At 35.0% G+C, this 57,671-nt stretch carries 61 protein-coding genes and 7 pseudogenes (1 of these 68 running past the window's edge); 7 read left to right on the top strand and 61 right to left on the bottom strand.

Annotated elements, in window-relative coordinates; all coding sequences use genetic code 11:
- The 5 genes from BN986_RS13095 to BN986_RS13075 all read right to left on the bottom strand — a co-directional run.
- On the bottom strand, positions 1–307 hold the 5' portion of the coding sequence (locus BN986_RS13095) for a hypothetical protein (RefSeq protein WP_040980608.1). Its footprint begins 161 nt before the window's first position; 307 of the gene's 468 nt are visible here — the first part of the coding sequence; the start codon lies at positions 305–307; the stop codon falls past the left edge of the window.
- Positions 308–349: 42 nt separating this feature from the next.
- On the bottom strand, positions 350–532 hold the full coding sequence (locus BN986_RS13090) for a hypothetical protein (RefSeq protein ID WP_040980606.1): 183 nt from the start codon (positions 530–532) through the stop codon (positions 350–352).
- Between the two features lie 18 nt (positions 533–550).
- Positions 551–1,450 carry a DUF6744 family protein gene (locus BN986_RS13085; protein WP_040980604.1) on the bottom strand — a complete coding sequence of 300 codons (900 nt, stop codon included), beginning with the start codon at positions 1,448–1,450 and terminating at the stop codon, positions 551–553.
- 105 nt (positions 1,451–1,555) lie between these two features.
- Positions 1,556–1,978 (bottom strand): hypothetical protein, encoded by a 423-nt coding sequence (locus tag BN986_RS13080; RefSeq protein ID WP_040980602.1) that lies wholly within the window; start codon positions 1,976–1,978, stop codon positions 1,556–1,558.
- Positions 1,979–1,998: 20 nt separating this feature from the next.
- On the bottom strand, positions 1,999–2,478 hold the full coding sequence (locus tag BN986_RS13075; RefSeq protein WP_040980600.1) for a DUF4258 domain-containing protein: 480 nt from the start codon (positions 2,476–2,478) through the stop codon (positions 1,999–2,001).
- A gap of 499 nt (positions 2,479–2,977) precedes the next feature.
- Between BN986_RS13075 and BN986_RS28005 the strand changes: the two are divergent.
- Positions 2,978–3,183 (top strand): annotated as a pseudogene (locus tag BN986_RS28005) (ATP-binding protein); the annotation flags it as partial.
- A 468-nt stretch (positions 3,184–3,651) separates the two neighbouring features.
- Here BN986_RS28005 and BN986_RS26215 read toward each other — a convergent pair.
- Positions 3,652–4,182, bottom strand: coding sequence for a helix-turn-helix domain-containing protein (locus BN986_RS26215; RefSeq protein ID WP_074435666.1), 531 nt, complete (start codon positions 4,180–4,182; stop codon positions 3,652–3,654).
- Positions 4,183–4,415: 233 nt separating this feature from the next.
- On the opposite strand from BN986_RS26215, the gene BN986_RS13065 reads away from it, so the two are divergent.
- Complete coding sequence (locus tag BN986_RS13065) at positions 4,416–4,649, top strand: hypothetical protein (protein WP_040980598.1); 234 nt, start codon at positions 4,416–4,418, stop codon at positions 4,647–4,649.
- Between the two features lie 470 nt (positions 4,650–5,119).
- Here BN986_RS13065 and BN986_RS13060 read toward each other — a convergent pair whose 3' ends face one another.
- The 31 genes and pseudogenes from BN986_RS13060 to BN986_RS12915 all read right to left on the bottom strand — a co-directional run bounded on the left by BN986_RS13060 (position 5,120) and on the right by BN986_RS12915 (position 26,319).
- Complete coding sequence (locus BN986_RS13060; protein WP_148417119.1) at positions 5,120–5,338, bottom strand: hypothetical protein; 219 nt, start codon at positions 5,336–5,338, stop codon at positions 5,120–5,122.
- A 597-nt stretch (positions 5,339–5,935) separates the two neighbouring features.
- Complete coding sequence (locus BN986_RS13055; protein WP_040980594.1) at positions 5,936–6,151, bottom strand: hypothetical protein; 216 nt, start codon at positions 6,149–6,151, stop codon at positions 5,936–5,938.
- Between the two features lie 22 nt (positions 6,152–6,173).
- Entirely contained in the window at positions 6,174–7,049 is an 876-nt protein-coding gene (locus BN986_RS13050) for a DNA methyltransferase (RefSeq protein ID WP_040980909.1), read from the bottom strand.
- 426 nt (positions 7,050–7,475) lie between these two features.
- A complete protein-coding gene (locus BN986_RS13045) occupies positions 7,476–7,811 on the bottom strand; it encodes a hypothetical protein (RefSeq protein ID WP_040980593.1) in 336 nt (111 codons plus the stop codon).
- 4 nt (positions 7,812–7,815) lie between these two features.
- On the bottom strand, positions 7,816–8,136 hold the full coding sequence (locus BN986_RS13040) for a hypothetical protein (protein WP_040980591.1): 321 nt from the start codon (positions 8,134–8,136) through the stop codon (positions 7,816–7,818).
- 52 nt (positions 8,137–8,188) lie between these two features.
- The gene (locus tag BN986_RS13035) at positions 8,189–8,542 is read right to left on the bottom strand and encodes a hypothetical protein (RefSeq protein ID WP_040980589.1); all 354 of its coding nucleotides are present in this window, start codon (positions 8,540–8,542) and stop codon (positions 8,189–8,191) included.
- A gap of 105 nt (positions 8,543–8,647) precedes the next feature.
- Positions 8,648–8,944 carry a hypothetical protein gene (locus BN986_RS13030; protein ID WP_040980587.1) on the bottom strand — a complete coding sequence of 99 codons (297 nt, stop codon included), beginning with the start codon at positions 8,942–8,944 and terminating at the stop codon, positions 8,648–8,650.
- 136 nt (positions 8,945–9,080) lie between these two features.
- Entirely contained in the window at positions 9,081–9,728 is a 648-nt protein-coding gene (gene radC, locus BN986_RS13025; protein ID WP_040980585.1) for a RadC family protein, read from the bottom strand.
- 132 nt (positions 9,729–9,860) lie between these two features.
- Entirely contained in the window at positions 9,861–10,202 is a 342-nt protein-coding gene (locus BN986_RS13020) for a hypothetical protein (RefSeq protein WP_040980583.1), read from the bottom strand.
- Positions 10,203–10,330: 128 nt separating this feature from the next.
- On the bottom strand, positions 10,331–10,687 hold the full coding sequence (locus BN986_RS13015) for a hypothetical protein (protein WP_040980581.1): 357 nt from the start codon (positions 10,685–10,687) through the stop codon (positions 10,331–10,333).
- The gene (locus tag BN986_RS13010; protein WP_040980579.1) at positions 10,680–10,955 is read right to left on the bottom strand and encodes a hypothetical protein; all 276 of its coding nucleotides are present in this window, start codon (positions 10,953–10,955) and stop codon (positions 10,680–10,682) included. The genes BN986_RS13015 and BN986_RS13010 overlap by 8 nt, the downstream gene beginning before the upstream one ends.
- A 402-nt stretch (positions 10,956–11,357) precedes the next feature.
- Positions 11,358–11,480, bottom strand: a complete 123-nt coding sequence (locus BN986_RS27900; protein WP_262362467.1) for a hypothetical protein — start codon at positions 11,478–11,480, stop codon at positions 11,358–11,360.
- The gene (locus BN986_RS13000) at positions 11,464–11,898 is read right to left on the bottom strand and encodes an RNA polymerase sigma factor (protein ID WP_040980577.1); all 435 of its coding nucleotides are present in this window, start codon (positions 11,896–11,898) and stop codon (positions 11,464–11,466) included. Before BN986_RS13000 ends, BN986_RS27900 begins: the two co-directional genes overlap by 17 nt.
- A 303-nt stretch (positions 11,899–12,201) precedes the next feature.
- Positions 12,202–13,614 (bottom strand): MFS transporter, encoded by a 1,413-nt coding sequence (locus tag BN986_RS12995; RefSeq protein ID WP_040980575.1) that lies wholly within the window; start codon positions 13,612–13,614, stop codon positions 12,202–12,204.
- Between the two features lie 113 nt (positions 13,615–13,727).
- Positions 13,728–13,997, bottom strand: a complete 270-nt coding sequence (locus tag BN986_RS28000) for a hypothetical protein (RefSeq protein ID WP_316244926.1) — start codon at positions 13,995–13,997, stop codon at positions 13,728–13,730.
- Between the two features lie 445 nt (positions 13,998–14,442).
- Positions 14,443–14,757: a thioredoxin family protein gene (locus tag BN986_RS12985; RefSeq protein ID WP_040980573.1), complete on the bottom strand. Its 315-nt coding sequence runs from the start codon at positions 14,755–14,757 to the stop codon at positions 14,443–14,445.
- Positions 14,758–14,920: 163 nt separating this feature from the next.
- Positions 14,921–15,847: a thioredoxin-disulfide reductase gene (gene trxB, locus BN986_RS12980; protein ID WP_040980571.1), complete on the bottom strand. Its 927-nt coding sequence runs from the start codon at positions 15,845–15,847 to the stop codon at positions 14,921–14,923.
- Positions 15,848–16,180: 333 nt separating this feature from the next.
- A complete protein-coding gene (locus tag BN986_RS12975) occupies positions 16,181–16,459 on the bottom strand; it encodes a glutaredoxin family protein (protein WP_040980568.1) in 279 nt (92 codons plus the stop codon).
- 38 nt (positions 16,460–16,497) lie between these two features.
- Positions 16,498–17,184, bottom strand: coding sequence for a hypothetical protein (locus tag BN986_RS12970; RefSeq protein ID WP_040980566.1), 687 nt, complete (start codon positions 17,182–17,184; stop codon positions 16,498–16,500).
- A 49-nt stretch (positions 17,185–17,233) separates the two neighbouring features.
- Entirely contained in the window at positions 17,234–17,857 is a 624-nt protein-coding gene (locus tag BN986_RS12965) for a YdhK family protein (RefSeq protein WP_074435663.1), read from the bottom strand.
- A 3-nt stretch (positions 17,858–17,860) separates the two neighbouring features.
- The gene (locus BN986_RS12960; RefSeq protein WP_040980565.1) at positions 17,861–20,287 is read right to left on the bottom strand and encodes a heavy metal translocating P-type ATPase; all 2,427 of its coding nucleotides are present in this window, start codon (positions 20,285–20,287) and stop codon (positions 17,861–17,863) included.
- Between the two features lie 85 nt (positions 20,288–20,372).
- Entirely contained in the window at positions 20,373–20,579 is a 207-nt protein-coding gene (gene copZ / locus BN986_RS12955) for a copper chaperone CopZ (protein WP_040980563.1), read from the bottom strand.
- A gap of 81 nt (positions 20,580–20,660) precedes the next feature.
- Positions 20,661–20,867: a copper chaperone CopZ gene (gene copZ, locus BN986_RS12950; protein WP_040980561.1), complete on the bottom strand. Its 207-nt coding sequence runs from the start codon at positions 20,865–20,867 to the stop codon at positions 20,661–20,663.
- An 87-nt stretch (positions 20,868–20,954) separates the two neighbouring features.
- Positions 20,955–21,161, bottom strand: a complete 207-nt coding sequence (gene copZ / locus BN986_RS12945) for a copper chaperone CopZ (RefSeq protein WP_040980559.1) — start codon at positions 21,159–21,161, stop codon at positions 20,955–20,957.
- A 76-nt stretch (positions 21,162–21,237) separates the two neighbouring features.
- Positions 21,238–21,585, bottom strand: coding sequence for a metal-sensing transcriptional repressor (locus BN986_RS12940; protein ID WP_074435662.1), 348 nt, complete (start codon positions 21,583–21,585; stop codon positions 21,238–21,240).
- Between the two features lie 219 nt (positions 21,586–21,804).
- Positions 21,805–21,984 (bottom strand): annotated as a pseudogene (locus BN986_RS12935) (4Fe-4S dicluster domain-containing protein); the annotation flags it as partial.
- 132 nt (positions 21,985–22,116) lie between these two features.
- Complete coding sequence (locus BN986_RS12930) at positions 22,117–23,079, bottom strand: cation diffusion facilitator family transporter (RefSeq protein ID WP_040980557.1); 963 nt, start codon at positions 23,077–23,079, stop codon at positions 22,117–22,119.
- A 120-nt stretch (positions 23,080–23,199) separates the two neighbouring features.
- Entirely contained in the window at positions 23,200–23,934 is a 735-nt protein-coding gene (locus BN986_RS12925; RefSeq protein ID WP_052400770.1) for a dihydrolipoamide acetyltransferase family protein, read from the bottom strand.
- A 99-nt stretch (positions 23,935–24,033) separates the two neighbouring features.
- Positions 24,034–24,357 (bottom strand): ArsR/SmtB family transcription factor, encoded by a 324-nt coding sequence (locus BN986_RS12920; protein WP_040980555.1) that lies wholly within the window; start codon positions 24,355–24,357, stop codon positions 24,034–24,036.
- Between the two features lie 79 nt (positions 24,358–24,436).
- Positions 24,437–24,721 (bottom strand): annotated as a pseudogene (locus BN986_RS26210) (dihydrolipoyl dehydrogenase); the annotation flags it as partial.
- 221 nt (positions 24,722–24,942) lie between these two features.
- A complete protein-coding gene (locus BN986_RS12915) occupies positions 24,943–26,319 on the bottom strand; it encodes an IS4 family transposase (RefSeq protein ID WP_040980553.1) in 1,377 nt (458 codons plus the stop codon).
- 329 nt (positions 26,320–26,648) lie between these two features.
- Between BN986_RS12915 and BN986_RS26205 the strand changes: the two are divergent.
- Positions 26,649–26,937: pseudogene (locus BN986_RS26205) on the top strand (ArsR/SmtB family transcription factor); the annotation flags it as partial.
- On the opposite strand, the pseudogene BN986_RS26725 reads toward BN986_RS26205, so the two are convergent.
- Positions 26,857–27,094, bottom strand: a pseudogene (locus BN986_RS26725) (cation-transporting P-type ATPase); the annotation flags it as partial. The pseudogenes BN986_RS26205 and BN986_RS26725 overlap by 81 nt on opposite strands.
- 315 nt (positions 27,095–27,409) lie before the next feature.
- Complete coding sequence (locus BN986_RS12910) at positions 27,410–28,669, bottom strand: CYP152 family fatty-acid peroxygenase CypC (RefSeq protein WP_040980897.1); 1,260 nt, start codon at positions 28,667–28,669, stop codon at positions 27,410–27,412.
- A 954-nt stretch (positions 28,670–29,623) separates the two neighbouring features.
- Between BN986_RS12910 and BN986_RS26195 the strand changes: the two genes are divergently transcribed.
- Positions 29,624–29,839: a hypothetical protein gene (locus BN986_RS26195; RefSeq protein ID WP_187378551.1), complete on the top strand. Its 216-nt coding sequence runs from the start codon at positions 29,624–29,626 to the stop codon at positions 29,837–29,839.
- Positions 29,840–30,038: 199 nt separating this feature from the next.
- On the opposite strand, the gene BN986_RS12905 is transcribed toward BN986_RS26195, so the two are convergent.
- From BN986_RS12905 to BN986_RS12860, 11 genes and pseudogenes are all read right to left on the bottom strand, one after another.
- Positions 30,039–31,439 carry a Glu/Leu/Phe/Val family dehydrogenase gene (locus BN986_RS12905; RefSeq protein WP_040980552.1) on the bottom strand — a complete coding sequence of 467 codons (1,401 nt, stop codon included), beginning with the start codon at positions 31,437–31,439 and terminating at the stop codon, positions 30,039–30,041.
- A gap of 747 nt (positions 31,440–32,186) precedes the next feature.
- Positions 32,187–32,672 (bottom strand): annotated as a pseudogene (gene aroA / locus BN986_RS12900) (chorismate mutase); the annotation flags it as partial.
- A gap of 288 nt (positions 32,673–32,960) precedes the next feature.
- The gene (locus BN986_RS12895) at positions 32,961–34,901 is read right to left on the bottom strand and encodes a heavy metal translocating P-type ATPase (protein WP_040980550.1); all 1,941 of its coding nucleotides are present in this window, start codon (positions 34,899–34,901) and stop codon (positions 32,961–32,963) included.
- 207 nt (positions 34,902–35,108) lie between these two features.
- Complete coding sequence (locus tag BN986_RS27655; RefSeq protein WP_226894912.1) at positions 35,109–35,198, bottom strand: ArsR family transcriptional regulator; 90 nt, start codon at positions 35,196–35,198, stop codon at positions 35,109–35,111.
- Between the two features lie 221 nt (positions 35,199–35,419).
- Entirely contained in the window at positions 35,420–36,841 is a 1,422-nt protein-coding gene (gene lpdA, locus BN986_RS12890) for a dihydrolipoyl dehydrogenase (protein ID WP_040980548.1), read from the bottom strand.
- Positions 36,842–36,884: 43 nt separating this feature from the next.
- Positions 36,885–37,681 (bottom strand): annotated as a pseudogene (gene zupT / locus BN986_RS12885) (zinc transporter ZupT).
- 225 nt (positions 37,682–37,906) lie between these two features.
- Positions 37,907–39,091 carry a trans-sulfuration enzyme family protein gene (locus BN986_RS12880; RefSeq protein ID WP_040980546.1) on the bottom strand — a complete coding sequence of 395 codons (1,185 nt, stop codon included), beginning with the start codon at positions 39,089–39,091 and terminating at the stop codon, positions 37,907–37,909.
- 148 nt (positions 39,092–39,239) lie between these two features.
- Positions 39,240–39,563: an ArsR/SmtB family transcription factor gene (locus BN986_RS12875; RefSeq protein ID WP_040980544.1), complete on the bottom strand. Its 324-nt coding sequence runs from the start codon at positions 39,561–39,563 to the stop codon at positions 39,240–39,242.
- 294 nt (positions 39,564–39,857) lie between these two features.
- A complete protein-coding gene (locus BN986_RS12870) occupies positions 39,858–40,184 on the bottom strand; it encodes a metal-sensitive transcriptional regulator (protein ID WP_052400769.1) in 327 nt (108 codons plus the stop codon).
- 161 nt (positions 40,185–40,345) lie between these two features.
- Positions 40,346–42,004 carry a CoA-disulfide reductase gene (locus tag BN986_RS12865; protein WP_040980543.1) on the bottom strand — a complete coding sequence of 553 codons (1,659 nt, stop codon included), beginning with the start codon at positions 42,002–42,004 and terminating at the stop codon, positions 40,346–40,348.
- 191 nt (positions 42,005–42,195) lie between these two features.
- The gene (locus BN986_RS12860; RefSeq protein WP_040980540.1) at positions 42,196–43,641 is read right to left on the bottom strand and encodes an MATE family efflux transporter; all 1,446 of its coding nucleotides are present in this window, start codon (positions 43,639–43,641) and stop codon (positions 42,196–42,198) included.
- A 247-nt stretch (positions 43,642–43,888) separates the two neighbouring features.
- On the opposite strand from BN986_RS12860, the gene BN986_RS12855 reads away from it, so the two are divergent.
- Positions 43,889–44,401, top strand: coding sequence for a CueP family metal-binding protein (locus BN986_RS12855; protein WP_040980538.1), 513 nt, complete (start codon positions 43,889–43,891; stop codon positions 44,399–44,401).
- Positions 44,402–44,611: 210 nt separating this feature from the next.
- Entirely contained in the window at positions 44,612–44,746 is a 135-nt protein-coding gene (locus BN986_RS26720) for a four-helix bundle copper-binding protein (protein ID WP_316244925.1), read from the top strand.
- Between the two features lie 109 nt (positions 44,747–44,855).
- Here BN986_RS26720 and BN986_RS12850 read toward each other — a convergent pair whose 3' ends face one another.
- The 9 genes from BN986_RS12850 to BN986_RS12815 form a co-directional block, all read right to left on the bottom strand.
- The gene (locus tag BN986_RS12850; protein WP_040980537.1) at positions 44,856–45,752 is read right to left on the bottom strand and encodes a plastocyanin/azurin family copper-binding protein; all 897 of its coding nucleotides are present in this window, start codon (positions 45,750–45,752) and stop codon (positions 44,856–44,858) included.
- A 373-nt stretch (positions 45,753–46,125) separates the two neighbouring features.
- A complete protein-coding gene (locus BN986_RS12845; protein ID WP_040980535.1) occupies positions 46,126–47,700 on the bottom strand; it encodes a multicopper oxidase family protein in 1,575 nt (524 codons plus the stop codon).
- A 710-nt stretch (positions 47,701–48,410) separates the two neighbouring features.
- The gene (locus tag BN986_RS12840) at positions 48,411–50,579 is read right to left on the bottom strand and encodes a copper-translocating P-type ATPase (RefSeq protein WP_040980533.1); all 2,169 of its coding nucleotides are present in this window, start codon (positions 50,577–50,579) and stop codon (positions 48,411–48,413) included.
- A 99-nt stretch (positions 50,580–50,678) separates the two neighbouring features.
- Positions 50,679–51,353: a response regulator transcription factor gene (locus tag BN986_RS12835; RefSeq protein ID WP_040980531.1), complete on the bottom strand. Its 675-nt coding sequence runs from the start codon at positions 51,351–51,353 to the stop codon at positions 50,679–50,681.
- Entirely contained in the window at positions 51,346–52,734 is a 1,389-nt protein-coding gene (locus tag BN986_RS12830) for an ATP-binding protein (protein WP_040980529.1), read from the bottom strand. Before BN986_RS12830 ends, BN986_RS12835 begins: the two co-directional genes overlap by 8 nt.
- 9 nt (positions 52,735–52,743) lie before the next feature.
- Positions 52,744–53,475: a cytochrome c biogenesis CcdA family protein gene (locus BN986_RS12825; protein ID WP_040980527.1), complete on the bottom strand. Its 732-nt coding sequence runs from the start codon at positions 53,473–53,475 to the stop codon at positions 52,744–52,746.
- A gap of 127 nt (positions 53,476–53,602) precedes the next feature.
- Complete coding sequence (locus BN986_RS12820; protein WP_040980893.1) at positions 53,603–53,812, bottom strand: SHOCT domain-containing protein; 210 nt, start codon at positions 53,810–53,812, stop codon at positions 53,603–53,605.
- Between the two features lie 303 nt (positions 53,813–54,115).
- The gene (locus BN986_RS27895) at positions 54,116–54,247 is read right to left on the bottom strand and encodes a hypothetical protein (RefSeq protein WP_262362466.1); all 132 of its coding nucleotides are present in this window, start codon (positions 54,245–54,247) and stop codon (positions 54,116–54,118) included.
- Positions 54,248–54,364: 117 nt separating this feature from the next.
- Positions 54,365–54,607, bottom strand: a complete 243-nt coding sequence (locus BN986_RS12815) for an SHOCT domain-containing protein (protein WP_040980525.1) — start codon at positions 54,605–54,607, stop codon at positions 54,365–54,367.
- A 362-nt stretch (positions 54,608–54,969) separates the two neighbouring features.
- Between BN986_RS12815 and BN986_RS12810 the strand changes: the two genes are divergently transcribed.
- Complete coding sequence (locus tag BN986_RS12810; RefSeq protein ID WP_040980523.1) at positions 54,970–55,296, top strand: four-helix bundle copper-binding protein; 327 nt, start codon at positions 54,970–54,972, stop codon at positions 55,294–55,296.
- Between the two features lie 87 nt (positions 55,297–55,383).
- Here the strand turns inward: BN986_RS12810 and merA are convergent, their stop codons facing one another.
- Positions 55,384–57,000, bottom strand: coding sequence for a mercury(II) reductase (merA, locus tag BN986_RS12805; protein ID WP_226894926.1), 1,617 nt, complete (start codon positions 56,998–57,000; stop codon positions 55,384–55,386).
- Between the two features lie 68 nt (positions 57,001–57,068).
- A complete protein-coding gene (gene merR, locus BN986_RS12800) occupies positions 57,069–57,467 on the bottom strand; it encodes an Hg(II)-responsive transcriptional regulator (protein ID WP_040980519.1) in 399 nt (132 codons plus the stop codon).
- Positions 57,468–57,671: the final 204 nt, after the last annotated feature.

Raw genomic sequence — 57,671 nt, 5'->3', positions numbered from 1 at the left:
TTTTTAAATCTTTCGGAAAAATACGGGTGGAACCAGGGTAATTATTATGTCTTATTAACCCATCCTCCGGATTAAAAAAAAATTCATAGAGCCCTGTTTCCTTACAAAAATCAACCATACTGGAGTAACCCGCATATCTATAATTACTTTTGCCAGACATATCAGGAAAAGGATCATTATCATCCGCCCACACTGGTGCATGGTCTAAAAAAATTTTTTTTACTTCAATTTCGATATCTCTTTTTAAGGTTTCATCGTCCATTTTTTCTGAAAAAATTGCTTCACCAATTCCAATATCATAACTCATTATATTTTTCCTCCTCTTATTATTTTGTGGCCAAAAAAATTCTTACAACTTTTTTATATGGTGTGTGATACTTTTTTCCAATAGTTCTAGTTCAATTTCTTTTAATTCCAATTCCTTCTCCTTCAAATGATTACTACGCTTAAATTCTTCAGCAATCTTCTCCAAATTCTTTGATATTTGAGGTATATGAACTTCGTAATAAGTTTGCTCCATTCTAGTAATCATAAAATCTTCTCCTTTACGTTAATCATTGATATCCATCAAAATAGCTGATACTTCTTTACGAACATCCATAATAACTCTTTCCAATGCTTCATTTTCATTAGATACGATGGTTTTATAATTACGATAATCTGCTATATATCTATTAGCTTCATTAATTAGAGATTTAATCTCTGCTTTTGAAAGATTAGGCTTATTTTGACAATCATGTAGCAGTGACTGAAAATGCTCATATATCTTTTTAGTGACCATATTTTTGTTATCGTTAGTATTGATAACAGGAACTTTATATGCTTCACTATTCTCCAGGGTATTTATAAAATTAAAGAATTGATTCAACTCCCTATCTTTAGCCGTTGGAACAAACCAAACACCTCCACTTTTACGTAAAGGAGTAGGAGCTAATAAGCCTAAAATTTTACCTACCATGACACGTAGTTGCTGGGCTGAATAATGATTTTTATAGAGTGTAAATTTCGTCTCTGCCTCTCCGCAAATTTCTTTAATTGTATCATTATCTGCGGTAAACGTAATGGAATCATTTCTTTTATCCAAATTGATAACAGCAGACTGTGTAGCATAGGTTAGACTCTTTCCTTGCTGGTCCACAGTTTCAATAACTACATTGCGTTGGATTTCCTTTTGATTTGAGTAAACTTCTCTAACCAATACATTTTCATAAACAGTTGGCTGAGATGTCGGCCGCTTTCGCTCAACTTCTTTTGTTGCCCGCCTGAATGCGTCAGATGACCTAATTTTTTTAGGCATCCATTCTTTTCCGAGTCCCGCGTTGATCAGATAATTTTCCAAATCCTCAACTTTAATAAGATTTTTACCAACGCTGTACCAAATTAAGTGACCAAGAAAGGATTTGTTCTTATTTAGATTATTCATAGCGGCTAAATTATCAATATTTACCATAAAAAACCTCACTCCTTCTTAATATTTTTTCAAATAAAAAACACGTTTTATGCCATCATTGACAATGAAACGTTTTTTAAATTAAGATAACTATTAATAAAAGCGTCATTCTTTACCGGACATGACAATCAATTTTCTTAAATCAAACTCTTTCGGGACCTCACCTTCATATCTCAGTGCTCTAAATACTTCCATATCAATTAATTCACTCAAAAACATGGTTGTTTGATGATCTTTAAATTCTTTATTGCAAGATTTGCAATAGTTTCGAGGATAATTGATTATTCGCACGTCATAATCCTGATTATCAATAGAGATGGAATATACCATTTTCTCTTTTGAGGAAACGACCGTTTTTTCTTTACAATAAGGACAATTCATTGGTTCAATTTCCCTCTCATAAGAATTAATTGCCTGTATAACCAGTTCATCTATCGATAATGAGTAGAGACTGCTTTTTAAATTTGCTTTAAGCTTATCTCTTTCCGTCATTGTTGATACAAGATGTTTTTTTGAATCTCCAATCATTTTAATACTCTCCTTTCATTTCATAGTTCCCCATCTTTTACACAGAAACAGATTCTCTTATCATAATTTTTTGACCATTTCCATGGCTGTGAAATAGGTCTGTATGCAGTTACAGCAACCCATTTTCTTTCACTAACAATGTGATAAACGACATGTAAAGGCTTATAAGGTTTCCCTGTAAAACCAAGCAATACTACCGAAACATTCCCAAGTGTTTCATTACGCTCTATTACCCAGCCAAATTCAAGTATAGACGTAACATCACTGGTGGAAATTGCTCTTTCAACACATCTTTTTTCAAAATGCTGATCCATCTTGATCGCTGCTTTTTTGTCATCATACAATTCCAGAAAATCATCCAACTCATGCTGACCAATAGCAGAATACTTTTCTTGATTTTCTTGCCATATTTCTGCTTTCCTTTTACATTCTTTTACATGCTTACATTCCATAATTGTTGCCATGTATGCACAGAGGTTCCTCCCTCTGTATAATTTCATACAGAGGGCTCCCTCCTTTTTCACTTTATTTTAAAAATAAAAAAAGCAGATTTCTCCCATAGATGGAAAAAATCTGCTTTTGAATAAGCTATATATTAAGGATAATCATTATCCTTTTTTACGGCTGATGCCTGCCTAACAATTCCTATTAAGAAATGGAATACGAAGGCAATAACACTTTATGCCGAATCTCCTTCTAGTAATGAAGGTTTGACGACTTCTGCTCAGAAAGCAACTAATGAATAATACAAATATATCTTTATGGTAACAAAAGGTCTGTAAATGTCAAGTGATTTTCAAATAATTTGTTTTACCAAATTCCCACTAGAAAACTATTAAATTACAGAGTACTGCATATTTAATATAAAATGTTCTATTTATCCATTGTCGGTATAATATACGGTGAATACCCAAGCATAATACCCGATAATTTTGTATATCGAATTTATTCCGCTAGCTCCTCCGCCTCTTTTTGTCTAATTGAAGCCACACCAAAGATAACTTCCTTTATGATAAGGCTTCAATTATATTAACTTCTAATAAAAGACCAAATGAATGGAGAGAATTACTAGGTAATCCAGGGATTACAACTGCCATCCTAGATAGAATTTTACAGCAGCTGATGTTATTCATTTTCATGATGATGATAGTTATCGAATGAATTACCGATCTTCCATTTTCATGGAAGAAAGTATCCAAATTTAATTAGCAAAAAGTGTTCATCTCTACTTGACGCTCACACCAGTATTCAAACAGGCTCTATTGGCTTTGCGATAATACTTATTGTCATTACATTATTCAGCACAATCTATATTAACAGTCGATTAAAATAAGCTCTAGTGAATGATGTATTACTTTTGTAGCTTTATCTTCATACTTAACGGAGACTCCACTTTAAGCAAACAGAATTAACTATCCAAATTGTTTCTCCCTTAATTTGTAATGGATTGTCCTAAATATAATAAGTGTAAATGAATAAATTAAAAATCGCTATTTTCTCTTAACTTTCGACAAAAACATGTCAGAATATGCGCTTTCCCAGGAAATATTTCAAACACCGATACGGTATATTACTATCGGTGTTTGAATAAAATATTAATAAATATTCACTTATATAGTTATCGTCAAAGAGCACTTCTATAGCAATGCTTCTTAGGAAACGTATACTACAGGTTACTTCATGTGTTCTTTCATTTGTTTATCTACAAGCTTTTTCTCTATCTTTTTAGAAGCTGATAGAAAATATTTCTCTAACTTATCTTTATATAAAAAATCAGCAATATCCCAGTAATCTTCGTTTTTCCAAGCAAATACCTGAATAAGATCATCCAGATACATTCTCTCTTTTTCTTTATCTCCTATTTTTCTAGCTACAATTGCATTTGCTCTAATCTCTTCTACAATTTTCATAGTTTGTTTTATATCGAGTATAGTAAAATCAACTTCTACAAAGTCTTCATCTTGGTATTCTTCATCATCTTTTACGTCCAATAATAAATCATTAGGTGTAATATGCAATGTGTCACATATATTAAGTAATTTTTCAAGAGATGGTGTATAAACGCCTCGTTCTAATTTTGAATAGTTTTGATAATGCATCCTTAAATAATCCGCAAACTCTTTTTGATTAAATCCTTCTTTTAGTCTGTATTTCTTAATATTTTTAGATATATTTGATATTTTCTTCCCTTTAAAAGATTCCATAATAAATCCCTTTCATTAAAATATTTATAAGCTTATTTATCCCATTGAAAAATAAGTTTTTTTAACTTATAATATAAATAAGCTTGTTAGTGATAATTTCATAATAAAAGTATAGACTATATTAACTTACTTATGCAATATTTCATTCCATCTTAAATTTTTATTTGATTTATGTAGTGCAAAAAAACTGTTAAAGATTAAGCTAAAGACGCATTATTGAAAAGGAGGATTTGATGACACAAGAATCTATTTCGAATGACTTATTTTTAGAGTTAAATAGAAAATTATATTTTGCAGAAATGGAAGAAAAATTAATGAAAGTCACTTGTAGTTTAATAGATGATGAACTATATACAGTAGATTGTGCAATTAAAGATTTAATTAAAATAATTGATCAATTAGAATTAGAACAGCGTTCTATCATGCACCAGATTAATAATATTGCATATGAGGAAAATAACTCTTAGTTCTTTTATATTTTGACTTATACTAACATTAAATTTCAAATAAGATTCTCTAGTGACTATAATTATTAGCAACTTTTAATAACTAAAAATTAATTAAATGGGCCCTAGTGTGACCGCTGAGTAGAATTGAACACTTTTTATGATTTTTTGCTAAATAAGACTGAACACTATTTTCCAGAAGAACGGTGCACTTTACTTGGAGGGGCAGGCATAATAGCTTAACCAAGCATAGCCAGATCACTTGTGCTACCTGGCTTCCTGGTTTTAATTCATGCCTGTAGAGGCTCCAAGTAAAGTGACTTAGCATCCCTTAATTTCCAAAAAATGTTCACTCTAAAACTAGCAAAAACTGTCCATTTTTATCTGACGGTTACACCTAGTATATAATCATCGCTTGCAAACCCGGTTCTAAATGAATTCATAAGTCGATCATACAGTCCAAAGTATTTTGGCATGTTGCAACAACTCCTTCATATATCATTAAAATTAATCCTTTTTCTTAACTTTTCAATAAAATCCTGTTTTTCACTAACGTTAAGCTCCTGTTCAAGAAAGATAAGGTCAGCATTTGCCTCTTCTACATCACATAATGCAAAATATTCAGCAGACATTTCTTCGGTATTTTCTTCATTCCAAAAAATCACACAGGCTTCAAAGTAATCTGTTAAGGCCTCTTTTGTATAACTCAACATTCTACCGCCCTTCTGTCAGATAATGTTTAAGCATATCCTTTAGTTGGGCTGTGTTCGATCCATTCATAGTAATCTGGTGCGTTTCAATAAATATCACCTTTTAAATCTAGCTCATACCAAACATCAATGACTATCTACTTCCCAAAGCGTGCTTTTATTTTGCTGGATATAATCGCATATCTTGATGAAATTTTAAATCAAACTCGTCCATAGGAATCAGAAAGTTATTTCCTTTATTATCAGAAACAATAACTGTTGTAGTAATCAACTCTATGAAAGTATCATTAATTTTTCTTGTTATTATAAAGTCATCTCCTCCATTAGTTCATATTTGATTGAATGGAAATATTCACCATGTTGCACTGCAAAGATTACTGGATTTTGCAGTTTGAAGTATTGCATTCATCACATTGCTCAAATGCAAAAACTATTGATTTATGGCTTTTTTCAATTTCAAAAACACCATTATCTATTTTGATCAGTAATTTATACCTTTTCCAAAAATCAATCGACTAAAGCCCATTTAAATGATTTGCGAGACTTATCTTAAAAGTTTCAAAATAGATTTTTCATACGTTAGCCTCCAAATTTTTATTATTCAAACAGAAATTCAACATCTTCTTTATCTACATTGTATAATCTAGCAACTACACTGCATGCTGCATTAAAAGAAAGTCCTTCTAATTGCAGTTGAAGTACAAATTCCTTCCTTTCAGTGCATATATTTTTATAACACTGAAAGCAGTAAATGGTATCCGCATCTATTTCACAATCACAAGAAAAACAATTGCCGTATTCTTTTTTTAGCATTCTTTTTGTCCTCCTATTTGTTTTAAAATTTTAATTCCCAAACACCGCGACTGCTTGATTTAAAATTGTCATGCAGCTGCAATGTCTGGCGAATTTTATCTTTCCAGTGATTATTTTTTAAAGTCTTTTTGCTACCTTCAATCACCTTGTAAATCTCAGCAAGTTCAGCTTTGCCACCCAGCCACTCTAACGCTCCTTGAATTAAGTCACGCCAGGTAATGTTATTAAACTGTCGCAAGTCAAAGTATTTAGTGACTGTACTTTTTAATTGAACCATCCACACTTGATCCTTTTTGAAAACGAGTAGATGTTCATGTACTATAGAAATAAAATTATTATTGGAATACGTTTTATTATCGGATAGCATATTATGCTGTGTCTTGATAATATGAGCTTCTAAACTCCCAAACCAAGTCATGTCTTTAATAATGGAATAATAAGCACCCTTTCGTCTGACATCACCTACAAGGAAAGCATGTATCCCACCATTTAGCAATGATTGATAGATTTTTGCGTTCACCTGATCTAACTTACTGATAAACTCGTCATATGACATATTTAATGATAGGTCATCAGAATGACCGCCGTTATAACGTTGATAAGAAATAATATCCCAATATGGAGGATGACTGAAAATAAAATCACTTCCAAAGGGAATTTCATCTGTCATTGCATTCCATCCGTTGTTTAAGTCCAAATGCAAACTATTCTTTATACCCAAATCCATAGCAACCTCTTCACCGGTTCCTCCACCCGAAAAAACCTCGATGAACCGCTTAGGATGCTGGCGAGGAAAGAATTGTTGGACGACGTCTTTAATCACATGACCTGAAGTGTTTCCTCTATAAGAAGAATTCCCCCAGGGGCCACGCTTTGGATAACTAATAATAGATTTCATTTCAAATGCCTTCTGTTTGGATATAAAACAAGGAAAGCCCCTGTTTATACACATAACAGAAGGCTTCCTCCCTTCATTTAATATTTTTTCTTTTACAAAGCAGCAAGAATTCTACTTGAATCATTTTCATCATTTAAGTGAATGGGCTTCCTCAATCCGATAGTTGCAAAATGATTGGTAATAACTTTTTTTAATAATAGCTGGTTCAAATCCATTCTCTTCACTATGACTAATATCAAAATAAAAGATACTTGGATCTCGGTCAGCTTGTTTTATTCTACTTGATGTCGCTACCAACAATTAGATTACCTTTAAAGAAACATCTTTCATTTATACAAATAACTCCAGTAAGAAAAGGTTATCCATTATAAAAATAAATAACCTTTCGTTTTTATAGCTCTTTCCACTAAGAGAATGATTAGCCTTTTACTCTTCAGCAGCTTTTAATAGCCGCAGATAATCTTCCTTAGCCTTATCTCTTTCGTCTCTTAATTCACTCATCCTATGCTTGATAATATTGGCAGCGGCTTGATGTCTTTTAATATGATTTTCCAATTGTTTTATTAGCCTTTGTTCGCTTACTAACTGCAGATCCATATCATACAATTCTTGAGCATTTTTATTTGCTCGCTTTGCCTGTTCAAGAAGAAACAAACCATGATTATCAATAAATTGAACAGCTAAATCTGCTTTTTCAATCTCACTTTCTTTTGCCTCATATTCATTTAATATACTTTCTACTATTTCAAGTCTTAAATTCATAGATTTACGTCTTCCGTTCTTTTATAAATTTTTTTATTTCAGCTCCGAAGGCGACAATAATGATAAAATCTTCATTATCTCCTTTTCTGACTATTGAAATGTCTTCTGGTATCCATAACGGTATTTCAAGAAGTTTATTATGGTTACCATCTATAATAGTGGTTTTCAGTAATTCCTTTTTGAAGTTTAAATATTCACTTATGTTGAATAGCTCTATGGATAAATCAAGCATAAGTGTCAAGTGCTCGATATTAAACTTATAATCATTTTTATCTATCAACTCTTTGATTCCTGGTGTTAAACCAACATTAATGCCAATATTCATATCACACTCTCCTCGTATTATTTTTTATAAGCTAACGGTACATAATTTGCTTTTATACTTTTAAAAGAGCTTTCAAAAATACATTTTCATTTCTTAACACAGCTATTTTATCTTTATAACATTCTATTTTTTTATCAATCCTTTTAGCCTCATCTTCAAGTCGTTCAAGAAAATAATCATGATCAAAAATAATAGTAGCGTCAGAACGAAAATCGCCTTCTATTTCCCATAACATAAAATCACGATTATCATTGTAATTTTCCATTATACGAATATTTAAAACGTTCTCTTCAATTATTTTCTTTAAATATTTATCAAGCTTTTTCAAATTTATAGTCTCCTCTTCATTTTCCCCTTTTCCACGTAAATAGACAGCATTGTGCAGCACTATCAACTTACCTGTCACATGATTGTTTGGCCGGGGTGGAAGGCTTTATTTCTCCTTCACTTCTGCTTGCCATCAAAACTAAGTTTGACGGAAATTTTTTAACTCTTCATTGAAAATTACTTTTTAATTCCATTCAGATGGTAATAAGACTAGAAACGCAAAGTCATCATCTGTATCATCTTGTACTATCATGATATTTTCTGGTATCCAAAGTGGAAGTAAAGCAAGAATATTTGCTCTTCCATCAGTTACCACAGTTTCTATTTTTTCATGATGAAACACGATAAATTCGCTCCTATGCAATAAATTTATTGCTATTCTTACCATTTCATCTAAATGGTCCAAATTGAATTTATTCTCACTTTTTTCCACCAGTTTCGTGACACCTGGAGAGAGAGCAACACTTATTTTTATATTCATAAAGAGTCTCCTTTAACAAAATATTTTAATTTGAATGATCAATTGTTTTTTTTTCAGTACCAGATACATCCAGTTAGAAATCCTTACCATAGAAAAAGCCAAATTCCTAATTAAAGGAAAATGGCTTTCACAAACTTTAAATATATCCTTTCTGTTTGATCGATACAAATTTATTGTCACCAATCACAATATGATCCAACACTTCTATTCCCATTATTTTTCCACCTTCAACAAATCTTTTGGTTACTAAAATATCCTCTTGAGATGGTGAAGGGTTCCCACTAGGATGATTATGTGCCAGTATCACGCTAGCCGCAGAACATTTTATCGCAACTTTGAATGTTTCTCTAGGATGCACCACGGAAGCATTTAATGAGCCGATAAAGATTGTATTACTTTTAATTACTTCATTTTTTGTATTTAGAAAAAGTGCCTTAAAATGTTCTTGCTCTAATTTTCTCATTTCCTCCATAATATAATTCGCAGCATCTTCAGGGGAACGAATAATATAGCCTTTTTCTTTTTGCTCTTGAATATATCTTTGAATCATTAAAAAGGAAGCATGAATCGAAAGCGCTTGATTTTTCGATAAACCATATACAATCATTTCTTCGATTGATAATGTTGATAACCCTTTTATCGATAATTGGCTTAATTGTTGAATAGCTTCTTTATTCGCATGGCCTCCTGCGATTACAGATAATATGTCTGTTACGCTTGTGAGGAGGTCATTCCCTGTGGCAACATATTTTAACATGTTCTCTCTCGCCATATTAATACTCATTTATTTCTCCTCCTGATAGAGAAAAGCCATTTATCAACTTAGATAAATGACTTTTATATTTTTTAATATTCGTTATGCCATTATGGGAAGCTCTATTTTTTCCGGAAATGTATTATCATTATTTTCAAACAACTAATACACTTCTTCAACAAGATTTTCTTTCTTTTTCATCTTTTTAATATCTCGAATCAATAATATAGATACTATAATATGCAGCAGCCAGCCAATCACTGGAAAATAAGAAGCAAGCGATGCAATTAATCCTATGATGTTACCTAATTTTTGCACTCCTGCTCCTATAGCAAAGAATAAAGAAACTGAATGCATCAAAAATAACATCATAACCGGTACCCCTGTTAAGGATGATACAAACCATCCGATTACAGGAAGACACATAAATAGTTCCATGCCGCAGGTGATTGATTTTACTACTCGACTGCATACCCATAAGGTATCTTTATTTTTTGTAAACATACTGAAAATCTCCTTTCCAAACAGCGTACAAGAGTTATAAGGGTCTTGTACTAACTGAATGCCATCAATCGCTGCTTGACGGAAAGAGTTTTTTTGTATATAATTTCATTATCACATTTTTAATAAACTTAGTTTTTACGAGACGCAAACCGTTTCGTAATTTTTTTTTGCCCCATTTTTTCTAAGAACTTTTCATCCCATCCTAGATTGTCTAATTTCTTCTTTGAGACAGTCATTTGCTCCCATGGATCGATACCATCAATAACCATGTTCCTGGCAACTTCTTTTAATCCATTTCGGTCAAACTCCCAGCTGACGGACTCATAAAAATCCCAGATTTCTTGTCCCGTATCAATGGCTCCATTATTTTTGACATATTCCTTTAATTTTTCTTTCATTTGTTTGAGCGCAGACTCTGTAAGATTAATTTCATTAGCCAAATTTACAGCCTCTTCGTGAGTGGTCGCTAATTTTAATTCACCCATTACTAACACTCCTTAATGCTTTTGTTATTGTATAAGCCAAATCTTCAGCAACATTAACAAGTCTTTTATTAAATGTTCCTTGCCCTCTTATTGAAATAATATTTTTCTCCATTAATTTCAATAGTCGATAAGCATCATCCGCAGAAATTGATATAATACCCTTTTCGCTCGTCAGGACATAATATTGATTTCCCTCTCGGATAAGAAATTCATTTTTTCCTTGAGTGTCTGCATACGCTACATAAACTCTTTTTTTCTGTTGAAACATGTAATCTCTCCTTTTTTTATTTTTTATAATAAAAAAAGCCATAGCGACACCATTTTAATTTGGTAAGCTATTGCTTTTTAAATTAACTATAAAATTATTATATAAAAATAAAAAAAGCCAATTAATCCCATAACATGAGATGAATTGGCTTTTAATATACTATATAATGAGCATGACTGCCCTTTTGTGACATTACGTCCACCTAACATAACCTTTTTATTAAGGAATACGAAGGTAATGATTCTTTATGCCGAGTCTCCTTCTAGAAAATGAAGGTATAACGACTTCTGCTTAATAAGCAACTAATAAATAAGATAAATATATCTTTATGGTAACAAAAGGTCTGTAAATGTCAAGTAATTTTCAAACAATTACCTTAATCAAGTTCATTCTATAAAATGATTAAATTACAGAGAAACAGACATTTAATGTTGAACTGGGTTTCTTATTTGCAGCTAAAATAATCGGATACGGTAACAATCCACGCTCATTATTTTCAGTATTAGAATTAATCAACCCATTCATTTGCATGTTCCTCCAAAAATCGTTTTAACCCTTTTAAAGCGCTTGTCCGCCTATACTGAACCGTATTTCGTGGAACTTCGAGCAGTTTACTTATTTCTATATCTGTCATATGGAAGAAATAAGATAGGAGGACGGCAATACGCTTTTCTTTTGACAGCGTGTGCATAGCTTGATCAAGCAACTTAGGAGTAATTCTTTTTCCATCCACTTGAAAGTCTTGTGTTTCTTCTTCCTTGTGTTTATCCAAGGAGTAAAGCTGATTTTCTTCTTGCGGTGTTAAATCGGAAAAAGTCAGCTCTTTCGACTGTTGCTGCTGCCGCTCATTGTAAATATCAATGGCTTCATTCTTCAGCACACGTTTACAAAAAGCATTAAACGCACAGCGTATTTGCCATTCGGTACGACTTGGTTCTATCATGCATTTCATCTCCCTTCGCAATTGCTGCAAAGGTGGGCGATGATTTCCCCTTTCATATCCTTCAACTGGACTTTTTCTAAAATGCCAAAAATAAGAACAAATTTTTTCAATAAAATTTTTTAACAATCACAAAAACGCCTAACTGAATATCAATCAGCTAAGCGCAAAGCTTCTGATAAAAAACAAAACAACCAGAGCCTAAATAGATATAGACCCTAGTTGCTTAAACATTGTTATAATTATTCTCTATTTCATGGGAACTATTTTCTGTAAAAGTAACTCTCTAAATTAAACTTCTACTGTTTATTTCTGTGAACGAACAAATAACAAAGCTAAGATAGCACCTATAAACGCTGCAATTCCTGACCAGAAGAATGCCTGCTGAAATCCTTCATTTAAAGCAACGACAGAATCAGTAGCATGACTCGCTCTGGTCGCTGCACCGGCAATCGCTACCATGACTGATAGACCAATGGCAGAGCCGATTTGGAAGTTCGTATTGTATAAACCGGAAGCAAGCCCTGATTTTTTTGGCTCTACTTCTGATACCGACGCTGTTGTAGACGCTAAATAAGCAAGTGCATTACCAAGTGCTGCTACAAATGAGGGTATTAATACACTTATGATGTAAGTACCATCTACTGTCGTAAATTGTGAAAACAAAATATTACCCAAGCCGAGAATCACGAAGCCAACAATCATCGTCATTTTTATACCCAATTTAGCCAATACTTTTTCAGCCACGACAATCATGAAGAATGCCATAAATAAAGGTACAGGCAATACTGCCATTGCGCCGGCTGTTGGAGAGTATTGCAACACTTGCTGTAGATAAAGAATCAACATATATATTAATGGAAACCAAGCTGCTTGTGTTAAAAAGACACCGACATTACCAATACCTAAATTAGGCGTTTTAAATATATTGAGTGGCAGTAGCGCTTCTTTCATCTTGGATTCTACGATAAGGAAAATCAGAAACAGAACAACTCCGACAACAAGAGAAATCATCACATTACTTGATGTCCAACCGCTGTGTTCTGCTGATACAATGCCGTAAACAATTAACATCAGAGATGCTGTAACTAAAACAGCACCGACATAATCAATACGTCCTTTTAATCTTTGCCCGGATTTTTGTAATAGTTTAGGACTGAAAATCAAAACAATAATACTTAATGGCACATAGATGAACAATGTCCAACGCCAACCAAGGGATCCAGTTATGAGCCCGCCAAAAACAATTCCGAATGCGCCGCCTGCCGCACCGGATAAGCCCCAAAAAGCAAGTGCTTTTGCTTTTTCAGAAGGGCTGAAATTAAAGAGCTGCATTACCATAGATAGAGCTGAAGGTGCAATGAATGCTGAACCTAACCCTTGAATCCCACGAAATATATTTAAACTCATCTCACTCCAGGCGAAACCTGCGAACAAGGACGAAACGGCCAAAATAAAAACACCTATATTAAAAATACGACGATTGCCATATAAATCGGCTAATTTCCCTCCTAATAACAAGAAACCTCCAAATATTAAAAGGAAAGCGCTCATTACCCATTGTAAACTTTCCTGGGTGTAACCGAGTGATTCTTGAATTGACGGTAGTGCAATTTGAATAATAGATGCATCCATTATTACAAGAAAGTTTGCAAAACATAATAAAAACAGTGCCTTCCATCGCTTTGGATCAGGTTGCGACATTGTTTGTGTTGACATAATAATACCTCCAATAATACATTTGATTTTTAAAATATTTTTAATTGAGAAGGAAGGCGAATGAAAAAGCTCTATACATCCTTTTTTATAAATTGTTCTTTACCTGTACGTTTCTAAAATTTAAAGAATAATTCTCGTTTTTTTCTCATTTGTACGTACATAGTGATTATTTTCTCTACGATATCGAATATTTCTTCGGGTTCTAGATTTTCTTTGAAAATGATACCGACTTCGGCACCTCTTTCCTCTCTTTTGCCACCAACATATAAGTTATAATAATCTTTGAATTTCATAATCCCTATATCACTGATCATTGGCTCTCTGTATCCAATTGGACAACCTGTATAAGCCCTCTTTAGAAAAAAGGTCAAGCTTTCCTGCAAACCGCCGATTTAATTCTTTGGCTACAGGCGTACCCTATCATTCTTCGCCTTTGCAGAAATTACAAATTCTTAAGCTCAACATAATTTTCAACTGAATAGCATATAACCCCACACGATCAAATTCTTCCATGATTTCTTCATTTCTGTCTTCTGGAATTTAAATATAGAGCTGTTGAAAAGTTGTTAATTCCAATTCTTCCTATTCACTCATATACTTTGATATTGTAATTAATTGATTGGCTGTTAGCTTTGAACCAAAGCCAATCCGTCTATTGATACCGATTTTGATTTTTTACAGTCGCTCTCAATATTAACTCGCCTCTTTTTTAATTTCTCCCAAAATAAAACCATACCATGGTAAGGTACAGTTTTGTTGAAGTAAATTCTTCTCATAAAAAGAAGAAAAGTTAGGGCTGCCACATTTCATTTACTTATAACTTTAAAATTACTGTGTAGCAAAATTTCGAATAGCATCCTCCGTCGGTTCAGGTGCTGTAATCCGATCGATTTCTTCTCCTTCTTTCAAAAGGACTAAGGTTGGAATACTCATAATCCCATATTGTTTCTGAGCAAAATCTAATGAGTTATCCACGTCCACACTATAGAACACCACATCTTCAAGATCTTCTGCTACCTTGTCAATAATCGGTCCTAGTTGTTGGCAACCTGGGCACCAACCAGCAGTGAATTTCAGGACGACTGGCTTATCTTCATTTTTAACCAACATTTCAAATTCGTTAGTCTTTAACTCTTTTAGCATTTGCAATTCCTCCTTTGAAAATTACTTTCTAAGTGAAATTCCAACTTCACGACTCATTTTTATTATTTTTTTGCAGCCCCTCCATGGTCAATCCAAGAATCTATATAGGTTGCAGTTACATCGACTTCTTTAAATACGAGTTGAGAGCTTAATCTCCTAATGTTTATAACGGATTTGCTTCTATAAATCTTTCTGCGTCAATCGCAGCCATACATCCACTTCCAGCTGCGGTTACTGCCTGCCTATATTTCTCATCTTGAACATCCCCCGCTGCAAATACACCAGGTATATTCGTTTTTGTTGTTCCCGGGTCTACCTTGATATAATCATTTTCGGTTAAGTCTATTTCACCTTGTAAAAATGCTGTATTGGGAATATGCCCAATGGCCAGGAATATCCCATCTGTTCCTTTTAACGACTCTTCCCCAGTCTCATTGTGCCGCACCTTCAAAGCTGTTACTTGTTTACCATCTGATATAACCTCAATAGGTGTACGGTTAAAGCTCCAAGATATTTTTTTATTTTTCATCGCCCGTTCTTGCATGATTTTAGAAGCTCGTAATTGATCTCTTCGATGCACTATTTGAACTTCTTTGGCAAATTTGGTTAGAAACAGTGCCTCTTCCATAGCAGAATCTCCTCCACCGACCACAATCACTTTTTTATCACGGAAAAAGAATCCATCACATGTTGCACAAGTACTAATCCCGCGTCCAAAGTTTTCTGCTTCGCCTGGAATATGCAACATTTTAGCGGTGGCTCCTGTAGATAGAATGAGTGCTTCCGTTTCAATTTCTCCGAGACTATCGACCTTTAATTGAAAAGGGCGCTCTGAGAAATCTACACTTTTTACCCAGCCAGTCTCAAATACAGCACCAAATCGTTTTGCTTGCTGACGCATCGTCTCTATCAATTCAGGCCCCATAATGGGATTAGAGAAACCAGGATAATTTTCAACATCCATGGTGAGTGTTAACTGTCCACCTGGTTCAGGGCCTTCCAGAACAAGTGGTTTCATATTTGCTCTCGCTAAATAAATAGCGGAAGTCAATCCTGCTGGTCCAGTTCCTAAAACAACTGATTTATACATAATTCACCTCTTATTTTGATAAATTAGAGTATATTTATAAAATTACATTCAGTGGAGGAAGAATCTTCCCCCGCTGAATGTCAAATTCAAAGTTTCCTAATTTTCAGTTCGTATTTGATTTAAGGGGTTAAATCTATACAGATCTAGGAAAACATTATCTTTACACTACTTTTTAACAGATTCTTTTGGCTGATTATTCTTTACGTTTTCTGTCTTCTCTGATTGCTTTGGTGTGCAGCAAGAGCACGAAGTTTCTGCCATTTTAGATCACCTCCTTCATATAGGAAGTTATCAAGAAAAAATCGGAACAGCTTTATTAAGGTGGAATACGCATCAACTAACTTCTAAAAGCTTCTTAATTTCTTCCTTATTCTGTTCAAACCCCGTCATGCTTTTTACCCTTTTGTGCAGTCCTAAAAAAGATGGCTCGGAGAAAACAATACCAGGTACAATTCGATTTCCTGTTCGATTTTTCAATTCATTTTCTTTCACAGGCTGTTTCTCTAAATCATATTGTTTATGCTGAATTTGATATTTTTCTAAAAACTTTTTCAAGTCTTGGCAATCCGAACAAGTAGGTCTTGTGTAAATTTCTAAATGATAGTTTGACATGTTAGAAATATACCTCCTTTCGGTTATCTTAAGTTGGTTTATTCTGTTACTTCTATAATGAATGAATAGATGTGTACATCATCACCAAACTTAAACTCTCCCCAAATTTTATACATTCCCGGCTCTGGAAAATGAGCACTAAAAGTCGTTGTATCGTCTGAATCCGGATGAACATGAATATACTGCTCCGCATTCTCATCCAAAATAACGACGTGGCCTAAGGCTCCTAAATAAGGATCAGGTGTTTCTCCATGTGCATCAAAGATTAAAGGAACCTCTTCGCCAACTTTCGCTTCCACATCTTCTAAAGTAACGGTATAACCATCCATTTCTTTGGTCCAATTATCCTCACTCTCTAAGTTTGCTTTACCTGTTTCGTTTGTTCCAACTTGCACTGTATTAGGAACCGGTTGATACGCTTTTCCTTCTGGTACAATATCTACGAAAGCCTGATAGGTACCATCATTTAAAGATTGATTCACTGTATACAATCCATCTTTTTGTTTTTCAGGATGCAAATGATAATATTCTTCTAAATCATTTGAAACCATAATAAAGTGCATTTCTTTTTCATGTTCAATCGCCAGTTTAGGTGCTGCCCCTTCTTGATCTTCCAATTCAATAGAAACTACTTCATCATTGTACGTTACATTTGCTTTTACTTCTGATTCACCTTGATGATTATGGTGATGGTGGTGATGATGATTGTGCTCATTATGATTCATTTCTATCTCCTCCTAATATTTTTACAAATTCAAAAACTCTCATGATATCTTAATCTACTGGTGATAACTCATCTTCAGTGACCCATTTATGGTATTGAACAGTTTCCCCAGTGTCGGTTGTTTCAAAGTCCACCATATAAACAGTGGTATCTTCTGCTGAATCTATTTCTGCTTCAGCGCCATACATGCCATCCATATGATCCGTTTTTAAAACAACTTTCGTACCAGGATTTAAAGGGGCTTCTCCCGGGTCTTCCAATTCTTCATGAATAACCCATTTATGATCTTCGACTTCCTGCCCATCATCTGTAGTATAAGATACTGTGTAAACAGTAGTATCAAAAGCACCCGAAATTTCTGCCTCAGCTCCAGTCATTCCCGGCATATGATCAACATTAATTATTGCTTCACTGCCGACTTCATACATTGGATTTTCTGATACCTCCAGTTCTGGAGGCACTTCTCCAGAACTGGACATCTCTTCTGCTGAATGGTTCATCCCTTCATGCTCTTCTTGTGCATGTTCATCATGATCCTGTGATTCTTCACTGGAATGCTCATCATGCACCATTCCACCACTAGCCAGTGGATTTTCTCCCGTGATAACACTATAAGCTGCAAAAACAACGACTACATAGACGATACCTATGGAAACCCATTTTTTTATGGACATATCTTATTGGCCTCCTCTTAGTTTCAGTCTTTGTAAGCGTAAGGCGTTTAATACAACAGATACGGAACTCATTGCCATCGCTGCTCCGGCAACCCATGGAGCGAGTAAACCAATAGCGGCAACTGGAATCGCAGCCGTATTATAAAAGAATGCGAAGAACAGATTTTGTTTGATATTACGCATCGTTCTTGAGCTTAAATAGACACTATCTGCTACACTGTTCAAGTCTCCACGCATAAGGGTAATATCTGCTGCTTCAATTGCTACATCTGTCCCTGTACCAATCGCCATCCCGATATCTGCAACTGCTAGTGCTGGTGCATCATTGACACCATCACCAACCATGGCAACTTTTTTACCTTCTAATTGAAGGTTCTTAATTTCATCTGCTTTTTGTTCTGGAATGACTTCTGCGATCACACGGTCAATTCCTACCTGTTTTCCAATCGCATCGGCCGTCCGCTGATTGTCACCTGTCAGCATAATGACTTCTAATCCCAAATCGTGCATTCTCTGAATGGCTGCTTTAGAAGTATCTTTCACGGTATCTGCCACCGCAATGACACCAGCCAATTGATTTTCCAAACCTATTAACATCGCAGTTTTTCCATCGGATTCAAGCTTTGCCATACTATCTTCTATCGAAGAAACGTCGATATTTTCTCGCTTCATAAGCTTTCTTGTACCGACAAAAATCATTTTTCCATCTACAGAAGCCTGGATACCATAGCCTGGTATTGCTTCAAATGAATCAGGTTCTTTTACGGTAATTCCCTGCTCTTTTGCTCCTTTTACAATCGCCTCTGCAAGCGGGTGTTCCGAACTGTTTTCAGCAGAAGCTACTAAGGTAAGCACTTCTTCCTCTGAAAATCCTTGTTCTGGTAGAACGTCTGTTAATTCAGGCTCCCCTTTCGTAACCGTTCCTGTCTTATCTAAAACAATCGTATTCAACGTACGAGTACTCTCTAAATACTCTCCGCCTTTAAACAAAACTCCATACTCTGCAGATCTTCCTGAACCCGCCATAATAGATGTCGGTGTCGCTAAACCAAGGGCACACGGGCAAGCGATGACAAGTATAGAAATTAATGGAACAAGTGAAGCCCGTAAATCACCAGGTGCGACAAGAAAATACCATACGAGAGCAGTTGCAATTGCTATCAATACAACAATTGGAACGAATATCCCGGACACGCGGTCAGCCACACGCTGAATATCTGCTTTACTTCCTTGTGCTTCTTCAACGACTTTCACAATTTGAGAAAGTGCTGTATCTTTACCAACTTTCGTCGCTTCAATCGTTAACATTCCATTTTTGTTAATAGTTGAACCAATCGCTGCATCACCTGTCTTTTTATCAACAGGGATACTTTCACCAGTAATCATGGATTCGTCAACTGCTGATTCACCTTTCACAATTTGACCATCCACAGGAATTTTTTCACCAGGACGTACCATAACGGTATCGCCGACAAGAACCTCTTCAATCGCTATTTCTTGCTCTTCACCATTCCTTATAACACGTGCCGTTTTTGCCTGCATGCCAAGCAATTTCTGAATGGCCTGACCTGTTCTTCCTTTGGCACGAACTTCAAACAATTTTCCAAGAATGATTAACGTGATAATTACTGCTGCAGCTTCAAAATAAAGTTCTGGCATTCCGACTTGACCTTGAACCTGCCACTCGTAACCAAGGAAAATACTATAGAAGAAAGCTACAGATGTACCTAATGCAACGAGAACATCCATATTGGCACTACCATTTCTTAATGCTTTATATGCCCCTCTATAAAATTGTGCTCCAACGATAAACTGAACTGGAGCCGCTAATGCTAATTGCACCCACGGATTCATTAACATATCCGGGGAATAAATAAACGACGTAAACTCAAAGTGTGTCACCATTGTCCATAGTAATGGAAATGTTAGAATGGCAGAGAAGATGAATTTTCCTGTCTGATGACGTATTTCTTCATCTTTACTGCTTGCTGATTCTTCTTTGGACGTTTGTATTTTTAGGCTGTATCCTAGTTTTTTCACCGTTTCGATCATATCGTTGACAGTAACCTGCCCCTGATCATAATCGACAGCCACGTTTTCTAAAGCAAAGTTAACAGTAGCGTTAGAAACACCTTCCATTTTATTTAATCGTTTTTCAATTTTGGTTGCACATGCGGCACATGTCATACCTGATATATCAAAGGTTTCTTTATCATGTCTTACGTGATAACCTAATTTTTCAATCTTTTCTTCAAAAGCTTGCACGTTTGTTTTCTCTGGATCGTAAATGACTCTTGTTTTTTCAATCGCAAAGTTGACATTTGCATCTGCCACACCTTCTATTTTACTAAGACCTTTTTCAATTTTATTGGCACATGCAGCACATGTCATACCTTGAATCTGCAAGCTTGCTTCTTTTTGTGCTTCCATCGTATTTTCACCTCTTTTTTATACCTTCAAGGGGTATTATAGATTTCAAAAAGGCGATCGTGCTACAAAAGCACGATCGCCCATGTTAAGCAACATCGTAGCCTTGTTCTTCAATAACTTCCCTAATATCTTTTAATTCTACTTGTTTTGGATTAAAGGATACATCCACTTTTCCATCTTGCAAGTGAACTTTTACAGATTCTACCCCATTTAACTCCCCGACATTTCCTTCAATAGAACTGATGCAATGTCCACAAGACATGCCTTGTACGTTTAATGTTACATTTTCCATTTCTAATTCCTCCTAAAAATCATATATTTTCTTGTTATCATAACCTGATTATATATTTATAAACCAAAAGTATTGTTATACTTAAGCTACATTGTAGCCTTGTTCTTCAATAACATCTGTAATATCTTTTAATTTCACTTTGTCCGTATGGAAACTGACATCGACCCTTCCATCTTGAAAATGAACTTTTACAGATTCTACGCCGTCCAATTGCCCCACACTTCCTTCAATAGAGTTAACGCAACTTCCGCAGGACATTCCCTCTACATTTAGTGTTATATTTTCCATTTACATTACCTCCTAGTTTTTTAATATAAATCTATATTACCATACCCGGGATAGGTATTGTCGAGTGTAAAATTTTTATTTCATTATTTAGGCAACATCGTAGCCTTGTTCTTCAATGACATCAGTGATAGCTTTTAATTTAACCTTATCCGTATTGAAAGTTACGTCAACCTTTCCATCTCGAAAGTGAACTTTCACAGATTCAACACCATCTAACTGACCAACGCTTCCTTCGATAGAGTTAACGCAACTTCCGCAGGACATTCCCTGTACATTTAGTGTTATATTTTCCACTTACATTACCTCCTAATTTTTTAATACACAATCATTTTACCATACCTAGGATAGGTATTGTCAAGTATAAAATTTTTTATTTCATTATTTTTGACATGGTTGTCATGAATTCTGAAACAATTTCTGGATCTTTCTGCTCTAACCTTTCCACCACACAAGTATTTATATGACTTTCCAACAGCAGTCGTGAAACAGCATTCATTGCAGATTGTACGGCCGATATTTGAGTTAAGATATCATCACAATATACACTTTGACCAATCATTCGCTTAACACCTCTAACCTGACCTTCAATCCTGCTCATGCGATTCATTAAACTTCGCTGAAGTTCGTCTGAGATGTGCGTATTAACTACTTCACCGCCATCAGCACAACACATCTTCGTTTGCTCTATTGATTTCATTTGTTCATACGTGTTCTCCATCTTGATTCTCCTCTCCTATCATCAAGTTTAATGATTTTCCTAATAAATTCTCATTATCAATATACCATACCCCTATAAGGTATGTCAATGTTATGATATAAAAAATTATAGGGAAATAGCTAATATGATGTCTCTGCTGATGATAAATAATAAAAAACCACAGTTCGATACTGTGGTAATGAAAATATCCTACGGCTTCTATTGATTACTACAAACACCTTAATTCCCTTCAAAGAATTTACTGTTTAAGGCGATATATTCATATTCACTTTCCGGTACTTCTTCTTCCATATAAATGGCTTCAACGGGACAAACTGCTTCACATGCACCACAATCAATACAAATGTCTGGATCTATGTAAAACATATCTTTTCCTTCCTCTACACATTCTCTTCTACATTGACTGCCCTCTCTATTATACTATACCCCTTTAAAGTATTTAAATATCAATTCATGGAGTAATATGATATAAAATATAATACTTTACTTAGAAAAAAGCTATGTCGCAATAACATAGCTTTTTTCTTGTTTCTAGTGACTATGACCATGATGGTGATGATGACCTTCTATTTCATACTCTTTTTGACACAGCACCGAATCTTCGTGAGGATGTTTATCTGTCTCTACTTGAATCGTAACATGACCAATATTTTCATGTTCCAACTCATGCTCTATTTTACGAAGTAAATGTTGACTTTCTTCTACAGTCATCTGGCCATCTACAGTCAAATGACAAGAAAGTACATTTTGTCCACTGGTTACACTCCAGACATGTAAGTCATGAATGCCTTGAACACCTCCTACGCTTTTCATCCTATTAATAACTTTTTCTACATTCACATTAGCAGGTGTTCCTTCCATTAAAACATGAAAAGAAGCTTTGGTTACACGCCATCCGCTGAGTAAAATAAGCAATGCTACAAGAACACTTGCTACCGTATCTGCCCAGGCCCAGTTAAAGAAAATCATGAGAAGTGCCGCGATGATTGCTCCAACTGATCCTAATAAATCACCCAAGACATGCAAGAATGCTGCACGCATATTCAAGTTATCTTTGGTATCTCCGCCCCGTAACATAATAAAGGCAACAATAATATTTACCAGTAAACCAATAGAAGCAATAATCAGCATACCGGTTGAAGCTACTTCTGGCGGGTCAAACAAGCGTTGATAAGCCTCATAAAAAATGTAGATGGAAACACCAAGTAACGTTGCTCCATTGATAACTGCTGCTAATATTTCAAAACGTTTATATCCATAAGTTTTTCCATAATTCGCTGTTTTCTCTCCTAATTTAAAAGCAATCAAAGCAATTAATAAAGAGATGGAATCACTCAACATATGTCCAGCATCAGCTAAAAGTGCTAAGCTATTTGTAAGCAATCCTCCAATTACTTCTACAATCATAAATACTGTAATAACAAGAAAACTAATTAATAATGTCTTTTTATTTGCGCCATGTGTATGATCATGGCCATGGTGATCGTGTCCCATGTTAAAACCTCCTTCAGTTATCTTTATATTTATATATATAAACTGCAAACATCCATTAATTCTATACTGTATAAAATTAAACTAACTCCAAAATTGCACATACCTTTTTTCAGTTGTAAATTACACTTCCACCACCAAACGTTCCGGATTAGTTAAGAGCAGCTTCACACGATTTAAAATATGCTGTGCCGGGACACCATCTATTAAACGGTGATCAAAACTTAGAGAAAGAGCGAGCATTGGGACAATGTCAAGCTTTCCCTCCCGATATACCGGTTTATCCTTGATACCACCTATGCCAAGCGCAGCCACCTCAGGCTGATAAATAACAGGAGTAAACCATTGTCCGCCCACAGAGCCAAGATTAGTAATCATGATGGTACCATCTTTGGTTTCGTCCGGTAAAAGTTTACGATTCCGTGCTTTGACTGCCAGTTCATTGATTTCACTAGAAATTTCAAAGATGGATTTGCGATCTACATCTTTTACTACTGGAACCATTAATCCATCTTCGGTATCGGCTGCAATACGTGTATTGTAGTAATGTTTATAAATAATCTCTTCGCTAACATCATCAATGGATGCATTCAATATAGGGTATTTTTGAGCAGTAGATAATAGAGCCTTCACAACATACGGCAGATATGTTAATTTAATCCCTTTTTCTGCAGCAACATTTTTATACTTTCTGCGATGTGCCATAAGTTCCGTTACATCCACTTCATCTATCAATGTAGCATGCGGTATAGTGTGTTTGGAGCCGGTAACTGTTTTGGTAATTACCTTCCTGACGGGAGACAATTGTTTACGTGTTTCTTCTGTACCTAACATGAAGCTATTTATACCTTTTTTCATTATTTTATCTCCTTCCTGAAAATTAATACATGCTTATATTTGTATGTATGCATATAAAGATATTTTGAAAATCACTTACATACTATAAGTGATTTTCAATTAACTGTGACAAGCGTGATCTATCATTTGTTTTAATATAAGCATCACATGCTCATCATCGTGGGAATAATAAAGTGTTGTACCCGCACGTCGATATTTCACCAACCGTAAATTCTTCAGAAAACGCAATTGATGCGATACTGTAGATTGACGGATATCCAAAGTTTCTGCAATTTCATTTACAGAGCATTCTTTTTTAAAAAGTAAATGCAGGATTCGTACTCTGGTTGGATCGCCTAATGCTTTGAATGTTTGCGTGACAATGAACAGTGTTTCCTCGTCAATTTCCTCTGAAGGTTTTTTTTCAACTTCAAATTCTTCCAATAACCATCTTACCCCCTAAACATATTTATCATACTCTTTATATGAATACATTAACATATACGCATTTACTTTGCAATATTTATTTTTTATTTAACATGTGTATAGCTTGCTCCGTCATACCCTCAGCCGCTTCCATCAAAGGTTCCGCCAAAGTTGGGTGGGCATGGATAATCAAACTAAGATCTTCAGCTGTTGCTCCCGACTCAATAGCAATTACTGCTTCAGAAATAAGTGATGACACTTCTGGTCCAACCTTCTGTACTCCTAAGACCCTATTGGAATCTTTTTCAGCTATAACCTGTACAAACCCATCAGCTTTAGAAATCGATAAAGCCCTTCCGTTTGCTTGGAATGAAAATCGACTATATAAATTGAATTTAATATTTATCCCTACCGCTACAGAAAAACACTACGCTTTCCGTGGGCTTGAGCTCAGCCCATAGCTGTCAACTTAACAAAATCCCGTTGTGCATTCCTTGAGAAAACTTATAAAATATAAGTGTGTTTCATGGAGTCGTCAAACGGGAATAGAAATTTTGAGAGTACCAAATATACCTCTCGGCTGGAGGGATTATTTAGGTTCTCTCAGGAAGTCTGAAGGCGTTTAAAGGCTGTTCCCCTTTGGGACTTTGGTTTCCGAGCGGTTTTGATGAGTAGCCGGATAACCGTGTCAATACAGCTCTTAAATGCCTTTTTCCTGTTTCCCCAAGCCTGATAAAGTTTAGGTAGCCATTCCGTTGCAATGCAGCGGATGGAAACCATCTCACTGATTTCTAGCTGCACTTCTTCCCATATGACATTCCGCAGCTGATAGGCAATGAGCTGACTGATGAGAAAAACAAGGATTGTGGCATACAGATGACAGAGCCACCTTTCCTGTTTCATCACTTTAAAGTGATCCATCTTCAGGTAAGATTTCAATACTTTGAAAGTCAGCTCTACCTGCCAGCGCAGCCGATACAATTCGGTGAGCTGTGAAGGGGAAATCCACTCCGGAAGATTGGTCATATAAATCGTAATTCCAGCGAGATCCCGTACCACTTGCTTCGGCTTCTTGCCCGTTTTTGTTTTTCTGCGATCAATCTTTGAGATTCTTCGTTGCCTTTGATCGTTGTCATGGGCGAATAGGATACAGCGTGCTGGAAAATGGGCATCTCTGCCGAAATGAACACCTTCCAGTTCCAGATGTTCCCCGGGCTCCATTTTCTGGCATAGCTTTTCCAAATCTATACGATGATATAGGCTACTTTGAACAACTTTCCCATTCGAATGATAGGAAGGGAACGGGTTCTGATAAGCTAGATAGGCATCGGCGCGCACCTTGGTAAGGAAGAATGCCTCGTTTTCTTCTATCTTTTTAAACTGACTAAAGCTAAAGTAACCCAGATCCTGCATACATAATTCCTCTTCTGAAAGAAAAGGAATCCTTTCTCCCCCCATTTTCGTATCATTGACGTTGTCAAAGTCCAAGTGCAGGAACGTAGATACACCCGAAAGTGCATCAAACTCAAGCTGAAGCTTCGCCGAGGTCTGCCTTGTTTGGGAAGCGCGCTTTTTTTGATGATCAGGCACAGCTATCGCGCTTGAATCCAGTATACGGATGCTTCTAAATGGCCAGTTTTCCTCCAGTGCCAGCACAGAAGGAGTAGCTGTTTTCTGCTCAGAAAGTAATTCCTGAATAAGTTGTTGCAGAAACAGAACAGCTTCTGGAGTGAACTTTTTATCCAAACCGGCACGGCTTACGGAAATATCCTGTTCTGTCAGGATTTTTGTGCAGAGTTCCTGAATCGAGCATTTCGCAAAATTTCCGTGAAGATGAAAGAGCAGTGTCAGAAAATCATTTGCCGTAACGAGGCGTTTTCTTTTGATAAACCCAGTCTCTTTCGCAATTTCATCCACTCTTTCCGGACGAATGCATGTAAACAGCTTTTCAACCAGTTGTACGGTCTTGGATTTCAGCATAAAAAGGACTCCTTTCCAAAAGAGGTTGTTAATTTACTCCTACCACCTTTTGGGAAAAGTTACTCCTTCTATTAAGTTGACAGCTATGTTGAGCTCAGCCTCCTCGGTAAAAAGAAGACCACTTTTTCCCTGCGGGTCTTCCCACTGCGCTTTCCCATAGGAGTCTCCGTGTTTTTCTTCCGCTAGTTACTGTTTTCAATCATCATTTACTCATTTTTATGAGTAAAACAAAAGTGTAACTTCTTACTTCAATTTATATAGTAACTGTTTCGTATCCTTGTTCATTTGCTTTTTTCTCCGTTAATCCCGTATAAGCACCTGAATTGGTGGCATTATCGGATGATACTAGGATTAAGATTGCGTATGCTCTCTCTTTAGAAGATGAATTGTGTGTATGTGATGTAGCGAATATTGTTGGTGCTACAACTACCACAACATCTCATCATTTGAGGTTACTTAAAAATCTTGGATTAGCTAACTATCGAAAAGAAGGTAAGTTAGTCTACTATTGATGATGATAATGTAAAGCAACTAATAAAGGCAAACTTCTGCCCATTCTCCAATAATAGCACCACCTATAACAGCCACTGTCATAAGGGTTTTCATATCAAATTCTAAACGTAGTAAGTTTTGCAAACCAACTTTAAAAGTGATAATCCTCCGATAAACATGGATGCTATAAACAATAAGGTAGTAACAATGTTCTCTTCTCATTCACATACGAGGAAAGGCAAACACAGGCAATCAATAAGGAAGCATAAAGCAGAGTACTATGTATGTTTGAATATAATTTACATAAAAATCAAGTTTTCTTTAGTTTACAGTAATTAATTATTCTTATAACTGAATTTAATTTCCAGTTTATTTTGGGATACACAGAAGGAATATCGTCAGGATAAAGTTTAAAAACAATAAGAGTTTTTCAATATAAAAAGCCCAATTTCTCTCTTTTTTAGAGAAAAAAGGGCTTTACAACTCTCCATTAATATTAGGGGATCTACTTATCAAACCGACTTCCGTGATTGTGGAATCAACTTTTTTAATTTATCTTGTTCGGCTAAAGGCGAACTTAATAAGCTATTATCTTTAATTATAACTTTCGTTTAACATTCTTAAGCACTACTTTGCTGTGGGGAATACTTGGCATACTCACCAGACTGTAACTTAAATCCTGGTTAGGAACTTCATATTCCATTTGGTTAGCTAGATAATCAAGACTTACTTTCATGACTTCAATGGTGACCCACTCTCCAGCACAGCGATGACCCATAAAGTAATCACCACCACCTTGCGGAATGAAGCCAAATGGGCTTCCTTTCCATTTAGCAAACCGATCAGGACTGAACAAATCAGGATTTTCCCAAATTTCAGGGTCATGATTTGTACCATAAAGATCCAGTAAAGTTAATGTGCCTTCTTCAAATTTATAGCCGTTCCAGGTGAAATCTTTTTTTACCAATGCTACGACAAACGGAAAAAATGGATAAAAACGGCGAACTTCCTGTACAAACATCTGAGCATATTTTTCATCATGGGATTCAAGTTTCTTCCTTTCTTCTGAAAAATGATGCAATGCCAGCGCAGTGAAATTGATGAATATTGCGATCGCCACAATAGGTCTCAAGATATTGATCACTTCCACAGCAGCAGTCTCAGTATCCAGAAGATTCCCTTCTAAATCGCGATGCCAGACAAATCTATGTAATGCGGAATTTTCAGGGGGATTCACCTTCCCATCACGAACCTTATCAATGATCTCTCCTACCCATTTTTCTACGTGATTTCGTGCATTTCTTCCTAGCCAATGATTTGGACCTACTTTAGCTACCGACTCGAACATCGCTCCTAAGTCTTTTGTCAGCCTCTTCACTTCATTTTCTTGTACCGGTACACCTGCCCATTGACAGGCTATCCTGCACATAATTTCCTGCGCTTCTTCATAAAGAATAACCTTATCCATCTGCTCCCATTTATCTACTGCTAACTCCCACTGTTTTTTTGTAATGTCAGTCAGTTTTTTAAGTTTGTCAGGAGACATGATTGACATAAACATTTCCTTGCGATGTTTATGATTCTGCCCATCTAACGCCTGAACACCTTTCTTGCCAAACAAAGTTTGCGCTGCCCGATTCGGTGCTGCATTTTTCCTTTTGAATTTCTCAGTGTCATAAAAAACTTCGGCAGCTCCATTTCCTCCTATGCAGATAGCTTTCTTTCCAAGCAATCTGGTCTCGAAAATTCCAGAATTAAAACTATGACGTCTGTTCAAAATATACATATATCCTTCTCTCATAAGACTCAAGCTATGATCTATTCCTTCTTCCCGAGGCATTTGATTTATATCTGACATATTATTCATCTCCATTTTCATTAATGATGATTTTATTATTTGTAACTTTTCCCTATTTATTCTCAAAAAAACTTTGATTTGTCCCATCCGTGTCCAATTTGATACATTTTATAACCTTCTTAACGAGAAGGACTTCTAATTGCTCTTAGTCAGGGCTCAATCATAATCGTTAATTTATGAGACATTCTTCTATTTAATAATGGAACCTATTGTAAATTGATGAAGGCAAGTCCCTTAAACGAACGTTTTAGGGATTAGTTTTTATTCATCTATAATTTAGTGGATTTTATTGTTTTTCATTACCTAAAGGCTTCCCTTTAACATCTTCCCAAAAATTGACTCCAAATCCGAATTAGGGAATAATTATTTTGGAGGGAGTGAATTAAAATGGGGAAAGTCTTTGGATAGGCTCGGGTATCTACTCAAGACCCAAATTTAGATCTTCAAATTGACGTTTTGAAGAAAGCAGGCGCAGCTGCTATTTATTAAGAAAAACCGGGCAAACGAGCCTACTGACATAAGAAAACATGAAGAAACCTTATTAAATCAACGCTTTTAGGCAGTATTCAACTGGAATTTGTACAAAAATTAAAGTTTCTAAAAATAGACGTTCAAAATGAGCGTCTATTTTTTACTTTAGATTATGTGAAAAGACTTTCATAAAGGATATGTTCGAGGAAATGAAATACAAGAAGAAAAATTGAAATCATGTCATGATATTAAAAGTGTGATACTGTCATACTTTATATTGGTTAGAACAAGTAAAACAGCATTATCCCCCCACTTCTAACATGGAGGTAGAAAAACACTAGAAACAGTTCCAAAAGTGCCTTAAAGCCTGTAGGCACAATGGTTTGAACCGTGTTACAAAGATGTCAGATTTTTATCTCTAGTTGACATCTTGTTTAATTAAGAGAAATGTACATGAATCAAGCACTTTAGTATTAAGAATTAATGGGACAACACCCTAGCATACAGGTGCTTTATGATCTTGTATCGTTACTAAATGTATCTGTTGATGAATTTTTCTTACCTCCTTCTGATATGAAGAAAAGACCCAGAAGAAGGCAATTAGAAAAACAACTTGATAGTTTAACAGATCGAGACCTTATTATTATAGAAAGTGTTGCTGATGGAATCATCAAGTCCAAGAATGTTACGGAAAACTAACCCCTACTTTTAGCTCAAATGGTGACATCCCTTTGGAGTTTTAAGATATACCAATTTGGAGTGAGTTTTGCATAGGGTTTGTATTCCTTTATACAATATCTAATGTATTGTAAAATTTCTCATCTTTTATGGCTGTTTGTATAATGTTTGATAAATAGTCTCTTACTTTTTTTATATAATCTTTAATCGCCATTAGAATTTAATAGAGCTTCCCTTGTCGATATAGTAAGGTAGTTAGCCTTTCCAAAGCTAATAAATAACAGGTATACCTCATCGTATGCTCATTAGAAAAGAAGTAGGTATCAAATACATCTTGGAATGTATTTGTCATTTTTAGAGACATGTTAGAAATGATTTCTTCCTCTGTAAAGTTGTGTACAGCTTGAGTTTGCTTCCATTCTAAATAGGAGACAATTACTCCGCCAGCATTGGCGAGGATGTCTGGTATGATAATTGTCCCTTGTGCTTCTAGGTAGTTATCGGCTTCCGTTGAAATGGGGGCATTGGCTCCTTCTACTAAGATAGAAGCTTTTACTTGCTCCATATTGTTTTTATGAATCTGTCCCTCAATTGCAGCCAGCACTAAAATATCACAATCAAGAGTAAGTACATCTACAGCTGAAAGAATCGTTGCCTTTATTCCTGCTTGTTTTAGTTCTGCTGCTTTTTTAGGTAGGTCACCATGATTTTGTTTGGTAAAGGTAACTAAAGATTCAATATCTAAACCATCTGGTTGATATAAGGTAACCGCATGATCCCCTACGGCTACGACCGAGTATTTATTCTTATCATATTGGTGCGTTTCTTGAGCAACGACATTCCCAACGTTACCAAAGCCTTGGATAGCTATACGGGTACTTTTTCCCTTCTTGTTTTTTTGGTGGAGAGCTTGAAGTCTTTGCCATTGTTTCTTGCGAGGGATGGAGTCATTCTTGTTATACTGTTTAGACCAATCATCGATTAACCAAGAATAACTTAGAAACACACCTCTTCCTGTTGATTCACGCCTACCTTTAACCCCACCATTAGCGACACTTTTGCCAGTGAAAGAGCCCACATAAGCCTTTCCAGGATTGATAGTTTTGTACTCCCCAACCATCCAGTCAATTACTTGTTCATTGGTTCCCAAATCAGGGGCAGGTATATCCTGATTTGGACCAATATCACGAGCTAAATTCTGCACATATTTTTTACTGATAAGATTCAGTTCTCTTTCTGATACCGAGCGAGGATTGATATGTACACCGCCTTTTGCACCACCAAAAGGCAGCCAGTGCAGGGCATTTTTTAAGGTCATTAAAATAGCTAAATTCTCTACTTCTTCTTCTGTTACCCCTTCACTAAATCGAATACCGCCTTTATAATAACCGCTGATATTGTTATGTTGTACTCGATAAGCGGGAATACGGACAATACCGTTTTTCTCTGTAGAAATTCTAATGTAGCATTTGATGATTTTGTCGGTTGTTTTGATGATTTCCTTTGCAGATCGACAGACGGTTTTTCTCTTTTCTGGATAGGAAATCCCTAAGAAATTATCCTGATGACTGAAGCTGTTCATAACCTTTTCTATTAATGCCTGTGTTTCTTTTCGTTTCATGAAATTTCTCCTAACATAATGAAATTTAGACTTATTCTGGTTCTTCTCCAAAATCAATAGTTGACTTGATGAATATTTTTCCTCTGGTAGTTTAATCTATTTGCATATTGACTGATAATACCAACCACTGATTTTGGTATTACCCCTTATTTCCACACTATATTTCTTTCAAGAAAAATAGTGTGGAAAAGAAACTGTCCATCTAAAAGATAACTATAAGTCAATGAAATAACTTCTTAAACTTGGAAACCAATCCTTTCCTTATCTTGGACAGACAAGAACGGAAATCTGGTTCATCATGTTCAGCAGGTAATCTCTCAGGACCCAGAGGCTGCTTATGTGCTCATAATGGATCAATTAAATACCCATAAGTCCAAATCATTGGTTCGCTTTGTGGCTGAGCAATGCGAGATTCCATAATCAACCCTTGGTGAGAAAGGCAAGTCAGGTGTGCTAAAATCTATGGCAACCCTCCGCCTTCTTAGCTAATCCTGAGCATCGCATTCAGATCGTCTATACATCAAAATACTGTTCATGACTCAATCAAATTGAATGCTGGTTTAGCATACTTTCTCGTCGTTTGCTTAATGTCAGATCCAGCTTCAAATCTGTTCAGCAATTGGAAACTAAAACAAAAACAATTTATTGAGTACTATAATCAATATTTGGCAAAATCGTTCCATCGGACCTTCGAAGGTAAAATTTCACAAATGTAAAGGTGGGGCTGTTAATTCAGACAGGCTGCGTTAGTTTCTTCAAAATTTCCAGTCCTTCAATTCCAAGACCCTGGAAATCATATGGAGAAGTTCTTGGTTTAAATGCATCGCCACGAAGCAGCTTTAACCCTTTTTCCTTTACAGAAGCCGCCACCTGTTCATACCCTTCTACTGCACAAGGATCGAATACATAACTGATTCCGCCATTGCCGCCTTTTTCACCTTTAAGATTAACTACCGTACTTTCAGGCTGTTTCTTTCTGGATACTAAGACTAAGAGCGCTTTGCTATTATCTTCTTGAAGTTCAAGGCTCGCCTTAAAGATTTCTTTGAAAATATGTTCAATTGTTGAGTCTTGAAAAGGACCATTATTATTTTTAATATTATCTAGCATTTCACGTTCGCGTACCGGGTCAAAACGTTTGATACTTTGTTTTGTTTTTAACTTACCAATTTCTTGTACAATGTTTGCCCGTTGATTAATTAAATCTAATATTTGCAGATTAACCTTATCCATTTGCTGTCTTAACTAATCCATTTCATTACTCATTTTACACCCTCCTCAAATCTCTCTTTATCAGTTTAATCATTTAGAATAATTAGAGACAATTATAGGTTTCAGATAGTATTTTCTTTGCTTATAAACTTTCCACCATATGAATGATTTTTGCTAGTTTTATATTCGTAGTCAATTGAATCACTTCATTTTTAATCGAACCATTTGTATTCAAGAGATATACAGTTTCGGGGTTTTATGACAAGCTTTTCTTCTGACTAATTTATATTTCTATTCAGAACTAATTAATTAGTTCTGAATAGAAAATCTTTCAGTATTATTCTTTGAACGTAGCAAGCGGAGACCATTTAATATGACCACTAAAGTACTGCCTTCATGAATAATTACACTGATTGCGATATCTGTTAAACCTAAGAAACTTACTGTGACTAAAAAAGCAACAACTGACATAGAAAAGATAATGTTTTGCCAAATGACACGATTCATTTTTTTAGAAATGCTGTGTGCATCTAATAATTTTGATAGATCATTTTTCATTAAAGTTAAGTCAGATACTTCTACTGCAACATCGGTGCCATCACCCATTGCAATACCAACATCAGCATTTACAAGAGCCGGTGCATCATTAACTCCGTCCCCAACCATACCAACAACACCGTATTTCTTTTTCTGCTCATTAATAATATTCGCCTTATCATCGGGCATTACGTTAGCAATGACTTCATCAATACCTAGTTCTTTTGCAACGGCTTTCCCCGTCATTTCAGAGTCACCTGTAATTAGAGTAGTGTGTATATGACGGTTCCTAAAGTAATCAATAGTTGTTTTCGCTTCTTTATTTGGTATATCCATTAAAGCAATAATCCCAATCACTGTTTCATTTTCAGCCACGTATATCACTGTTTTCCCCTCAGATGACCACTCATTATTTAAATGTGTGAATTCATCTGAAACATCACTGAAAGAGGTCGGTTTCCCTATACGGTAATTATTTTGATTATAATCTCCTGTCAGTCCTTTACCAATCTGATTAGTGATATCAATATCTAATTTGTTTTTAGCGGTAAACTTTTTTAAAATAGCGTTAGCTAAAGGGTGGTTGGATTCCCTTTCTAAGGCCACTACAATATCAATCATGTGTGCTTCATCTACAGAATCTGTGAAGTAGTGATTGGTAACCTGCGGTTTTCCTTTTGTCAATGTCCCCGTTTTATCAAATGCAACGGCATCAATATCTGCAAGTTGTGAAAGATAAGAGGTCCCTTTCGAGAGTACGCCTCGCTTAGCAAGATTTGAAGTTGCGGACAGTGTAACTGATACAGTAGCTGCAGCAAGTGCACACGGTGCAGCTGCTACCAGTAACACAAGTCCTCTATAGGTACTTTCATACCAACTCCAGTCCAATAACATTGGAGCTAATACAATAAACAAAACAATCGCAACCAATGCAAAAGTCACATATTTTGGTTCGAATTTTTGAATAATACTTGCAGCCTTAGTTTGATTACTTTGGTTTTGATTTACAAGTTGTAAAATTTTTGAGAATACAGTATCTTTTTCTTCTTTTGTCACTTCCATAAAGAAAGTCCCTGTTCCGTTAATAGTACTACCAAATACTTCATCACCTGCGGATTTTTCTTTAGGTATACTCTCACCGTTGATTGAAGATTCATCAATAGCAGTGCTGCCAGATATAATTTTTCCATCAATAGGCACCTGATCACCATTTAATACTTGTAAACGATCACCAATTTTTAAATCACTGACTTCAACCATTGTAGTGTTCCCATTGTTATCAATTAATCGTGCTGTCGTTGGATTCATTTCGAGTAACTTCGTAATTTCTCTTTTACTTCTTCCTTCAGCATAATCTTCTAGAAAATGTGCACCAGAGAAAATGAGGATTAATAATGCACCTTCCCAAAACTCTCCTAATATGGATGCACCTAGTGCAGCTAGCCCCATAAGTATATGAGAATTTGGTGTGAATCTTCTCTTTCGTTTGGTATTTTCAATTGTCTCACCAATACCTTCAAGAACAACTACATGATATCCTGCAGTGATAGTCGCAGTTAAAAATAGAATATTTTGTAACAATGCATAATTATCACTTAGGAATAAAGCGATAATTGCTGCGGCCAAACCAATAAAATAGAGAACAACTGGTGCTTTTCCATGATCATGGTGATGATGACCGTGATCATGGTCGTGATCGTGGTTGTGTCCCATATTAATACCTCCTAATTTTATGTTTATATTAATATATATAAATATATTAATATAATGGATACGATTAATTAAAAATAAATAATTTTTCTCAATCTAAATGTTACACGCACAATGTGTCATTTATTTTAATATTCGCATAATACGTTCAACATTTCAGAAATAGAAAAGCATTGCTCCAGTGCAATAATATTTCACAAGCCAAAGTTTTTAAAATCGTAACTGATGTAATACGATGGGTTGCGTAATACTTAAGGTATCTGTAATTTCATTTACAGAATACTTTTTTTGAAGAATCAAATGCAGAGTTTTTTTAAAATGTTTGTGTCACAATAAATAATGTCTTTTGACCAATTTTCTCTAAAAATCTATTCTCAAATTCAAACTCAAACTCAAACTCTTCCAATGTTTTTACCACCTTCATTCATATTAATTATTTCAATATATGAGTATATTAACATATAAGCATTTAATTTACAAGGATTAATTTCTTAACATATATACTGTTCATTTCACTAATTTTACCTTTTATTTAACATATGGATAGCTTGACCCATTACACCCTCAGCCGCTTCCATCAAAGGTTCCGCCAAAGTTGGATGGGCATGGATAATCAAACTAAGATCTTCAGCTGTTGCTCCCGACTCAATAGCAATTACTGCTTCAGAAATAAGTGATGACGCTTCTGGTCCAACCATCTGTACTCCTAAGACCCTATTGGAGTCCTTTTCAGCTACAACCTGTACAAATCCATCAGCTTTAGAGATCGATAAAGCCCTTCCGTTTGCTTGGAATGAAAATCGACTAGTAACTGTTTCGTATCCTTGTTCATTTGCTTTTTTCTCCGTTAATCCCGTATAAGCCACTTCAGGATCACTAAAAATAACAAAGGGCATCGCTTGAAAATCAATTATACTCTTCTGCCCACATATTACTTCTGCCGCAACTTTGCCTTCATAACTAGCTTTATGAGCTAGAAGATATCCTCCAGCGCAATCACCAATCGCATACACGTAATCAATATTTGTTTGACACTTTTCATTTATTTTAATAAATCCATGCTGATCTAACTCCACTCCAATATTCTCTAATCCTAGATTCCCTGTATTTGGTTTTCTTCCTATAGAAACTAAGCAATAATCTCCAACAATCGTTTTATCCTCTCCCTCAATTTTCACTTGAACCTCTACTTCATCGCCGGTATTTTCTCCATCTTGTACTAAAGCGTTTGTTATAACTGTAACGCCTAGCTGTTTCAACTGTTTTTTAACCACATTCGTAAGCATGGAGTTGGTCCCTGGAAGAATAGTATCTGATCCTTCCAGAATGGTAACTTTAGCACCAAATTTAGCATAAGCAGTACCCAGCTCTAAACCTATATAGCCACCTCCGACTATAACTAAGTGTTTTGGTACTTCTTGCAACATTAAAGCCTCTGTTGATGAAATAATTCTCTTCTTATCAAATGGCATAGTTTTTAATTCAAATGGTGAAGACCCAGTTGCTAAAATTAAATCATTGTAAGAATAGTATAGCTGTTCTCCCTCTTTTGTTTTAACTCTTACAGTTTTAGATTCAGTAATATATGCTTCTCCACTAATAACTTCTACGCTATTACTTTTCAGTAGTGTATGAACTCCATTTGTAAGTTTATTTACAATAGCATCTTTCCATTTAATTACTTCAGGCATTGCTATGTCAACTTGACCTGAAACTTTAATCCCCATTGTATTGGCGTGTTGAATATGGTTTACTCGTTCAGACGCGCTAATCAGAGCTTTTGAGGGGATACATCCACGGTTAAGGCACACTCCTCCTAGTTCTGCTTTTTCAACTAATACCACATTTTTTCCAAGCTGCGCTGCACGTATAGCTGCAACATACCCTCCATAACCTGCACCAATTACTAATAAATCTCTTTCCTTTTTTACATTTGAATTCATTTCAGTTTCCTTCCTTTCTAATTTTGCTGAATGAAAATATAAATTAATCCATTAAAACTATGCTTACTGCCATAATCATCATTCCAGTAATTACACCATAAATAGAAAGATGTGCTCCGTCATACTTTTTCGCTGCTGGTAACAATTTATCAAGCGAAATAAATACCATAATACCAGCTACCACAGAAAAAATAATACCGAACAGAACATCATTTAGAAACGGCATTAATATCAATAATGCCACAGCTGCTCCAATTGGTTCTGTTAATCCTGACAAAAAAGAGAAAGAAAATGCTTTTCGTCTATTACTAGTTGCATAGTAAATCGGGACTGATACTGCAATTCCTTCAGGTATATTATGAATTGCAATAGCTACTGCAATCGCTAGTCCAATAGCTGGATCCTGTAGCGCAGAGATAAATGTTGCAATTCCCTCAGGAAAATTATGAATAGCTAAGGCCAAGGCTGTAAACACTCCCGTTTTCATTAATGCCAGGTCATTCAAAGTAGTTTCTTGTTTTCCGAATTTTTTTCTTCATTAGAATCAGTATGACCAGGTATCAATTTATCTATTAACATCATAAAAAACATCCCAATGAAAAAACCAGCAACCGTTAGCCAAGAACCTCCTGTTACACCAATAGATGTAGTTAATGCCTCATTTGCTTTGAATAAAATTTCAACCATTGATACGTAAATCATAACTCCAGCTGATAACCCTAAAGCAAGGGATAGAAATTTTGTATTTGTTGTTTTAACAAAAATAGCAAGTATACTTCCTATTCCTGTTGCAAGTCCTGCAAATAACGTTAATAAAAAAGCAAAAAACACATCGTTCATTGAAGCTCCTCCAAACTCCATCAAGTTAAAGCAAGTTTAATTTTATATAACAAAGCATCACTATACGAAAAACTTCTCTCAATTATGAGTGACACCTTAACTATCAGTTGCTATGGTCTATTTAAGAACAGCTTCGTATGAGTCAATAAATATTTAGCTAGTTAAATATCTTCATTCCATTCTTTCTCTGATCCACCTAGTATCTTAATTTATTGTTACTTATACTTAAATAGCAGATAATGCTTGGTTTAAATCTTTGATTATATCTTCTGCGTCTTCTAACCCTACTGATAGTCGAATTAAGCCTGCGGACAGTCCAAACTTAGGAAGCTCTTTTTCTGGAATTAACGAATGTGTCATCGAAGCAGGATGTTGAACAAGTGTCTCGGGATCTCCTAAACTGAATGAAATCATTGCGATATCTAGTGAATTAATAAATCTTTGCCCTGATTGGGCACCACCTTTAACCTCAAAAGAGACAATTCCTCCATCCCCCTTCATCTGTTTAATAGCTAAGTCATATTGTGAATGTGCTGCTAATCCTGGATAGTTCACTTTTTCTACCATAGGATGCGACTCTAAAAATTCAGCAATATTTTGAGCATTATCACAATGTTGTTTCATCCTAATACCTAATGTTTTTATACCTCGGAGAATTAGAAAGGAATCCCATGCATTTAAGTTTTGTCCCAAATCCCCCATTATATTTTTACGCATATTAGCAATCACTTCTTTTTTCGCACAAATTATCCCGGCAATAACATCGCCATGACCATTTAAATATTTAGTTGCACTATGAATCACTACATCCGCTCCAAATTCTATCGGCTTTTGTAAAAATGGAGTCATAAATGTATTATCTACAATTAGTGGAATACGATGGGCCTTTGAAATCTTTGATACTGCTTCTATATCTATTAAAGTTAACGTTGGATTGGATGGTGTCTCAATGAAAATAGCCTTTGTGTTTTCTTTTACACTATTTTCAATTGCTTCCAAATCTGTACAATCTATATAATCATATGAAATAGCATATCTTGATGCAATCGTTGATAAAAACTTATGTGTACCACCATAAATATCTTTCGTAACCACAACATGGTCACCCGAACGAAGAAAATTCATAAGAGAAATACTGATGGCAGCCATACCACTACTTACTCCTAACGCATCTTCTGAAGTTTCCAATGAAGCCACTTTTCTTTCTAATGTTCTTGTCGTCGGATTCCCGTATCTGCCGTAATATACGTTTTCTGCCTCACCACTTACAACTTTAGCTGCTTCTTCTATATTTTCAAAATAATAACCAACTGCTGGAACAATAGATTGAGATATTACACCTGTTTTTTGATCAGGATTTTGTTCTGCATGTATTGCCTGTGTATTAAAATTCCATCCATTAGTCATCATGATGTCCTCCCTCGATAAAAATAAGATCTTTAGTCAAGTTGATCCACATGTATTTTAAATATATTTGATTATATCTGTATCTTTAAAAATATGTTCATATAATCATATTAAGGATTAACTTCTTATTAACATAAATAAATAGTAAATGCTATCTATGATTTACATGATCTATCATTTGCTCTAAAATTAACATAACATGCTTATCATTATAAGAATAATAGAGTGTTCTTCCAGAACGACGGTATTTTACTAGAAATATACCCTTTAAAAATCGTAATTGATGAGATATGGTTGATTGTTGAATACCTAGAATTTCAGCCATCTCATTTACAGAGCACTCTTTATTTAAGAGCAAATGAAGAATGCGTATTCTCGTCGAATTACCTAATGCTTTAAACGTTTGTGACACGGTTAATAGCGTTTTGCTGTCTAAATGTTGAGTTCCATTATTCTTTAATTCGAACTCCTTCACTTAATCCCTCCTTTCATTTTTGTAGAACAAACATCACTATATGTATATATAAACATATAATCATTTAAATTACAAACCAAAACTCTTCTATTCATTTCATTTTCTTAAAACTTTCAAGCATATACAATTACATATCAATATATTCTAAATAAAAACAGTAAGTGAATGCGAATTTTTACCATTCACTTACTGTTTCTATAGTTTATTTATTTTTTACATTCAAATTTGAATGAAGGCAAATCATATACCCTGTTGTGTTCTTATAAGTAAAATTGTTAACTAATATCACATCAACTACTTTGAGTATTGATTAATAACTGCTAACAATTCATCAATAACTTCCTCCTCATTACCATTTTTAACGGAGTGAGTCATACATGTTTTTGCATGTCGTTCCATCACAGAAAATCCCACTTTCTTTAAAGCTGACTGTACAGCTGATAACTGAATAAGAATATCCATACAGTAACGGTCATTTTCAACCATATTTTGAAGTCCTCTAACTTGCCCCTCAACACGTTTTAAACGATTAATTACACGTTCCTTTTCTTTATCTGTCCGTGGTTCCATTGCCTTTTTTTCTTCACTTACATTTTGTATTATTTCTTTTGATTTCACCATAGTAATCGCTCCTTTAATTCATATTTATATATTATTATCTCGCATTCGGATATCATTACTCAAAGTTTTTAGAAAGGTTTGAGTTGATAGCCCCATGAAAACTCTAATATTAACTATCCTCCACCTAGCTGTTTCATACCAGTTAGGCTATTTCACCTTTATCATTTTTGCTTACTCCAAAAAACAGAGGAATATGTCTTCCAACCACCATCTACATTTTTCACTTCAAATCCGTTATTTTTTAGAATACGACTAGCCAAATACCCTCTTAAGCCAACTTGACAACTTACATAAATCGTCTGATCTTTTGGTATGTTATCAAGAGAATTTCTAAGCTCATTTAGCGGAATATTAATAGAGCCTTTTATATATCCTGATTCACGTTCCGCTGAGTTACGAACATCAATCAAAAATCCCCCATCAGCAACAATCTGATCTACTTCATGCCACTGGATATGTTCCAACTCTCCATCCATAATATTCGCAGCAACATATCCCGCCATATTTACCGGATCTTTTGCTGATGAATAAGGTGGTGCATAGGACAGCTCTAAATTTGTTAAATCTTCTACGGTTAGCCCACCTTTTATAGCTGTAGCGATAACATCCATCCGTTTATCCACACCATCTTCTCCAACAGTCTGAGCACCAAAGATTTTTCCTGTTTCTTTATCAAAAAGTAACTTTAAAGAAATTGGTACAGCTTCCGGATAATAATTAGCATGAGAGCTTGGATGAACATGGACCACTTCGTAGGGAATGCCTAGCCGTTTAAGTGTTTTTTCATTATTTCCTGTGGATGCAACGGTCAAATCAAACACCTTTGCAATGGATGTACCTACTGTCCCTTGATATTTCTCTTTTTTACCCATTATATTGTTAGCCGCGATCCGGCCTTGACGATTGGCCGGTCCAGCAAGTGGAATCATTGTCTTTGTCCCTGTGGTATAGTCTTCTACTTCTACTGCATCCCCAACCGCATAAATATGTTCATTGGACGTTTGCAGATATTTATTTACAATAATTCCCCCACGCTGTCCTAAGACAAGTCCTGCTGATTTCGCCAGTTCATTTTCCGGCACAACTCCGATAGAAAGAATCGTCATATCTGTTTGAAGTTCCATTCCGTCAGAAAGAATAATCTTCTTTCCTTCCTCTGCAAATGATTGAACACCATTTTCAAGAATCAATTGAATCCCTTTTTCTCTTAAATGAGTGTGTAGAATAGCTGCCATCTCCATATCAATCGGTGCCATGATTTGATTGGCCATTTCAACAAGGGTCACCTCTATCCCTCTGCTTGCAAGATTCTCCGCCATCTCAACACCGATAAATCCGCCGCCAACAATGACAGCTTTTTGTGGCAGGTGATAATCCGCATAATGTTTGATCGCATCGGTGTCAGGAATATTTCTTAATGTAAACAACGAATTATTTTCCTTTAACCCTGGTATAGCAGGTACAATCGGTTTTGCTCCCGGTGATAACAATAATTTATCATAGGGTTCTTTGTATGTTTCTCCACTTTTTAAGTTATTAACTGTCACCTGTTTTTTATCTGTGTCGATATTCACTACTTCACTCAAATTTCGTATGTCAAGATTAAATCGTTCCGACATACTCTCTACTGTTTGTACTAATAATTTATTGCGATCCTTAATTGTTTCTCCGATATAGTAAGGCAGTCCACAGTTCGCAAATGAAATATGTTCTCCTCTTTCGAAAAGCACAATTTCTATTTCTTCACTTATTCTTCTTAACCTTGCAGCGGCTGTTGCACCACCTGCTACACCGCCTATGATAACGACTTTCTGTACCATATTATTTCCCTCCCAAGTCATTTAATTTACCTAAATCTGAACTTTAATCAGTCCTTCATCAGTTATAAATTTTCCCTTTAAAAATATATTTTAAAATAACTAACTTGCTTTTCGTTACAATAATATCATCTCTTCTTGACATTTCTCCTAAACCAAAACTATAGGAGAAATGGTCATTATGAAATGAAGTTTTAATAATTATTAACACATTCATTCATATTAGGTTGTTTTGTCTTTGGATGACATTGACATTCTACTTTATCTTTAAATGACATCTTCTTTTCAGATTTAATCCATTTGTCTTTTTCCATTCTGTACCACATAACAATAGCACGTATCACGATGTCAATACCAATTGCTACCCATACTCCAGCTATTCCTAATTCCATTTGAATTGCTAAGAGATATACAAAAAGTGTTCGGATCAGCCACATCCCAATCGTTGTTAAATACATAGGATATTTTGTATTTCTAGCACCTTGATATGCTCCTGTAAGAATAAGCAATATCGCTAGAAAAGGCTGGAATAATGCTGCTATTTTTAATGCAATGCCTATTTCAGATACAACTACCGGATCTTCACTGAAAAAACCGCCTATCCATTCTCCAAGAATAAATAATAATACTCCCATGAAAATCATAAATACAGCTGATAGTATGGAGATTAATTTTGCATAACTTTTAGCTTCTTCATAGTTACCTGCTCCTACTTGTTTACCTACAATAATAGTTGCGGCAGCAGCAAAACCATAAGCAATCATATAAGAAAATGTCTCGATATTCCCTGCTATTTGATGTGCTGCAAATGTACTTGTACCTAATGCAACAATAAAGCCAAAATACACGACCTGTCCTATTCTCATCGCCAAACGTTCACCTGCTGCCGGAGCTCCTAAACCTAAAAGTTCTTTTTGATATGACTTATCATATCTCCACCACTTCTTATGAAACATAATCTGTTTGTTTTTCCGAATATATTGAATAAGCACAAATGTACCCACCAGACGTGCAATTACTCCAGCTAATCCAGCTCCTACGATACCAAGTGCGGGTATAAAAAAGAAGCCAAAGATAAGGACATAATCCAAAATAATGTTGACAATATTTGCAATAATAACTGCTTTCATTGGTGATTTTGTATCTCCAACTCCCCTTAAAATACTACTCATCACAAACATATATGCCATGAGTATAGAAGGAACAGCAACAATTCTAAAGTATACAACGCCAATCTCCAATACCTGTTGTTCAACCCCAAGAAGACTTAGTAGGGGTTCTGCAAAAATTAGAGTCAACAGCCCTGTCAGTACACCTATGATGGAGGCTAAAATAACTCCCTGCTGTGCCACTTTTGAAGCACGTTCATAGTCATTTGCACCTGTTGCATTAGCCATTAACACATTAACACCAACACCTATTGCCATAAAAATCGCAAAATAAATTGCCAGTATAGCGTTCGTTACCCCCACCGCAGATACTTCATCTAGCCCAATTTGAGCAACGAAAAATGTATCAGCAAATCCTAGCATCGTCTGAAAGAAATTCTCTATCACTGCTGGAACTGCCAATATGATAATAACTTTTAACTTTTCACTGGTACTTAACCCTTTCTTTAATGTTTGATCTGCAACACTCATCAATTATCCCTCCATTCCACCTAATTCCAAGAGCTTTTCATCAATTTCCTCAACAACATAATATCATACCCCCGTACAGTATTCAATAAGAATAATTTTACAGAAAATAATTTTGCATTACTTTCATTTCTCACTGTACCCAACGTTGAATTTTTAATAATTTTAACAATTCTATGAAGATGAACTTTCTATTCAATTTTGATGTTATAATAATTATATATATTTTGTATGATAAGGAGTTGTCTATTTGAAAAATAGAATAGTGTTTGTTTGTGTTTTTCTTTTGGTTATTTTAGCAGCTTGCAGCGGTAATACTGATCAATCAACTGAAGCAGATATTAAATCATTAATACACGATTACAGCACAGATCAAATAAGTGCTACCTCTGCCTTTGTCGATACTAGCCAATTAGTAGTTGAAAAAGATAATAAAGAAGTCCACTATGATTTACCTGATGATGAGTTTTATGTATCGATCGCTCCCTTTATCAATGAAACACATCCATGTACATTTCACAGTCTTACAGGATGTCAAGGTGAATTAGTGAATACTCCATTTGATGTTTACATCGAAGATACCGATGGAAATGTGCTTATCGATGACACAATTGAATCATTTGACAATGGTTTTATTGATCTATGGCTACCAAGAGATCAAAAATTTAAAGCAATTATTACTTTAGATGACAAACAGGTAGAATCAACCATATCTACATTCGAGGATGACCCAACTTGTATTACGACAATGCAACTTATTTAAATGACAAGGCATTTGATTGAAAGCATTTGTTGTTGAGTGAAATTTAAAGTTCCTTACTTTAGACAGTTCAAACCCGCATTCTTCCATTGAAAAATGCGGGTCATTAATAAAATAGTGCTTTATTTTTCCTCTATCACAACCGTTTGAGACAAAAACACGTAATAATAAAGCGTTTGACTAAGTTCCATTTCTCATAATAGTGCCCGATAGTTGAAGAACCAATTTTTATTGTATGATTCTTACACGCGTGCAACAGCATGCGAAAAATTCAAAGATCCCCATTGTCAAGAATGTGCAGCTTTTTGTCGTTCTTGTGCGAATGCATGCAGACAGATGGATTCATAAGATTCAATGGTAAAGTTTTGGCCGGTGGTCAGAACTTTTTACATTATAAAATAAACTCTATATAAATTAAGAGGAAAGATAAAAAGTTGAAACTGTTGGCATGACTTTTTTATGGGATTATATCTATCATTCCTGTCATCCCAGATTCTTCATGCCCAGGGAGTGTACAGATATAACGGTATGTTCCTGGAGTGTTTGTAGTAAATGAAACTTCCTTTCTTTCTCCTGGATAAGTGTGCAAATGTATTTGATTATTTGTATGTGTGTGATTATTTGAAGAAGGTTGCTCCTCAATTTCTGCTTCCATTCCTATAATTTCCAAATCATGTTCTGTTTCTCCTGTATTTTCCAAAATGATCGTAGCCATTTCACCAGCCTTTATTTCTATATCGCTTGGTAAAAAAGTATATTCCTCAGCTTGTACAACGAAGTTATTCGTTCTTCTCATACCGTGTTGATGGTTATCGTTATTGAGTGAATCTGCAGAGGGAATCAATGTCCCCATCTGATTATACCCGACAATAAAAACCACAAATAATACAATCATGACGACAGGGTGACTGACCATTGACTTGCTTTTTATAAATTCCTGTTGCATCATTTGATACAAAATTATCACAATTCCAATGAATAACAAAAACATGACTTTTATTAAAGTTTCCTGGTGTTCTGGGGCAATCATATCCCCAAGCATTGCACCCATCATCCCACCCATCAATCCTGCTAATATTCCGTCTAAAACTGCCATCAGTCCAATTGGTAAACCTGCTACGAAACCAACAGAGATCCCAATTATAATAGCCCATAAAGTGGAAGAAAATAGATCTTCTGAGAGTAACACGCCTATTATTACCCCTATAGTTAACCCAACAACCATACCAAGTACCATTGAAATCATCATCCCAGTCATAACCGTTATTTTGTTCCGATGGTTGATGATATTCCATATAATCCATATGGTTAAAATAAAAATACCTATTACTGTAACATATAACGAAATCGGCATTCTACAATTCTCCTTTTTGGATCTTGTCCTAATGGTTCATTATATGATGGTAAGTAACCGCCCATTCCTTGGAAATCATTATTATTAATGTAACATTGTTTTTAAATTACTATTTAATGCATATCTTCTTCATTCATTGTAGACTGGTGATAAAAAGTGATGGGAACTATAGATAATAAGTATTTATATCATTATTTTCATATAAATTACTTACTTAACTACATGTTCAGATCAATCTGCAGATTTAGGATCTGAAAAAAATGATTAGAGTTTATCTTTTTACAAACAAAAGTGCAGAACAAGAAAATCCTGCATAACAATACAGGATTTTTAGTCACCACTTATAAATTCAACGCTATATTATAATCAGACTCTACTCTACCTTTACCTGTCCCATCATACCGTTATCTTCATGTTCAAGAATATGACAATGGAACATATACACGCCTTTATGCTTGAATTGTACAGCTATTTTAACTGTCTCATCTGGTTCAATAGAAATACTGTCTTTCCACCCTCGCTCGTTTTCTGGTGGTTCTTCTCCATTCCTAGAAAGTATTTTAAATTGAGCTCCGTGAATGTGGAATGGATGAATCATTCCGCCCATCATGTCAGGCTTATTGTAAATTTCCCATACTTCAGTGACCCCTTGCTCTTGTGTGAAATCAATTCTTTCCGGATCAAATTTCTTTCCATTTATCGTTACCATATCCATCATCCCAAAGAGTTCCACGTTTTTTGTTACTGGCAAGTTCATCTCTTCTTCTGTAATTGAAAAATCATTCATCTCTTCTGGAATACTGCTATCCTCTCCACTTTGATCAGAAACCTCAAATGGTAAAAGGATCGAACCGTCTTCCTCATTTATTAACGCCAACTCTTCTTCTGTGTTAAGCTGCGAAAAATCAATAACTATTTCCGCCCGTTCAGACGGGGTCAGTGTAATTTCATCTAAGGTCACAGGTTCATTCAAGAAACCTCCATCTGTTGCAACTTGCGCGAAAGAATCCCCTGTATTCAATTTAAAAGTGTAATTCCTCGCATTAGATCCATTTAAGAGACGAAGACGAACCTTTTCTTTTTCTACCGTCAACTTCGGATTTAACGTTCCATTTACCAATGACGTATCACCGATTGTTCCATCATCATTCATTGCAGCACTGTAATTCAATTGTTTCTTATCATCAAATGTTTTATCTTGGAAAATTAACGGAATATCATTCTCTCCATATTCATCTGGCAATTCGAGACTCTTTGCATTGTCATCCTGGATATAAATCAACCCTGCAAGTCCATTATAAACTTGTTCAGAGGTTTTCCCATGCGGATGAGGATGAAACCATAACGTCGACGCTTCCTGTGTCACTTCAAATTCGATCATCCTTTCTTCTCCAGGCTTTAGAGAATTATTTGGTCCACCATCTACTTCTCCTGGTACTTCCAGGCCGTGCCAATGAAAAGTTGTCTCCTCATCCAGCTCATTAATCATTCTAATTTTTACCGTATCCCCTTTTTCAAATTTTAGCATTGGGCCTAAAAAGGACCCATTGTACCCATACGTTTCCGTTTTAGTACCATCGAATATTTCAGTCTCTCCTTTTTGTGCTCGAACAGTGTATGCAACTTCTTCCTCATTATCGCTTTCAAGCACGGAAGGTATTTTCAATTCATTTTTCCCTGTTGAATCATTTAAACTTACTACCTCATCATGACTCATATGACCATCCTCCATTGCGTCACCATCCATAGTTGAATGATCCATAGAAGAATGATCCATTCCTTCTTGCATGGAATCAGACTCTTCTTCATCCATATTCATATTTTTATCTGCCTCTTGTTCTATATCTGATTTTTCTTCAGATGTTGATTCAAGATTTCCTGCACAAGCTGATAAAACAAGTACTGTAAATAAAGAACTCAAACTTATTAATAATAATTTTCTTTTCATATACCATAACTCCCATTAAGTGAACTTCTACATATTAATTCATCTTTAAAGGCAAACATTTACTAATAATTGACTATTAGCCAATTTACTTGATTCAAGAATTATATTTGATTATTGTTTCATCACTTAAATTACGATTATAGATGTTAGCTTTTCCCCTTTCATTAGATACTTGGTGCCAATTTATGTTAATGATTCATTATCCTTATGACGTAACTATATTTTAAAATTATCGAGAATTTATCAAGAAAAAGTTAATATTTGATGAATTACATAATTAAATATTATATAATCATAAAATATCTTAATGGAAAACCTTTTACAGTTTTACCCTCTTCACCTTTAATGAAAATCTTTAATCATATATGGACACCAAATATTATGCAAAACATAGATGTGCATTTCTTTATCTATTCCGGAAATCAACTAGAACGTTAAAAGTTATTAATAATCAAGCTTTTTCCCACACTACTTTAATCTTCCAACTAGAAAAAGCTGATTTTCACCTAACAGAAAACCAGCTTTTTCATTTAAATATTTAGACACTAAAATCATAGCTTAGATCTTAAACAGCTTCTTTCAAATTTTCCAATGAAACTTTTAAATCTTTAACATCTAAAGTTTTTCTTTACAGATTGAACTTTTTCCCGAGTATAATAATAGCATTATACTGTTATCACTTAACCTATATTTCATTTTCATACTAAATTTTAATCAATCTTCAACAATTGAGCATTAATGGCACAAATAATTGTACTTAGTGACATGACAGCAGCGCCAATAGCTGGTGTAATAACGATACCGACATTATATAATACACCTGCAGCTAGTGGGATGGCTATTACGTTGTAACCTGCTGCCCATCCTAAGTTTTGGATCATTTTTCTATAACTAGCTTTCGATAACTTCACTATATTTAAGATATCAATGGGGTTACTATTTACTAAAACAACATCCGCTGTTTCAATTGCAACGTCTGTCCCAGCACCAATCGCAATACCCAAATCAGCTTCAGCTAAGGCGGGTGCGTCATTGATTCCGTCACCAATCATGGCAACCTTTTTGCCGCCTTCTTTCAGTTTTTTCACATTATCCGATTTATCATGTGGAAGAACCTCTGAAATAACTTGTGATAGTCCCAGTTTTTCCCCTACATAATTTGCAACGCGATTATTGTCACCTGTCATCATAACTGTTTCAATGCCACTATCTTTTAATTGCTTGATAACTTCATAAGAAGATTCACGAATGATATCCGCTAAAGCGATCATTCCTTGCAGTACATTATCTTTTAATACAAAAACAACTGTTTTTCCTTGTTGGGCTAGCTTTTCATACGTTTCTTCATCGAAATCTCTATTATTCGCTTTCATCGCTCCAGGGCTAATGACTGCGATTTCTGATCCTTCCACTTCAGCAGTTAATCCTTTACCAGTTAAGTTTCTATAATTCGATACATCGTATAGCTCTATATTGCGATCTTTTCCTTCCTTTACAATTCCTTTTGCAATTGGATGGTCGGATTGTGTCTCAACCGAATAAGCTAACTTCAATAATTCATCTTCTCTTACATTGTTACTTGGATGAATATCAGTAACCCCGAAGTTTCCTTCTGTAAGGGTACCTGTCTTATCGAATACAACCCGATCTAACTTTCGAGCATTTTCAAATGGGGTACGGTTACGAATCAACAATCCATTTTTAGCAGCAATAGATGTTGATCTTGAAGTAACTAAAGGCATAGCCAGACCTAGCGCATGTGGACAAGCTATAATCAGAACGGTAACCATTCTTTCTAGCGCAAATTCAAAATCACCTGTCGTACTCCAGTAAGCAATTGTAATGATTCCAGCAACCACCGCCACATAAAATAGCCATTTTGCTGCAATATCAGCAAACCCCTGTGCTTTTGATTTGGTATTTTCCGCCTCGCTTACTAATTGAATAACTTGGGATAAATACGTGTCATTTCCAGTTTTGTTAACCCTAATTTTTAATACACCTTCACCATTAACGGCTCCACCTATTGCCTTCATTCCAGGTCCTTTTTCTACAGGAACGGATTCCCCCGTTAACATAGATTCGTCGACGGTAGATTCTCCTTCAAAAATTTCCCCATCGATTGGTATTTTTTCACCTGATTTAACAAGGATCTCGTCACCAGGGTGCAATTCTTCAACAGACACTTCTACAATATTTCCGGACGCGTCAATTTTATGTGCCTCTTTTGGCATTAGTTTAATTAATTCTTCGAGTGCCTTTGAAGCACCCATTATGGATCTCATTTCTACCCAATGACCTAACAACATAATGACAATTAACGTAGCCACCTCAAAATAAAAGTCACTGCCATTAATGAAGAAGGCTGTTAAGGTACTATAAATATAGGCTGTTACAATAGCAAGTGAAATTAACAACATCATCCCTGGTGTTTTTGTTTTTATTTCATCCCATGCACCAAGTAAAAACGGTTTTCCACCATAGAAAAACACTATGGTGGAAAGTAAGAAAAGTAATATCGTATTACCCGTAAAGTTTACTTCATAGTTGAATAACATTTGAATCATCGGTGACAGATAAGTTATCGGTATCGCTAACACTAAAGATACCCAGAAACGCTTTTTAAAATCACCTATCATATGCTCATGATGACCGGCATGTCCTCCTCCATGTCCGTGTCCCGAATGGTCATGACTATTATGATTGTGATGCCCGTGGTGATCTTGGTTATGGTTTTCATGATTGTGATGCTCATGGTGATTTTGTTTATGGTTATCATGATCATGATGCTCATGGTTATGATGTTCGTGATTATGGTGCTTGTGCACATTGTGTTCACTATGGCTTTGTTTATTCTCCTTACTATCATGATTTGCCATGCTATCAATCCTCCTAATGAATAATCATATTACAATCTTTTTTATATAGTGTGCAATAGATAATCTTCTTATTACTAACACAACATACAAATTCCCCTTTCAAGGTTTATTAACCCACTTATATCCTATACCCCACACAGTTTTAAAATAGTCATCTATTGGAAATCCTGTGTGACGGATTTTTTCTCTCATATTCCGCACGTGGGAATCAACTGTCCTTCCTCCAGTTTCCGAATCAAACCCCCAAATCAAATCAATCAATTGCTCCCTGGCAAATACTTGATTCGGATTTTTCATAAAGTGTCCAATCATAATAAATTCTTTAGGAGTTACTTTAATTGGATTATTTTTATAGGTTAATTCAAAACGATCCTTATTCCAGATTAAACTATTTACTTCAACATAACTATTTGGTTCTCTTCTACGTAATATAGCTGACATCCTAGCCAGTAATTCTTCTTCATTAAATGGTTTTGTTATATAATCGTCTGCACCTAATCGCAACCCTTTTATAATATCTTCGTGTTGATCACGAGCAGTTAACATAATAATTGGAACATCAGAAATATGTCTAATTTCTTGGCACAATTCCCAGCCATTCATCTCAGGCATCATAATATCCAGTAAAACAATGTCAAATGTTTCTTGAATTACATAAGACAATGCTTCAGTAGCTCCCAGTGCTTCTTTACAAATATATTGATGAGGTTGTAAATACAATGCAATTAAATCTAACATCCGTTTTTCATCATCAACAATAAGAACCTTATGCATTCTGTCCCCTCCTTGCCAACTTAATGATAATACTTGTGCCTTGTCCTATTTCGCTTTTTGCTTCGATACTGCCACCATGTGATTCAACAATTTCTTTCGTAATTGCGAGACCAAGTCCGCTTCCACCACTTTGTCTTGAACGTGATTTTTCCACACGGTATAGTCGGTCAAATATATATGGCAGATTTTCTGCAGGAATTCCTTCTCCTTCATCCGTAGTTGTAATAATGATATGGTGATCCGTCTGCGTTACCTCTATTAAGATTTTTGAACCTTCTTTAGAATGCTTTTTGGCATTATCTAAAATATTTATTAATACTTGTTGGAAGCGTTCTGGATCAATAAAAGCTATCATTTCATCCGGGCAATTCACATGAAGTGATATATCTTTTTCGGCAAGTGCAGGGCGGATACGTTCAATTAATCTTTGAATAAGTTCACATAAATTTACCCGCTCACGTCTAATCATAAAATTATTTTGGTCTATTTTAGCTAATTCAAATAAGTTCTTAATTAATACAGTTAACTGCTCTGCTTCTTCTCGGATTATTTCAATATATTCTTTAACTTTTTCTTCAGATGTACCCTGGCGGCTAATGATATCTGCATATCCTTTAATATATGTTAACGGTGTCCTTAGCTCATGTGACACACTGGCCAAAAATTCATTTCTAGCCATCTTCAATTCTTTTAACTCTTGTGATAACTCTGTGATGGAATTAGCTAATTCACCTAATTCATCTTTCCTTTTGATATGTAGTGTTACATTATGTCTTCCTTTACTTAATTGTTCCGTCTTTTCTTTCATTTTAATTAATGGCTGTGTTATAAACCGTGACAAAATAAATATGGTGATAATTGTTAATAGCACAGTGATAAAACTTATTATCAAAAACTGATTACTGAGCTGATCAACTGTCCTTTTTACATAACCTGTGTCGGCAAACATAAACACATGCCCCTTATGTTCCTCATTTATTGTAATTGGACTATCCGTTACGATATAGTTTCTTTCATTCCACCTATCTTCAACAATTTTACCCTCTGTAGGTATTTCTTCATTATTAGTATGTTCTACCACATTCATCATTTCTTCTTTTACAGGATCAGATGAAATAATAATCTCACCATTCTCATCTGTAATGATAGCGATAAATTCAGAAGCTGATTCCATAATACCAACATGTTCTAATGTAGGTTGATCGAAATGATCTTCCAAAACATCACGATGTGTATTCCCACGTGCCAGCAAACTGTTCATAACCTCATCAATCCGATCATTTACTAGGTTCGTATATAAAATAAAAAACAAAAAAGATTCGATAAATAGAATAAACACAAAAAACAGTAATCCAATTTTAAAAGATAATTTATTAAACATACTGCACCTCTACAACCAATAAGTAAGTGTATCTAATACACCAAGAATCAAGAGTAACAAACCAGCAACCTTTTGTGTAACAGCCCCTACTTTTCTACTTCTTTTTAATATGGCACCACTTGCTCCAAAATACCAAATTAAAAATATAACAATCAATAGAGGAAGAGACGTACCAATTCCGAAGACTGCTGGAAGAATTGCTCCATATGAAGTAATCAACACAATTGGCATTAATGTTAACAGGAAGAGTACAAACATGGTTGGACAAAAAGCTAATGTAAAACTAACCCCCATTAAAAAGCTGCCTAAATAACTATCTTTAAGTACCTTTGTAGGAAAACGAAAAATACGCCATGTTTTCTTCCACCGAAATAATCCAATCATAAATAATCCAATTATAATTAGCATTGGCCCTATTGCTTTACGTATAATAGGTAGAATTTGTGACAGCGTGCTATATATCTCTCTACCCAACAGCCAAACAATAATCCCTAGTATAGAATAGACTACAATCTTTCCTAAGACAAATAACAATACATGCAACCATGGAACTTTATCAACTAGTGATTTATTGCCATAAATCGTAATTGCACTAATGTTACTTGTAAGCTGACAAGGTGCAAGCGCCCCGACAACTCCAAGAAAAAAGGCAAATAATAATGGTAAATGCTCCAAACCATTAGTGATTTCTATTATTGGTTCCATAAGTGTGTTACTTATTTGATTAAATAATTCAAACATCAAAATTCAACTCGCAGTATAATATATTTATTCCTTGACCTTGGATTGATCTTATCATTAACTTCTTGATTAATGTGTCTCTTCAGTAAATCTGTTCAATCTTTTATCCATTTTTAACTGTTTTCAGTTATTTTTGTTTTATGATAGATTTTAGTCGTTCATATTCCAACTCGTCAATTTCACCTTTAGCTAAGCGTTCTTTAATTATTTGTAATGAGGTTTTCTTTTTATCTCCATTAATAAAATTTGTTATTAAAAAAATACCAAAACTAATTAATCCTATCCAGAAAAGAATCATTAGAATCATTGCCCAAAACGAACCATACCCATTCATCATATGCAATTTATATCACCTTCTCATTTTATCTATTATCATTTATTATAGCTTTTATTTATCAAGAAAATATGCAGACATGCCAAGAAAATGATTTCTCTATTTTACGCTTTATGCTAGATAACTTATTGAAAAAATAAATCAAGAAATTTTACAGATATAAAAATACGTTGACATATTAAATAATTTCTCTAAACGTATTAGAGTTAATAAATGTATCATATGGATGGTTTGTCCGATAAGCAATTGGTATATATTGTTCTTTTCGATATAAATCATATGTAAAAGAAGAGACACCTTTCTCTGTTACATACGTAGTACCTGTATGATCTGGATATTGTAATGTGAATGTATTTGTTTCCTGACTCCTACATTAGAAACAATCGAGATATCTTGTTCTTCATCATCAATTTCCGCCATCACTTCTTCTTTTCCCATTGGATAAATATTATAAAATAAATTTTTTCCAATGAGTAAAAAACAATCATACAAATTGCAATAAATAGAGGAATGACAATTTTTATTGCCATTCCTCTATTAGTATTTACATTCTTTTTATTTAATTTCATTGATTAATTTTCTTTTTTGTCTATATTCATCATCACTAATTTCGCTTTTGGCATACCGTTCTTTTAATATCATAAGGGGACGATCTTCGACTCTACTCTTCTTCATAAGTAAACGAGCAACTACGTAAACCGTCGTACCAATAATGAGTACTAAAATGAGAAGGCCGACTACCATCACTATACACATTGCCCACATCATTGACGTATCGTACATCATTCTATCCATCATATCGTATACCTCCCGACTTATTTTTCTCACCAATCATTCCTTTTATACAAAACTGTGTTTTTCATGATTCCTTGAGTGAAACAAACTTTTATTGATGAATAAAAACAAGAAAACAAAACAAAGTAGACCTGAAAGGAGGTGCTGAAATGGCAGAAGCTGTAGGATCCTGCGTTCAGCAATATCAATCCTGTATTACTGCATGCGATGCTTTCGTCCTAGCTTGTGAACACTGCTTGACGCTTATCTTTTAAAAAATATATGCAGTTTTTATGGAGTTTTATTATTTCAGTTTATATTAATAATTAATTGGGAAATTATATTATATAAGTCAGAAAATAATCACTAAAATGGAGGTTTTATTAATGGCGCATGAACAGTATCAACAACTATTACAAACTTTACATGAATGTATGACAGAATGTAATCACTGTTATGATGCATGTTTAAAAGAAGAGGATATTAAAATGATGGCGGAGTGTATCCGGTTGGATAGAGAATGTGCTGATATTTGTGCTTACCTTGAACAAGCAATCTCAAGAGATACACCCTTTGTTTCTGAATTAGCTTCTGTTTGTGCTACTATTTGCGAGGATTGTGGGAATGAATGTAAAAAACATAATCATGATCACTGTCAGAAATGTGCTGATGCCTGCTTTAAATGCGCAGAAGCTTGTAAAAGTGTTGCTTAAAAACATCCATTCTGTAAAAAATTGCTCAAAGTAGGTTTACCTACCTATTCGAGCAATTTTTTATCTAAATACAACATATTCATTACTTTACCCTGCACAACAGGATAATTTCGAAACATCTTTATCAAATGTAAGAGCAGTTAGTCTTAATCCTTCTGCCATTGTTAAATATGGTGCAAGGCTATCTATTAAATCGTTCACTGTTAAGCCAAACTTAACTGTTAATGTCGCTGCATAAATCACATCACCTGCATTTTCAGATACAATATGAACTCCGAGAACCTTTAATGTTTTAGCATCTGCAACAATCTTAAATACACCTGTAGTTTCACGGTTTACTAATGCTCTTGAAATGGCATCTAAGGATAATACAGATGTTTTTACTTCATAGCCTTGTTCGTTTGCTTGGTCTTCTGTTAAACCAACTGTTGCGATTGATGGATTTATAAAAGTGACAGCAGGAACGACGGATAAATCTAATTTTTTATTTAACCCACCAATCGCATTATCAGCAACAACTCCACCTTCATAGGCTGCTACATACACAAATTGTGGCCCTAAAGTTACGTCTCCTGCCGCATAAATCTTCTCATTACTTGTTCTAGCATAATCATTTATCAGGATTTCGTTTCTTTTTCCGACTTTAACTCCTGCTGCACTTAAAGTTAAAGAATCTGTATTTGGATTCCTTCCTGTTGCAACAAGTAATTGTTCTGATTCCAAGACTTTTTTCTTGCCATCGACCGTTACATGAATCATTTTCACCTCTCCAACTTGTTCTATACGTTCATAAGTTGCCCCTTTTACAAAGTCTATACCTTGTTCTGTCAAAACCTTTTCAACGGTTTCTGAAATCTCTGGGTCATATTCTTTTAATAGACGATCACTTCTTTGTATAAGCGTTACTTCTGAACCTAAATGATGAAGCAGTTGCCCAAGTTCCAATGCGATATAGCCTGAACCAATAATAGTTAATCGTTTAGGTACCTTTTTTAATTCGAGTAGTGTAGTACTTGTTAGATAATCCACTTCTTCAAGTCCTGTAATCGTTGGTATAGATGGCGAAGCACCTGTTGCAATTAAAAATCGTTTTGCAGAGAATTTCTCCCCATTTACCTTAACTGTATTTTCATCAACAAACTTAGCTTCACCTTCTATTAAATCAATGCCATATTCATCAATTAAATCTATATATTTTTGATTTCGAAGTTCGCTAACTAATTCATCCTTTTGATTCACCAAAGAGGCTAAATCGACTTCCCCAGCAGATGTTTGTAAACCTGTAAACGGATTTTCTCTTGCGAAATGATTGATTTCCCCTGCTCTTAAAAGTGTTTTTGATGGAACACAACCAATATTTACACAAGTTCCTCCGACTATTTCACGTTCAATCATTCCCACTTTTGCCCCATATTCAATTGATTTAATCGCAGCAGAAAATGCTGCCCCTCCCGAACCAATGATGAGTAAATCGTAATCGTTTTTATTATCTAATTCAATATTTTTTGGTTTCTGCGACGAAATTTCATCTACTTCTACAGTTTGGTAATTTGCTTGTTTAATTGCCTGTCTTACCTTCTCAGCATTAATTCCATTAGGTAATTCAAACACAGATTCACCACGTCGAAAACTGGTTTCGATATTTTTACCACCTATACTGGTTAATACAGCATCAATATGTTGTTCACACCCCGTACAGGTCATTCCGTTGATTTTCACACGATATTTTCTCACGATTTAATTCTCCTTTATTTATAAAATTGATAATATGTTCAATCAAAAATTAACGATTCAATAATTGGACATTGATGTAATACCTTTTGATCTGGACAACGACTTTTTAAGTCCTTTAACATTGACTCAATACGCTTTAAATCTGCAATTTGTTCTAGAATTTCCATTTCCTTTTTTGATACAAATTCAAATATATTTTTGCAACGAACTTCATCATTATCAACAACACCAAGTAATTTATAAATTTCACTCAATGAAAATCCCAAGTCTTGCAGTCTTTTGATAAATTTTACACGCTTAACATCATTATCGGAATATATCCTATAACCTGCATTCGTTCGGGAAGGTTCTTTTAATAATGCTTTTTGTTCGTAATATCTTATCGTCTCCTTATTTACACCGCATCTTTCTGCAAATACACCAATTCTGTAACACATATTATTCACCCTTATAATCATAATAAACCGCGTACCTTAGTACACGGTCAAGTATAATATTAAATTTCTCTTTTTCAAGTTTTCTGTCCCGTTTAAGTGAAAAACCATCACAAACTCTATATTGGATTAAAGTAATTGTGATTACTGCACAGATTAAGTTTATTTGCATGTTTAGAACAATAAACAGACCCAGTCGATGTAGAT

Source organism: Oceanobacillus jeddahensis, assembly GCF_000750635.1.
Classification (GTDB): Bacteria; Bacillota; Bacilli; order Bacillales; family Amphibacillaceae; genus Oceanobacillus; species Oceanobacillus jeddahense.
This window is presented reverse-complemented; position numbering and strand designations above follow the sequence as displayed.

Coding starts and splice junctions, on each gene's coding strand:
- BN986_RS12940 (WP_074435662.1), bottom strand. CDS start 21,585: ATGGAGAACACGTATGAACAAATGAAATCAATAGAGCAAACGAAGATG.
- BN986_RS12860 (WP_040980540.1), bottom strand. CDS start 43,641: ATGAGTGTTGCAGATCAAACATTAAAGAAAGGGTTAAGTACCAGTGAA.
- BN986_RS13065 (WP_040980598.1), top strand. CDS start 4,416: ATGACACAAGAATCTATTTCGAATGACTTATTTTTAGAGTTAAATAGA.
- BN986_RS26215 (WP_074435666.1), bottom strand. CDS start 4,182: ATGGAATCTTTTAAAGGGAAGAAAATATCAAATATATCTAAAAATATT.
- BN986_RS12985 (WP_040980573.1), bottom strand. CDS start 14,757: ATGCTAAAAGAGTTAAAGACTAACGAATTTGAAATGTTGGTTAAAAAT.
- BN986_RS12995 (WP_040980575.1), bottom strand. CDS start 13,614: ATGTCAACACAAACAATGTCGCAACCTGATCCAAAGCGATGGAAGGCA.
- radC (WP_040980585.1), bottom strand. CDS start 9,728: ATGAGTATTAATATGGCGAGAGAGAACATGTTAAAATATGTTGCCACA.
- BN986_RS27900 (WP_262362467.1), bottom strand. CDS start 11,480: ATGAATGGGTTGATTAATTCTAATACTGAAAATAATGAGCGTGGATTG.
- lpdA (WP_040980548.1), bottom strand. CDS start 36,841: ATGAATTCAAATGTAAAAAAGGAAAGAGATTTATTAGTAATTGGTGCA.
- BN986_RS12840 (WP_040980533.1), bottom strand. CDS start 50,579: ATGGCAAATCATGATAGTAAGGAGAATAAACAAAGCCATAGTGAACAC.
- BN986_RS12970 (WP_040980566.1), bottom strand. CDS start 17,184: ATGAATCATAATGAGCACAATCATCATCACCACCATCACCATAATCAT.
- BN986_RS13015 (WP_040980581.1), bottom strand. CDS start 10,687: ATGGGTGAATTAAAATTAGCGACCACTCACGAAGAGGCTGTAAATTTG.
- BN986_RS12925 (WP_052400770.1), bottom strand. CDS start 23,934: ATGAAAAAAGGTATAAATAGCTTCATGTTAGGTACAGAAGAAACACGT.
- BN986_RS12820 (WP_040980893.1), bottom strand. CDS start 53,812: ATGATGAATGGGTATGGTTCGTTTTGGGCAATGATTCTAATGATTCTT.
- BN986_RS12825 (WP_040980527.1), bottom strand. CDS start 53,475: ATGTTTGAATTATTTAATCAAATAAGTAACACACTTATGGAACCAATA.
- BN986_RS26195 (WP_187378551.1), top strand. CDS start 29,624: ATGGGACAACACCCTAGCATACAGGTGCTTTATGATCTTGTATCGTTA.
- BN986_RS12895 (WP_040980550.1), bottom strand. CDS start 34,901: ATGGGACACAACCACGATCACGACCATGATCACGGTCATCATCACCAT.
- BN986_RS12910 (WP_040980897.1), bottom strand. CDS start 28,669: ATGTCAGATATAAATCAAATGCCTCGGGAAGAAGGAATAGATCATAGC.
- BN986_RS13020 (WP_040980583.1), bottom strand. CDS start 10,202: ATGTTTACAAAAAATAAAGATACCTTATGGGTATGCAGTCGAGTAGTA.
- BN986_RS12810 (WP_040980523.1), top strand. CDS start 54,970: ATGGCGCATGAACAGTATCAACAACTATTACAAACTTTACATGAATGT.
- copZ (WP_040980561.1), bottom strand. CDS start 20,867: ATGGAAAATATAACACTAAATGTAGAGGGAATGTCCTGCGGAAGTTGC.
- BN986_RS12845 (WP_040980535.1), bottom strand. CDS start 47,700: ATGAAAAGAAAATTATTATTAATAAGTTTGAGTTCTTTATTTACAGTA.
- BN986_RS12865 (WP_040980543.1), bottom strand. CDS start 42,004: ATGGTACAGAAAGTCGTTATCATAGGCGGTGTAGCAGGTGGTGCAACA.
- BN986_RS12850 (WP_040980537.1), bottom strand. CDS start 45,752: ATGCCGATTTCGTTATATGTTACAGTAATAGGTATTTTTATTTTAACC.
- BN986_RS12915 (WP_040980553.1), bottom strand. CDS start 26,319: ATGCTGAAATCCAAGACCGTACAACTGGTTGAAAAGCTGTTTACATGC.
- BN986_RS12830 (WP_040980529.1), bottom strand. CDS start 52,734: ATGTTTAATAAATTATCTTTTAAAATTGGATTACTGTTTTTTGTGTTT.
- BN986_RS13085 (WP_040980604.1), bottom strand. CDS start 1,450: ATGGTAAATATTGATAATTTAGCCGCTATGAATAATCTAAATAAGAAC.
- BN986_RS12905 (WP_040980552.1), bottom strand. CDS start 31,439: ATGAAACGAAAAGAAACACAGGCATTAATAGAAAAGGTTATGAACAGC.
- BN986_RS13040 (WP_040980591.1), bottom strand. CDS start 8,136: ATGAATATTGGCATTAATGTTGGTTTAACACCAGGAATCAAAGAGTTG.
- merA (WP_226894926.1), bottom strand. CDS start 57,000: ATGACCTGTACGGGGTGTGAACAACATATTGATGCTGTATTAACCAGT.
- BN986_RS13080 (WP_040980602.1), bottom strand. CDS start 1,978: ATGATTGGAGATTCAAAAAAACATCTTGTATCAACAATGACGGAAAGA.
- BN986_RS12880 (WP_040980546.1), bottom strand. CDS start 39,091: ATGATGACTAATGGATGGAATTTTAATACACAGGCAATACATGCAGAA.
- BN986_RS12815 (WP_040980525.1), bottom strand. CDS start 54,607: ATGATGGATAGAATGATGTACGATACGTCAATGATGTGGGCAATGTGT.
- BN986_RS12975 (WP_040980568.1), bottom strand. CDS start 16,459: ATGTCAAACTATCATTTAGAAATTTACACAAGACCTACTTGTTCGGAT.
- BN986_RS13000 (WP_040980577.1), bottom strand. CDS start 11,898: ATGATAGAACCAAGTCGTACCGAATGGCAAATACGCTGTGCGTTTAAT.
- BN986_RS12965 (WP_074435663.1), bottom strand. CDS start 17,857: ATGTCCATAAAAAAATGGGTTTCCATAGGTATCGTCTATGTAGTCGTT.
- copZ (WP_040980563.1), bottom strand. CDS start 20,579: ATGGAAAATGTAACATTAAACGTACAAGGCATGTCTTGTGGACATTGC.
- BN986_RS13055 (WP_040980594.1), bottom strand. CDS start 6,151: ATGCTAAAAAAAGAATACGGCAATTGTTTTTCTTGTGATTGTGAAATA.
- BN986_RS12870 (WP_052400769.1), bottom strand. CDS start 40,184: ATGGTGAAATCAAAAGAAATAATACAAAATGTAAGTGAAGAAAAAAAG.
- merR (WP_040980519.1), bottom strand. CDS start 57,467: ATGTGTTACAGAATTGGTGTATTTGCAGAAAGATGCGGTGTAAATAAG.
- BN986_RS13030 (WP_040980587.1), bottom strand. CDS start 8,944: ATGAATATAAAAATAAGTGTTGCTCTCTCTCCAGGTGTCACGAAACTG.
- BN986_RS13045 (WP_040980593.1), bottom strand. CDS start 7,811: ATGAATTTAAGACTTGAAATAGTAGAAAGTATATTAAATGAATATGAG.
- trxB (WP_040980571.1), bottom strand. CDS start 15,847: ATGTATAAATCAGTTGTTTTAGGAACTGGACCAGCAGGATTGACTTCC.
- BN986_RS12930 (WP_040980557.1), bottom strand. CDS start 23,079: ATGGGACACGATCACCATGGCCATGATCATACACATGGCGCAAATAAA.
- BN986_RS13075 (WP_040980600.1), bottom strand. CDS start 2,478: ATGAAATTATACAGAGGGAGGAACCTCTGTGCATACATGGCAACAATT.
- BN986_RS13050 (WP_040980909.1), bottom strand. CDS start 7,049: ATGAAATCTATTATTAGTTATCCAAAGCGTGGCCCCTGGGGGAATTCT.
- BN986_RS13090 (WP_040980606.1), bottom strand. CDS start 532: ATGATTACTAGAATGGAGCAAACTTATTACGAAGTTCATATACCTCAA.
- BN986_RS12835 (WP_040980531.1), bottom strand. CDS start 51,353: ATGCATAAGGTTCTTATTGTTGATGATGAAAAACGGATGTTAGATTTA.
- BN986_RS12960 (WP_040980565.1), bottom strand. CDS start 20,287: ATGGAAGCACAAAAAGAAGCAAGCTTGCAGATTCAAGGTATGACATGT.
- BN986_RS27895 (WP_262362466.1), bottom strand. CDS start 54,247: ATGGGAAAAGAAGAAGTGATGGCGGAAATTGATGATGAAGAACAAGAT.
- BN986_RS13010 (WP_040980579.1), bottom strand. CDS start 10,955: ATGTTTCAACAGAAAAAAAGAGTTTATGTAGCGTATGCAGACACTCAA.